This is a genomic window from Treponema sp. TIM-1 (genome assembly GCF_046533115.1).
Classification (GTDB): domain Bacteria; phylum Spirochaetota; class Spirochaetia; order Treponematales; family Breznakiellaceae; genus JAIRMO01.
This window is the reverse complement of record NZ_JAJQRC010000014.1, coordinates 1-55589: the sequence shown is the minus strand read 5'-3', so window position 1 is coordinate 55589 and position 55589 is coordinate 1. Positions and strand designations below refer to the sequence as shown.

The 55589-nt window shown below is 53.5% G+C and carries 55 protein-coding genes and 3 pseudogenes (1 of these 58 running past the window's edge); 35 read left to right on the top strand and 23 right to left on the bottom strand.

The features are described from left to right. From LQZ21_RS07775 to LQZ21_RS07750, 6 genes and pseudogenes are all read left to right on the top strand, one after another. Nucleotides 1-313, top strand: the 3' portion of a protein-coding gene (locus LQZ21_RS07775) for an ExbD/TolR family protein (RefSeq protein ID WP_411043714.1). Its footprint begins 107 nt before the window's first position; only the last 313 of its 420 coding nucleotides appear in the window; the start codon falls outside the window, past its left edge; the stop codon is at nucleotides 311-313. Next, a complete protein-coding gene (locus LQZ21_RS07770) occupies nucleotides 310-708 on the top strand; it encodes an ExbD/TolR family protein (RefSeq protein WP_411043713.1) in 399 nt (132 codons plus the stop codon). Before LQZ21_RS07775 ends, LQZ21_RS07770 begins: the two co-directional genes overlap by 4 nt. Next, entirely contained in the window at nucleotides 701-1345 is a 645-nt protein-coding gene (locus LQZ21_RS07765) for an energy transducer TonB (RefSeq protein ID WP_411043712.1), read from the top strand. Before LQZ21_RS07770 ends, LQZ21_RS07765 begins: the two co-directional genes overlap by 8 nt. 212 nt (nucleotides 1346-1557) lie before the next feature. After that, nucleotides 1558-4065 (top strand): annotated as a pseudogene (gyrA, locus tag LQZ21_RS07760) (DNA topoisomerase (ATP-hydrolyzing) subunit A); the annotation flags it as partial. Between the two features lie 285 nt (nucleotides 4066-4350). Continuing rightward, nucleotides 4351-4554, top strand: a pseudogene (locus LQZ21_RS07755) (AAA family ATPase); the annotation flags it as partial. Nucleotides 4555-4563: 9 nt separating this feature from the next. Beyond that, complete coding sequence (locus LQZ21_RS07750) at nucleotides 4564-4959, top strand: PD-(D/E)XK nuclease domain-containing protein (RefSeq protein WP_411043721.1); 396 nt, start codon at nucleotides 4564-4566, stop codon at nucleotides 4957-4959. Between the two features lie 151 nt (nucleotides 4960-5110). Here LQZ21_RS07750 and LQZ21_RS07745 read toward each other — a convergent pair whose 3' ends face one another. Genes LQZ21_RS07745 through LQZ21_RS07725 form a run of 5 tightly spaced genes read right to left on the bottom strand, consistent with a single transcriptional unit; the run spans nucleotide 5111 to nucleotide 8383 of the window. Then, a complete protein-coding gene (locus LQZ21_RS07745; RefSeq protein ID WP_411043711.1) occupies nucleotides 5111-5836 on the bottom strand; it encodes an energy-coupling factor ABC transporter ATP-binding protein in 726 nt (241 codons plus the stop codon). Next, a complete protein-coding gene (locus LQZ21_RS07740) occupies nucleotides 5824-6552 on the bottom strand; it encodes an energy-coupling factor transporter transmembrane component T family protein (protein WP_411043710.1) in 729 nt (242 codons plus the stop codon). The genes LQZ21_RS07745 and LQZ21_RS07740 overlap by 13 nt, the downstream gene beginning before the upstream one ends. Then, on the bottom strand, nucleotides 6527-7126 hold the full coding sequence (cbiM, locus tag LQZ21_RS07735) for a cobalt transporter CbiM (RefSeq protein WP_411043709.1): 600 nt from the start codon (nucleotides 7124-7126) through the stop codon (nucleotides 6527-6529). The genes LQZ21_RS07740 and cbiM overlap by 26 nt, the downstream gene beginning before the upstream one ends. Then, a complete protein-coding gene (locus tag LQZ21_RS07730) occupies nucleotides 7113-7589 on the bottom strand; it encodes a hypothetical protein (RefSeq protein WP_411043708.1) in 477 nt (158 codons plus the stop codon). The genes cbiM and LQZ21_RS07730 overlap by 14 nt, the downstream gene beginning before the upstream one ends. Then, nucleotides 7586-8383 (bottom strand): DUF4198 domain-containing protein, encoded by a 798-nt coding sequence (locus LQZ21_RS07725; RefSeq protein WP_411043707.1) that lies wholly within the window; start codon nucleotides 8381-8383, stop codon nucleotides 7586-7588. Before LQZ21_RS07725 ends, LQZ21_RS07730 begins: the two co-directional genes overlap by 4 nt. A 306-nt stretch (nucleotides 8384-8689) precedes the next feature. Between LQZ21_RS07725 and LQZ21_RS07720 the strand changes: the two genes are divergently transcribed. From LQZ21_RS07720 to LQZ21_RS07705, 4 genes are all read left to right on the top strand, one after another. Next, nucleotides 8690-9196, top strand: a complete 507-nt coding sequence (locus LQZ21_RS07720; RefSeq protein ID WP_411043706.1) for an META domain-containing protein — start codon at nucleotides 8690-8692, stop codon at nucleotides 9194-9196. Between the two features lie 120 nt (nucleotides 9197-9316). Continuing rightward, complete coding sequence (locus tag LQZ21_RS07715) at nucleotides 9317-9787, top strand: YbaK/EbsC family protein (RefSeq protein WP_411043705.1); 471 nt, start codon at nucleotides 9317-9319, stop codon at nucleotides 9785-9787. Between the two features lie 887 nt (nucleotides 9788-10674). After that, nucleotides 10675-10881 carry a hypothetical protein gene (locus tag LQZ21_RS07710; RefSeq protein WP_411043704.1) on the top strand — a complete coding sequence of 69 codons (207 nt, stop codon included), beginning with the start codon at nucleotides 10675-10677 and terminating at the stop codon, nucleotides 10879-10881. Then, complete coding sequence (locus LQZ21_RS07705) at nucleotides 10878-11261, top strand: PIN domain-containing protein (RefSeq protein ID WP_411043703.1); 384 nt, start codon at nucleotides 10878-10880, stop codon at nucleotides 11259-11261. The genes LQZ21_RS07710 and LQZ21_RS07705 overlap by 4 nt, the downstream gene beginning before the upstream one ends. Before the next feature lie 323 nt (nucleotides 11262-11584). Here LQZ21_RS07705 and LQZ21_RS07700 read toward each other — a convergent pair whose 3' ends face one another. After that, nucleotides 11585-11917 carry a type II toxin-antitoxin system HicB family antitoxin gene (locus tag LQZ21_RS07700; RefSeq protein WP_411043702.1) on the bottom strand — a complete coding sequence of 111 codons (333 nt, stop codon included), beginning with the start codon at nucleotides 11915-11917 and terminating at the stop codon, nucleotides 11585-11587. A 394-nt stretch (nucleotides 11918-12311) separates the two neighbouring features. On the opposite strand from LQZ21_RS07700, the gene LQZ21_RS07695 reads away from it, so the two are divergent. Further along, on the top strand, nucleotides 12312-12695 hold the full coding sequence (locus LQZ21_RS07695; RefSeq protein WP_411043701.1) for a DUF4160 domain-containing protein: 384 nt from the start codon (nucleotides 12312-12314) through the stop codon (nucleotides 12693-12695). A 7-nt stretch (nucleotides 12696-12702) separates the two neighbouring features. Continuing rightward, entirely contained in the window at nucleotides 12703-12963 is a 261-nt protein-coding gene (locus LQZ21_RS07690; RefSeq protein WP_411043700.1) for a DUF2442 domain-containing protein, read from the top strand. A gap of 21 nt (nucleotides 12964-12984) precedes the next feature. Here the strand turns inward: LQZ21_RS07690 and LQZ21_RS07685 are convergent. After that, nucleotides 12985-13224, bottom strand: a pseudogene (locus tag LQZ21_RS07685) (polar amino acid ABC transporter ATP-binding protein); the annotation flags it as partial. Between the two features lie 392 nt (nucleotides 13225-13616). Here LQZ21_RS07685 and LQZ21_RS07680 point away from each other — a divergent pair. Beyond that, nucleotides 13617-15080, top strand: coding sequence for a competence protein CoiA family protein (locus tag LQZ21_RS07680; protein WP_411043699.1), 1464 nt, complete (start codon nucleotides 13617-13619; stop codon nucleotides 15078-15080). A gap of 305 nt (nucleotides 15081-15385) precedes the next feature. Here the strand turns inward: LQZ21_RS07680 and LQZ21_RS07675 are convergent, their stop codons facing one another. The 4 genes from LQZ21_RS07675 to LQZ21_RS07660 all read right to left on the bottom strand — a co-directional run bounded on the left by LQZ21_RS07675 (nucleotide 15386) and on the right by LQZ21_RS07660 (nucleotide 18422). Next, nucleotides 15386-16159, bottom strand: a complete 774-nt coding sequence (locus tag LQZ21_RS07675; protein WP_486401690.1) for an amino acid ABC transporter ATP-binding protein — start codon at nucleotides 16157-16159, stop codon at nucleotides 15386-15388. A 60-nt stretch (nucleotides 16160-16219) separates the two neighbouring features. Beyond that, a complete protein-coding gene (locus LQZ21_RS07670) occupies nucleotides 16220-16897 on the bottom strand; it encodes an amino acid ABC transporter permease (RefSeq protein ID WP_411043698.1) in 678 nt (225 codons plus the stop codon). Then, a complete protein-coding gene (locus LQZ21_RS07665) occupies nucleotides 16897-17709 on the bottom strand; it encodes an ABC transporter substrate-binding protein (RefSeq protein ID WP_411043697.1) in 813 nt (270 codons plus the stop codon). Before LQZ21_RS07665 ends, LQZ21_RS07670 begins: the two co-directional genes overlap by 1 nt. 254 nt (nucleotides 17710-17963) lie before the next feature. Continuing rightward, nucleotides 17964-18422, bottom strand: a complete 459-nt coding sequence (locus LQZ21_RS07660; RefSeq protein ID WP_411043696.1) for an Hsp20/alpha crystallin family protein — start codon at nucleotides 18420-18422, stop codon at nucleotides 17964-17966. Between the two features lie 352 nt (nucleotides 18423-18774). Between LQZ21_RS07660 and LQZ21_RS07655 the strand changes: the two genes are divergently transcribed. Then, on the top strand, nucleotides 18775-20817 hold the full coding sequence (locus tag LQZ21_RS07655) for a plasmid pRiA4b ORF-3 family protein (protein ID WP_411043695.1): 2043 nt from the start codon (nucleotides 18775-18777) through the stop codon (nucleotides 20815-20817). A 4-nt stretch (nucleotides 20818-20821) separates the two neighbouring features. Continuing rightward, a complete protein-coding gene (locus tag LQZ21_RS07650; protein ID WP_411043694.1) occupies nucleotides 20822-21292 on the top strand; it encodes a PTS sugar transporter subunit IIA in 471 nt (156 codons plus the stop codon). Nucleotides 21293-21314: 22 nt separating this feature from the next. On the opposite strand, the gene LQZ21_RS07645 is transcribed toward LQZ21_RS07650, so the two are convergent. Continuing rightward, nucleotides 21315-22922, bottom strand: a complete 1608-nt coding sequence (locus LQZ21_RS07645; protein ID WP_411043693.1) for a hypothetical protein — start codon at nucleotides 22920-22922, stop codon at nucleotides 21315-21317. 275 nt (nucleotides 22923-23197) lie between these two features. Here LQZ21_RS07645 and alr point away from each other — a divergent pair, with 275 nt between their 5' ends. Beyond that, nucleotides 23198-24304, top strand: coding sequence for an alanine racemase (alr, locus tag LQZ21_RS07640; protein ID WP_411043692.1), 1107 nt, complete (start codon nucleotides 23198-23200; stop codon nucleotides 24302-24304). 106 nt (nucleotides 24305-24410) lie between these two features. Here the strand turns inward: alr and LQZ21_RS07635 are convergent, their stop codons facing one another. The 3 genes from LQZ21_RS07635 to LQZ21_RS07625 form a co-directional block, all read right to left on the bottom strand. Further along, nucleotides 24411-25802: an autotransporter outer membrane beta-barrel domain-containing protein gene (locus LQZ21_RS07635; RefSeq protein ID WP_411043691.1), complete on the bottom strand. Its 1392-nt coding sequence runs from the start codon at nucleotides 25800-25802 to the stop codon at nucleotides 24411-24413. Nucleotides 25803-25919: 117 nt separating this feature from the next. Beyond that, nucleotides 25920-26183, bottom strand: a complete 264-nt coding sequence (locus LQZ21_RS07630) for a Txe/YoeB family addiction module toxin (RefSeq protein WP_411043690.1) — start codon at nucleotides 26181-26183, stop codon at nucleotides 25920-25922. Further along, the gene (locus tag LQZ21_RS07625) at nucleotides 26176-26433 is read right to left on the bottom strand and encodes a type II toxin-antitoxin system Phd/YefM family antitoxin (RefSeq protein WP_411043689.1); all 258 of its coding nucleotides are present in this window, start codon (nucleotides 26431-26433) and stop codon (nucleotides 26176-26178) included. The genes LQZ21_RS07630 and LQZ21_RS07625 overlap by 8 nt, the downstream gene beginning before the upstream one ends. A gap of 227 nt (nucleotides 26434-26660) precedes the next feature. On the opposite strand from LQZ21_RS07625, the gene LQZ21_RS07620 reads away from it, so the two are divergent. Then, nucleotides 26661-27314: an ATP-dependent Clp protease proteolytic subunit gene (locus tag LQZ21_RS07620; protein ID WP_411043688.1), complete on the top strand. Its 654-nt coding sequence runs from the start codon at nucleotides 26661-26663 to the stop codon at nucleotides 27312-27314. Between the two features lie 49 nt (nucleotides 27315-27363). Continuing rightward, nucleotides 27364-27999: an aminoacyl-tRNA hydrolase gene (gene pth / locus LQZ21_RS07615; RefSeq protein ID WP_411043687.1), complete on the top strand. Its 636-nt coding sequence runs from the start codon at nucleotides 27364-27366 to the stop codon at nucleotides 27997-27999. Between the two features lie 7 nt (nucleotides 28000-28006). Here pth and LQZ21_RS07610 read toward each other — a convergent pair whose 3' ends face one another. Then, nucleotides 28007-28681, bottom strand: coding sequence for a PilZ domain-containing protein (locus tag LQZ21_RS07610; RefSeq protein ID WP_411043686.1), 675 nt, complete (start codon nucleotides 28679-28681; stop codon nucleotides 28007-28009). A 133-nt stretch (nucleotides 28682-28814) separates the two neighbouring features. Between LQZ21_RS07610 and mazG the strand changes: the two genes are divergently transcribed. From mazG to LQZ21_RS07590, 4 genes are all read left to right on the top strand, one after another. Then, nucleotides 28815-29636 carry a nucleoside triphosphate pyrophosphohydrolase gene (gene mazG, locus LQZ21_RS07605; protein WP_411043685.1) on the top strand — a complete coding sequence of 274 codons (822 nt, stop codon included), beginning with the start codon at nucleotides 28815-28817 and terminating at the stop codon, nucleotides 29634-29636. Nucleotides 29637-29652: 16 nt separating this feature from the next. Beyond that, a complete protein-coding gene (locus LQZ21_RS07600; protein WP_411043684.1) occupies nucleotides 29653-30291 on the top strand; it encodes a hypothetical protein in 639 nt (212 codons plus the stop codon). A gap of 3 nt (nucleotides 30292-30294) precedes the next feature. Further along, complete coding sequence (locus tag LQZ21_RS07595; RefSeq protein ID WP_411043683.1) at nucleotides 30295-30870, top strand: DNA-3-methyladenine glycosylase I; 576 nt, start codon at nucleotides 30295-30297, stop codon at nucleotides 30868-30870. Between the two features lie 482 nt (nucleotides 30871-31352). After that, nucleotides 31353-31883: a Smr/MutS family protein gene (locus LQZ21_RS07590; protein WP_411043682.1), complete on the top strand. Its 531-nt coding sequence runs from the start codon at nucleotides 31353-31355 to the stop codon at nucleotides 31881-31883. 91 nt (nucleotides 31884-31974) lie between these two features. Here LQZ21_RS07590 and infA read toward each other — a convergent pair whose 3' ends face one another. Continuing rightward, nucleotides 31975-32199, bottom strand: coding sequence for a translation initiation factor IF-1 (gene infA / locus LQZ21_RS07585; protein ID WP_015712109.1), 225 nt, complete (start codon nucleotides 32197-32199; stop codon nucleotides 31975-31977). A 196-nt stretch (nucleotides 32200-32395) separates the two neighbouring features. Here infA and LQZ21_RS07580 point away from each other — a divergent pair, with 196 nt between their 5' ends. Then, the gene (locus tag LQZ21_RS07580) at nucleotides 32396-33574 is read left to right on the top strand and encodes an MFS transporter (RefSeq protein ID WP_411043681.1); all 1179 of its coding nucleotides are present in this window, start codon (nucleotides 32396-32398) and stop codon (nucleotides 33572-33574) included. Nucleotides 33575-33581: 7 nt separating this feature from the next. Here LQZ21_RS07580 and LQZ21_RS07575 read toward each other — a convergent pair whose 3' ends face one another. Then, the gene (locus LQZ21_RS07575) at nucleotides 33582-34439 is read right to left on the bottom strand and encodes an SDR family NAD(P)-dependent oxidoreductase (protein WP_411043680.1); all 858 of its coding nucleotides are present in this window, start codon (nucleotides 34437-34439) and stop codon (nucleotides 33582-33584) included. Between the two features lie 259 nt (nucleotides 34440-34698). Then, on the bottom strand, nucleotides 34699-34893 hold the full coding sequence (locus tag LQZ21_RS07570) for a hypothetical protein (RefSeq protein WP_411043679.1): 195 nt from the start codon (nucleotides 34891-34893) through the stop codon (nucleotides 34699-34701). Between the two features lie 170 nt (nucleotides 34894-35063). Here LQZ21_RS07570 and LQZ21_RS07565 point away from each other — a divergent pair, with 170 nt between their 5' ends. The 9 genes from LQZ21_RS07565 to LQZ21_RS07525 all read left to right on the top strand — a co-directional run bounded on the left by LQZ21_RS07565 (nucleotide 35064) and on the right by LQZ21_RS07525 (nucleotide 43047). Beyond that, a complete protein-coding gene (locus LQZ21_RS07565) occupies nucleotides 35064-35195 on the top strand; it encodes a hypothetical protein (RefSeq protein WP_411043678.1) in 132 nt (43 codons plus the stop codon). A 114-nt stretch (nucleotides 35196-35309) separates the two neighbouring features. Beyond that, on the top strand, nucleotides 35310-36926 hold the full coding sequence (locus tag LQZ21_RS07560; protein WP_411043677.1) for a sialate O-acetylesterase: 1617 nt from the start codon (nucleotides 35310-35312) through the stop codon (nucleotides 36924-36926). After that, on the top strand, nucleotides 36910-38496 hold the full coding sequence (locus LQZ21_RS07555) for an N-acyl-D-amino-acid deacylase family protein (protein WP_411043676.1): 1587 nt from the start codon (nucleotides 36910-36912) through the stop codon (nucleotides 38494-38496). Before LQZ21_RS07560 ends, LQZ21_RS07555 begins: the two co-directional genes overlap by 17 nt. Nucleotides 38497-38915: 419 nt before the next feature. After that, entirely contained in the window at nucleotides 38916-40616 is a 1701-nt protein-coding gene (locus LQZ21_RS07550; RefSeq protein WP_411043675.1) for a GH3 auxin-responsive promoter family protein, read from the top strand. Nucleotides 40617-40657: 41 nt separating this feature from the next. After that, nucleotides 40658-41368: an HAD family hydrolase gene (locus tag LQZ21_RS07545; protein ID WP_411043674.1), complete on the top strand. Its 711-nt coding sequence runs from the start codon at nucleotides 40658-40660 to the stop codon at nucleotides 41366-41368. A gap of 215 nt (nucleotides 41369-41583) precedes the next feature. Next, nucleotides 41584-41835, top strand: coding sequence for a hypothetical protein (locus tag LQZ21_RS07540; protein WP_411043673.1), 252 nt, complete (start codon nucleotides 41584-41586; stop codon nucleotides 41833-41835). A gap of 9 nt (nucleotides 41836-41844) precedes the next feature. Further along, nucleotides 41845-42093 (top strand): hypothetical protein, encoded by a 249-nt coding sequence (locus LQZ21_RS07535; protein WP_411043672.1) that lies wholly within the window; start codon nucleotides 41845-41847, stop codon nucleotides 42091-42093. A 221-nt stretch (nucleotides 42094-42314) separates the two neighbouring features. Then, the gene (locus tag LQZ21_RS07530) at nucleotides 42315-42587 is read left to right on the top strand and encodes a UPF0175 family protein (RefSeq protein WP_411043671.1); all 273 of its coding nucleotides are present in this window, start codon (nucleotides 42315-42317) and stop codon (nucleotides 42585-42587) included. Further along, on the top strand, nucleotides 42571-43047 hold the full coding sequence (locus tag LQZ21_RS07525) for a PIN domain-containing protein (RefSeq protein WP_411043670.1): 477 nt from the start codon (nucleotides 42571-42573) through the stop codon (nucleotides 43045-43047). Before LQZ21_RS07530 ends, LQZ21_RS07525 begins: the two co-directional genes overlap by 17 nt. Nucleotides 43048-43069: 22 nt before the next feature. On the opposite strand, the gene LQZ21_RS07520 is transcribed toward LQZ21_RS07525, so the two are convergent. From LQZ21_RS07520 to LQZ21_RS07505, 4 genes are all read right to left on the bottom strand, one after another. Next, nucleotides 43070-43204: a hypothetical protein gene (locus tag LQZ21_RS07520; protein WP_411043669.1), complete on the bottom strand. Its 135-nt coding sequence runs from the start codon at nucleotides 43202-43204 to the stop codon at nucleotides 43070-43072. Nucleotides 43205-43458: 254 nt separating this feature from the next. Next, nucleotides 43459-44271 carry a lysophospholipid acyltransferase family protein gene (locus LQZ21_RS07515; RefSeq protein ID WP_411043668.1) on the bottom strand — a complete coding sequence of 271 codons (813 nt, stop codon included), beginning with the start codon at nucleotides 44269-44271 and terminating at the stop codon, nucleotides 43459-43461. A 27-nt stretch (nucleotides 44272-44298) separates the two neighbouring features. Continuing rightward, nucleotides 44299-46164 carry a TRAP transporter large permease subunit gene (locus LQZ21_RS07510; RefSeq protein ID WP_411043667.1) on the bottom strand — a complete coding sequence of 622 codons (1866 nt, stop codon included), beginning with the start codon at nucleotides 46162-46164 and terminating at the stop codon, nucleotides 44299-44301. Continuing rightward, nucleotides 46164-47174 (bottom strand): TRAP transporter substrate-binding protein, encoded by a 1011-nt coding sequence (locus LQZ21_RS07505; RefSeq protein WP_411043666.1) that lies wholly within the window; start codon nucleotides 47172-47174, stop codon nucleotides 46164-46166. The genes LQZ21_RS07510 and LQZ21_RS07505 overlap by 1 nt, the downstream gene beginning before the upstream one ends. 230 nt (nucleotides 47175-47404) lie before the next feature. Here LQZ21_RS07505 and LQZ21_RS07500 point away from each other — a divergent pair, with 230 nt between their 5' ends. The 3 genes from LQZ21_RS07500 to LQZ21_RS07490 all read left to right on the top strand — a co-directional run. Continuing rightward, nucleotides 47405-53251 carry an alpha-2-macroglobulin family protein gene (locus LQZ21_RS07500; RefSeq protein ID WP_411043665.1) on the top strand — a complete coding sequence of 1949 codons (5847 nt, stop codon included), beginning with the start codon at nucleotides 47405-47407 and terminating at the stop codon, nucleotides 53249-53251. Next, nucleotides 53248-54012: an RsmE family RNA methyltransferase gene (locus LQZ21_RS07495; protein WP_411043664.1), complete on the top strand. Its 765-nt coding sequence runs from the start codon at nucleotides 53248-53250 to the stop codon at nucleotides 54010-54012. Before LQZ21_RS07500 ends, LQZ21_RS07495 begins: the two co-directional genes overlap by 4 nt. A 549-nt stretch (nucleotides 54013-54561) precedes the next feature. Beyond that, a partial coding sequence (locus tag LQZ21_RS07490) for a hypothetical protein (protein WP_411043663.1) occupies nucleotides 54562-55589 on the top strand: 1028 nt, incomplete at its 3' end.

Sequence of the window (55589 nt, the reverse complement as noted above, 5' to 3'; positions counted from 1 at the left end):
CAACAAGGGTTTTTTGATGAACCTTCCGGCCCGGAATTCCACCCGCTTCATCCTCAAGGACGATCTTTTGCGGTATGAACTGGACGGGTACGGCCGGCTGCTGTTTCAGGGTGAAGTCAGGGAGCCCGCCGCTGCGGAACAGGAGATCCGTTCCGCCCTGGGGTCCAACCCCAACCTGGCGGTGGTCCTCACCGTGGACCCCCAGACCCCCTGGCAGCAGGTGGTTTCTTTTGTGGAATTGGCCCAGAAACTGCAGGTGGATTCCTTTTCGTTTACCATGAAGGATGAAAATAACCGGGACCCATACCCATGAAAATTAACCGGTCAAGAAAAAGATTAATCGTCCCCTTAAACGCCATGTCCGATGTGGCCTTCCTCCTCCTTATTTTTATCATGCTGGTCTCCCTGATCAACTACCGCAAGGAGGTAAAGATCGCCTATCCCGAGGGGGAAACCGCCAAAAAAGTGAGCGCTGAAAAAAACCTGGAACTCTGGGTAGACCGGCAAGGCTCGGTTTATTTGGACGGTACCCCCTGCGGTCTTGAGGAGGTGGAGATTGCGGTGGGGGAACTCTACCGCAATGCCCCGGATACCCGGATCCACCTCATCGCCGACCGGGACACTCCCTTTGTCCACATTAACCAGGTCCTCCAAATATTACAACTCCTCCAGTACCGGGTGGTGAGTTTTGTGGTGAAAGATGCGTAACTCCAACCTGATCCGCCCGGCCATCTTCCTGTTCGTTGCCCTTCTCCACGGGGTGGTGCTTTTCTACTGGGTGATCTATATTAAACCTGCCCTAAACGAACCGGAGCCACCCCTTACGGTGATGAAGCTGGTGGACATTCAGGAAGAACTGCCCCCGCCTCCGCTGCCCCCACCCCCGCCCCCCGCCGAACCTCCGCCGGCGCCTGCTGAAAATGTGGTGGAAACCATCGCGGAAAACATGACCGTGGTGGAAGAGGTCCCGGAGAAACAAACCCTGGTAGCGCCCGGTACGGTGACCGCCCCGGTAACCGTGCCGAGCCCGGAGCGGGAAACCTATTTGCCCCAAAACAAAATCACCAAGATGCCGTTTTTTTCCGAAGAGGCCATTAGGGAAGTGCTGATCTATCCGCCCATTGCCCAGCGTTCGGGGATCGAAGGCTCGGTGATCCTGGAGCTTTTCATCGACCGGGACGGGGTGGTCCAGCGGGTTATCGTCCTTAAAGAAACTCCCCCGGGCAGGGGTTTTGGGGAAGCCGCGGCCAAAGCCTTTCAGGGCCAGCGCTGCGTCCCGGCGGAATCCAACGGTACCACCGTGGGGGTCCGTTACCGTTATCCGGTACGGTTCAAACTCAATTAATCCGGATCAATGCGCATTAGGAACTGTTCAAAATAACTTGCCCAAAAGGGCAAGTTATTTCGTTATTGCGTAAGCAATTAGAATAAAATGCATCGCATTTTATTCTTGAACAGTTCCTTACGTCATCTCGACTGTTTTTCGATAAAATGGTATACTAGAGTCAGTTTCAAAAGGTGAATTTTTTTGAAATAGACTAAATCAAGAGGAATTTTGTGGCTGCGATTGGAAAAATAATCCCCGTTGCGATAGAAGATGAAGTAAAAAACGACTACCTTATCTATGCCATGTCGGTTATTGTGGCCCGGGCCCTGCCGGATGTGCGGGACGGTCTTAAACCGGTGCATAGGCGGCTCCTCTATTCCATGGATGAGCTGGGACTGCGGCCAAACGCCGCCACTAAAAAAAGCGCCCGTATTGTGGGGGATACCATGGGGAAATACCACCCCCATGGGGATATGGCCCTCTACGACGCCTTGGTCCGGATGGCCCAGGACTTTTCCCTCCGGTATCCCCTGGTACACGGCCAGGGGAATTTCGGTTCCCTGGACAATGATCCCCCCGCCGCCATGCGCTACACCGAGGCAAAAATATCCCGAATCGGCGACGAGATGCTCCAGGATCTCCGGAAAGAGACCGTGGACTTTATGCCCAACTTCGATGAAAGCCTTAACGAGCCCCTGGTACTTCCCGCGGCGCTGCCGAATCTCCTCATCAACGGTTCCAGCGGTATCGCCGTGGGGATGGCCACCAATATGGCCCCCCACAATTTGGTTGAAGTCTGTAACGCGGTCGCTGCCTATATCGATAACCCGGAAATAACCATTGATGAACTGATGAAACTGGTGACCGGCCCGGACTTTCCCACCGGGGGAATTATCTTTGGCCGCCAGGGCATTCGGGACGCCTATAGAACCGGCCGGGGCCGGCTGCTGGTCCGGGGCCGCTTCACCGTGGAAACCTCAAAATCAGGAAAAGAACTGATCGTTTTTAACGAGATCCCCTATAACGTGAATAAGGCCGCCCTGCTTATCCGGATCGGCGACTTAATCAAAGAAAAGGTAATCGACGGTATAGCCGCTTTTAACGATGAGTCTGACCGCGACGGGATCCGCATCGTCATAGAGCTCAAACGGGGGGCGATCCTCAAGGTGGTGCTGAATCAGCTTTTTTCCAATACCAGCCTGCAGTCCACCTTCGGCATCATCAACCTGGCCCTGGTCAAGGGTAAACCCCAATGCCTCAACCTTAAGGAACTGATCCGCTACTTTGTGGAACACCGGGTGGAGGTGGTAACCCGCCGGACCCGGTACGAGCTCCGCAAGGCCGAGGAGCGGGCCCATATCCTGGAAGGTCTGGTCATCGCCCTGGCCAACATCGACGAGGTGGTGGCTATTATCCGGGCGTCCCGGGATATCAACATCGCCAAGGAAAAACTGCGGGAGCGGTTCCTTCTCTCCGAAGCCCAAGCCCAGGCCATTGTGGATATGCGCCTGGGACGGCTCACCAGTCTGGAAGTCGAAAAGCTCAAACAGGAATTGGAGGAACTCAAGGTCCAGATCGCCTACTTTAAATCCCTTTTGGAGGATGAAAAAAAGCTCCTGGGGGTCATCAAGGACGAGACTGCCGTGATTCGGGACCGGTATGGGGATAAACGGCGTACCGAAATTGTGGCCGGGGAAGTGGAAAATATCAATATTGAGGACCTCATCAAAAAAGAGGAGATGATGATCCTCATTTCCAACCTGGGCTATGTCAAACGGGTCCCCGTATCGGCCTACCGGAACCAAAGCCGGGGCGGCAAGGGCATGCAGAGCGCCAAATTAACCGAAGATGATTTTGTGGAGCAGATCTTCGTAGCCTCCACCCACGAATATATCCTGTTTATCACCAGCGAAGGCAAGGCCTACTGGATGAAGGTCCATGAACTCCCCGAGGGCAGCCGTACCAGTAAGGGGGTTCACATCAAAAGCCTCCTCACGGTTTCTCCCAACGAGGATATCACTACCATTGTATCCCTCAAGGACTTTACCGACGATCAATACCTCTTTATGGGTACCGCCCGGGGGGTGGTCAAAAAAGTACGGATCAGTGAGTTTACCAACGCCAAAACCCGGGGTATCATCGCCCTCAATTTGGATGAAGGGGACAAGCTGGTAAGCGCCCTGCTTACCGGCGGTTCCGACGAAGTGGTACTTATCTCCCGGAAAGGGCAGGCCCTGCGTACCCACGAATCCCATATTCGGGCCATGGGCCGTTCCTCCCGGGGGGTTACGGGGATGAAACTTGACGATGACGACGAACTCACGGGCCTGCTCCGGGTGGACCCCTTGTCCCCGGCCCCGGCAAAATCCCAAACCCCTTCGGATTCCGGGGATGCCCCGGAGACTTCGGCTTCAGGGGATCTTCCTGTCCCGGATTCCGCGGCTGATTCGGCGGAAACTTCAACTCCCTGGGAAAAGATGCTCCTCCTTTCGGAGTTCGGTTTTGGCAAGCGGGTTGAATTCAGCGAGTTTTCCTCCCATGGCCGGGCCACCGGGGGCCAGCGGATCTACACGGTCTCTGAAAAAACCGGGGAGCTTGTCGGCTGTGTCAATGTCCTGGATAACGAGGAGATCATGTGTATCACGAGCCAGGGTAAATCCATCAAACTCAAGGTCGCCGCTATCCGGGTGATGGGCCGTTCCGCCCAGGGGGTCAAGATCCTCAGCATCGATAAGCCGGACTTTGTCATCGGGGTGGATCGTATCGTCCAGGAAGAATCGGTTTACGAGAAAAAGGGCTCCGGTATAGCCGAAGCTGATCCCGGCGAACCTGACCGGACGGAGGATGCAGCGGAGGACCACGATGTCCCGCCGGAACTGGATACGGAACTTGAAGGCGAGCCTTTCGAAGCGGATCCGGAAGAGGATAATCAGGATCGGGATGATGAAGTCCAGGGAGAACTTTTTGACGGGGAAGAATGACCGCTATTGAATTATCCCTTATGAGCCGGTTATACTAAGACCATGATCCCGCGGAAAATGCCCATCGGCATACAGGATTTTGAGAAACTCCGTACAAATGGCTGTATATATGTGGACAAAACCGCTTACGTGTACCGGCTGGCAGCCGAAACCACCCCCTATTTTCTGAGCCGGCCCCGGCGTTTTGGGAAAAGCCTCTTCCTCTCCACATTAAAAGCGTATTTTTTGGGAAAACGGGAACTTTTTGATTTTTTCATGGGGAAGTTTTTTGTGGATCTGCGGGCAGGGGATGTGGAAGGATTTATGACGCGGCTGCGGGCATTTTTTTCGAGTATTCCCTATGATCTGCATGAACGGACAGAACGGTACTACCAGACGGTGTTTTACCTGGTGTTCCGGCTGCTGGGGCAGTATGCCGAGGCAGAGGTCCGGAGCGCCGCGGGCCGGGCAGACGCGGTGGTAACGACGAAGGACACGGTATATGTGTTTGAGTTCAAATTGCTGGGGAACGGCACGGCAGCGGACGCCCTGAAACAGATAGATGAGAAGGGGTACCTGATACCCTGGACCGCCGGCACCAAGAAGCTGGTCAAAGTAGGGGCCATATTTGACCCGGCCGCCCGGACCCTGGGGGAGTGGCAGGCGGTTTGAGGGGTTAATTGGTGACAGTCACCGTTTCGGAGAATCAAGCATGAAGCGGGAAAAGTAAAGCGCAGGCCCTTCTCCCCTATTCTTCCCGCTTAATTATTCTTTACTTCTTCGCCTTCTGCGCCTTTGTGGTGAATTTCTTATAGGCCTACGGCTAAGCGGATGAGAGACTCAAGGGTAATTCCAGGCCGATACCCCGGAGGAAGGGTCCGTCCCGGAGGAGTTCCGCGGCCTTACCGTGGGCGGAGATTTGCCCCTGATGGAGGAAAAGCGCCTCCCCCTCCAAGTCCAGCATCATGTCCAGGTCGTGGCCGGCGATGATCTTGGCGCAGTTCAGGCTTTTGAGCAGGGCGATGATGTTCCGCCGGGACCGGGGGTCCAGGGCGGCGGTGGGTTCATCCAGGAGCAGAATTTCCGGTTCCAGGATCAGGGCCGTGGCAATGGCGGCCCGCTGTTTTTCCCCGCCGGAGAGTTTATACGGGGGGCGGTCCGCGAGGTGTTCGGCCCCCACCGCGCTGAGGGCCTCCAGGGCCCGCTCCCGGCCCTCCACGGGGCTTACTCCCCGGTGCATCACTCCAAAGGCCACGTCTTCCCAGACCGAGGGCATAAAAAGCTGGTTGTCCGGTTCCTGAAAAACCATGCCGATGTTTCGCCGTTCTCCGCCTTTCCGCCGGGAAACTGCTTCCCCATGGATCAGGATCTCCCCGGAGGCGCCGTTGATGCCGCCCGCGATAAGTTCCAGGAGAGTCGATTTGCCCGATCCGTTAGCTCCGGCGATACAGAGACAGCCCCCTTCTTCCAGGGAAAAACAAATATCCTTCAGAGCAGGAATGTGGCTATAGTAGCTATAACAGAGATTGGTTACCCTTAAAAGTTCCATAGTTTCCCGGTTAAAAGCCTGTCCAGAATCCGGAGGATACAGGAGAGGGAAAGGCCAACGCTGAGGAAAAGGGTATCCCTCCCTTTCCAGGAGAACATCCGGGTCATGGGGATGACGCCGTCAAAGCCCCGGACTTCCATGGCTTTACCGGCTTTTTGGGCCCGTTGGACGGCGCTTATCAGGGCGGTCCCAAATACCGCCGTGTAGGAAGACCAGCGTCCAAGGGTGCTTTGCCGGGGACGCCGGATCAACATGGATCGTACCGAAACAAACACCCGTTCATACATCACAAAGATATACCGGTAGGTCAAAAGAAACAAGGCGGTGAGTTTATCCGGGCAGCGGAGTTTTATCAGGGCGTTTGCCAGGCCGCCGGGCCCCAGGGGAATGATCGTTACCATGTATAGCAGGGCGGCGGTATTGATCCGCAGGGTGTATACCAGGGCTTCCCCCAGGGCGGTCCTTACATCAAGGCCGCTGAGGGGCAGCGTCAGCCAGAGGACAACGGCCAAGAGGTTCACCGGGATAAGCCGCAGCAGGACCGTCGGTATATCCCTGATAAGGCAGAGGAAAAGTCCCAGGATACAGCCACCGAGGATCAGGGGATGTGAGATAGTAATACTTGAGAGGATGAGGCATACCCCCGTCCCGATACGGCAACGGGGATCAATGCCTATAAAAACATCATTTTTAAATTCGAGTCTGTTTAAATACATGATCCGGCAGGGTCCTTGCAAGAAAGATAGCCATCAGTACCGAGATAACCCCCTCCACCACCGCCAGGGGCAGGTTGGCCGCGAAAATGAGGGCCGCGGTCAAGGCCAGGTTCCCGTTACTGAAAAACAGGGCCGCGGTTACCAGGACCGCGCCGGTTATCACCGCGATAAAGCCCGCGGTAAAGGCGGAGAGGAGGTGCAGCCGCCGGGGGAAGACCCGAAAGACACCGTACCCCGCCAGCGCCGCGGTTCCCATGATGGCGGTATTCGCCCCCAGGGCGAGGAGGCCCCCAAACTGGAGGAGCAGCCCCTGGAGCAGCAGGGCGGTAAACAGGGCGGGAATTGCGCTCCATCCCAAAAGGAAACCCGCCATACCCAACAGGGTCAGGTGGATACTGGAAGGCCCCAGGGGCACGTGGACCAGGCTTATAAGAAAAAGAACCCCCGAGACCAGGGCTGTTTTCGGCAGTTCCTCCGCCTGAGTTTTCCGTAATCCTATACCGAGACCCGCCGCGGTAAGCGCCCAGCCTGCGGCCAGAACCGGCGGCGAGAGGACCCCTTCACTGATGTGCATGGATCCCCCTTTTTTTGATGATCCCCCGGAGGATAAAATTGTAAGCGGCAAAGATGTTTAGGATCAAACTGAGTCCCAAGATCAGCCGTATCCCCAGGGAAGCCTGTTCCCCGGTCTTTTTCGGGGCCTCATCCGCTGTAGCAGCGGCGCTGATAATGATACTCCCCTGGTGGCCCATGTTGTCGGAAGCCTCTATCGTCCATTCTCCCTCCTCGTCGGGGATAAAACTAAACCGCCCGTTTCGGTCGGTAAGGCTGGATAAAACCTCCGTATCGGGCCGGGAAGGGGCAAAAAGCCGGATCTTGGCAAACATCATGGGTTCCCCGGTACTATACTTAAAGTGTATCGTTGCCGCCGGCAGGGCCCCGCTGATGTCATAAACCTCAACGCCGTGGGCAAAAAGTCTCCCGGGAAGCAGGAGCCCCGCCGATAAAAGCAGGGCTAAATACCCTCGTCTTTTCACTTGACGGCAAACACCAGTATAGCGGCGTTATTGTCTTCGTCGGTACTGGGATAAGCGGACTTGCGGGTATCGCTGATCCGGACCAACCAAACGCCGGGATTGGTGATTCGGAACTGAACCTCTCCTTTAGCATCAGTTTTTTCGGTTTGTGCGTAGGCGTTTTCGGTCTTATAGTTGTAATAATCGTAGGTTGCGGAAATTTCCGCGTTTGCCAGGGGTTGTCCATTGTACAATACCCGGAACCGGGGCCGGGAGCCGTTCCGGTACTGGGCCGGATTTTCCAGGGGAATGATCTCCAGGGCATGGCCCAGGGGCCGGTTAAAGGTCGTATCCCGGGTATTGGGATTGAGGTAGAGCTTTGAGTATTTTGCAAAGTACCGGGCAGTCCCTATGGTTTTTCCGGGATTAGCGGCCTGAACTTCGGCCCGCCTGCCATCGGCGTACCCTCCGTCGGTAAAGAGACAATAAAATCCCCCGATACGGTTACCCACCACGATCACCGGGGTATCATCGGTCAGGCGGTAAGAGGCCTCATACCAGAGCCGGTCACGGTTCGCCGTGAGGGGCAGGTTGCCCCCGGTTTTGGCGCCGTTTTTTACGATATAGACCTCGTTCACCTCCACGGGCTCCAGCTCCTCCCCCACGGTAAAGTAGTGGGTGGAAAGGGCGGCGATCTTCACCGTATCACCGGCGCGGTAATCCTTTACTTCCTCGGGCATCACAAAAAATTCATGGGCAGAAAGATGGGCGGCCAGCAGAATAAGGGCGGCCCCCAGAAAAAACAATTTTTTCATACTAAACTCCTTGTAACAGATGATTTTTAGGAGTTCATCTCCGGACAGGTTTTTACCCTGTTATCCCTTCGTGGAAGTACTTGAATGGAAATTGGAACTTCAGTTCCCCGGAATCATCCATCAGCGGATGATCTGAAGGCACAGCGCCTTCAACAGCTTCATGCGGATAAATTTTAAGACCTTCCCAAAACTTCGGTTTTGAGAATGATTTATTTTATATCATTTTTTTATAAACCTGTCAAGCGGTACCGACAATTCTCACCACATGAATTGCCATAAATCCAAATAGTGGGTATGATTATAGGTATGAAAAAGAAAGCTAAACTCCCTATGGTTCCGGCTGTGTTCCGGATATGCTATTTTACCGTTTTGTTAAGCGCTATTTTTATGGCTGCTGCCTGCTCCGGCGGTCCCTCCGCCCGGGAAGCCCCGGGATTCTCCGACATCCTGGGGAAGGACTGGCGTTTGATCAGGATCCGTACCGAAACCGATAGCATCAACCTGGACCGGGAAGTAATGGACGTCGCAGGTGTGGGGGATGCCTTTACCCTGCGGTTTGAAGAAGATCGGATCAACGGCGTGGCCTTGCCGAATCGTTACTTTGGCCCCTATGTCCGGGAAGGGCAAGCCATTAGTTTTAAGGGAATTGCCTCTACGCTTATGGCCAGTTCTAACGAGCTGGATATCCTTAACGAAAATGAATATTTCGGCTACCTTGATCGGGTACAAGGCTGGGCTTTGCGGCTGGGCAGGCTGGAACTCCATAGCGCCACCCCCGACGGTCAACAGGCGATTTTGATCTTCAGCGAGTAGAAGAGGGGCAAGAAAAAAATAACGTATTTCTTCCCGTATTGTTTTTATGCGCCTTCGTGGTGAATTTCTTAAATTTCCTTTGGGAATTAGTTCGTATAGAAATGAGCAGGACGGTAGAAAATGGCAATAGAGCAGGTAAAAGAGTATTTAAAACGCTGGAACCGGGATAAGGACATTATTGAAATGGAGGTGTCCACCGCAACCGTGGCCGCCGCCGCCGCCGCTCTGGCGGTTGCCCCTGCCAGGATAGCGAAAAGCATTTCCCTTAAATTGGGGGATAAAGCGATTGTGGTGGTAATTGCCGGGGATATGAAGCTGGACAACCGTAAATACAAGGATCATTTTGGCATGAAGGCCAAGATGCTTTCCCCCGAAGAAACCCTGAACGCAACCAGCCATGCGGTGGGCGGGGTGTGTCCCTTTGGGCTTCCCCAAGGGGTGGATGTTTTTTTGGATATTTCCCTGCAGCGTTTTGACACGGTGTTCCCCGCCTGCGGAAGCGGCAATTCGGCCATTGAGCTTACCATGGATGAACTCCACGAATATTCCCAAAGTGAGGGATGGGTCGATGTGTGTACACCGGTACTTTAGTCGTGACCGGTACTTTAGCCCCATATCGATGACCGAGGGGGCACGGCATTTCGCCCCGCTCACTAACCTGTAGAGTCCGCCTCCGCAGCCCGCTTGTTTTTGGTTATGGTTATATTTTACGCTAAGCGGTCTGCTGCGGCGGAGAATTCCAGAGACGTGAGCGGGGCGAAATGCCGTGCCCCCTCAGCCTTATCAGGCGAGGGGCTAAAGTACCGGCTTGTGCTGGGGGAATGTGCTGGTGGAGGGAGGGTGATACAGGTGCGCTGGGCTTGTTCGACGGCGTTGCGGGGGTTGTTTATAAACCGGGTGTTTCACGTGAAACGTTAGGGGGTGGCATTTCGCCCCGCTCACTAACCTGTAGAGTCCGCCTTAGCAACAGACGTGGGGCGAAATGTTGTGTTCCCTCGGCCTTGTCAGGCGAGGGGGGCTAAGGTACCGGCTTGTGATGGGGGGAATGTGCTGGTGGAGAGGGTGTGATATGGGTGATTTGGACTTGTTCGATGGTGTTGCAGGGGTTGTTTGTAAACCGGGTGTTTCACGTGAAACGTCTGGAGTGGCATTTCGCCCCGCTCACTAACCTGTAGAGTCCGCCTTAGCAACAGACGTGGGGCGAAATGTTGTGTTCCCTCGGCCTTGTCAGGTGAGGGGGCTAAGGCATCGGCTCGTGATGGGGGGGATATGCTGGTGGAGGAAGGGTGATACAGGTGCGCTGGGCTTGTTCGACGGCGTTGCGGGGGGTTGTTTGTAAACCGGGGTGTTTCACGTGAAACGGCTAGTGATGCGAAATGGCCTAACTGGTTATAACAAAATTGTATATAAAATCACACATAAAAATGCAATGATAAAAAATGTTGACAAATATGATAGTATATCATATATTATATCGTATGAAAATAACTGCAATAATCGCTGATGATTTGGTCAATGACGTAAAGGCATATACCCAAAGTTCTACCGTTACTGAAGCAATAACAATTGCTCTACAAGACTGGATAGATCTGTATAATATTAAAAAACTCAATAAACAAATAGCCCAAAAACCTGTTTTTATAAATGATGGGGAAAAACTTCGTGAAATTAACAGACAAAAATGATAATACTTGATACAATTGTTTGGATAGAATATTTAAGGAATAATCACGAATATTATTTTATAATATCTCCATTATTAGAAAGAAATGAAGTCATGGCGGTTGAATGTATATTTGGGGAATTATTACAAGGAGTTAAAAACAAATATGAAGAAGAAATGATATTGAACTATTGGAAATATTTGCCAAAGAAAAAGTATGATGAAATAATAATAGAAGCAGGAAATTATGCAAATAAAAATAAATTGTCAGATCAAGGTGTCGGATTAATAGATGCAATAATATTGATGCATGGGATAAAAAGCAATTCAAAAATATGGACAATAGATAAAAAATTCCGAAGAATAATACCGGAAGAATTGAAATATATTGGCAGTGAATAGCAACGGCAACTTCGCATAACAGGACTGTTTACGCTTCGGGGCCTAACGGCCCCTCGGCCTTGTCAGGCGAGGGGCTAAAGTACCGGCTTGTGATGGAGGGGGTGTGATACGGGTGATTTAGGCCTGTTCGACGGCGTTGCAGGGGTTGTTTGTAAACCGGGTGTTTCACGTGAAACGTTAGGGGGCGAAATGCCGTGCCCCTCGGCATTATCAGGCGAGGGGGCTAAGGTATCGGCTTGTGATGGGGGAAATGTGCTGGTGGAGGGAGGGTGATATGGGTGATTTGGGCTTGTTCGATGGCGTTGAACACACATTTAGTCCCTTTATGATATTTTTGATAGAATATATTGATTCAATGAAATTCCTTCTTCGGCTGATTTGATCACCAGTTTTTTATGTACTTCTGATGGAACTCTTAAGGTTAAATTTCCCTTGAATTTCTTTAGCCCAAATGGTTCGGGAATTGGTTCCTTTTCTTCTTCCATCCATTTTATGCTTTCTGCAACTACTTTTTCTATTTCCAACAATGCGTTACTTGCCGTATTACCATGAGCCATTAATGAGGGAAATTCCAGACATCGGGCAATATGTACTTTGTCTTCTTCAGACCATTCGACCCTATAAGTGTATTTCTCAATTAAGTTATTTTTTCCCATGTTTCTTCTCCTTTGTTTTGGCTTTTTCCGGTTTCATATTTTCATCTCGTCTAGTTTCTTTAAATTCGTGGCTTCCCAAAATGTTTTGTACAAATTTGTAACAAATCCACAAATTTCACATTTTTTGGATTCGCCAAAATCTCCTTTTCCATAACTATATGATAGCGTATACACTATCATTTATCAAGAGACAATTTTTTTTTCATGCCGCAAGGATGCAGCGTGATTCGAAAGTCTGGTTTCATACCCCGGAGCTTGCTCCGGCTCAAACAACGCAACGCATACAAAAAATTGGTATTAAACCAGACGGTACTATAAATTTCCTATCGAACGAGCCTCCGTTCCGAATCAGGCAGCGCTTAAGATACCGCGGAGCTTGCTCCGCGGAGGCTTATTGCGGTCTGTAGCTTCCCCTTCAACGGGGGTTTCACGTGAAACGTCTCAGTATGCAATTGTACCAAAAAACATACGTAAAAAACTTCTTGAAAATGATTTAGCTATAGATTATTATAAAATCATGCCGGAATTAAGCCGTTTTTTGGGAATTATCATGGCTATGTATTTCAACGACCATAATCCACCGCATTTTCATGTTATATATAATGAATACGATGCGGAAATAGATATAAGAAATTTATCAATTTTGGAAGGTAAGTTACCTGCTCGTATTTTGGGGCTTGCCATAGAATGGGCAGAATTACATAAAGATGAATTGGTAGAAGATTGGGATTTAATACAAACGACGGGAAAATATAATAAAATTCAACCATTAGTTTAAGGAGAGGATGGAAATGATCAGGGTAATTAACGCAGAATTAAAAGGGGAATATAAAATCCTTGTTGAATTTAACGATGGAATAAAAGGGATCATGGATTTTAAAAAAATACTGGAAGAAGATCATAGGGAAATAGTAAGGGAATTATTAAATATGGATTTATTTAAAACGGTTAAAGTAAATTTAAATACGTTGTGTTGGGATAATGATGTGGATTTTGCGCCTGATTATTTATATGAACAAATAAGAGCAAGTAAAAATGTTGCATAAAACAAACAGGGCCAGCCATCGTTAGAGTACGCTCTGCAAGAATTGGCGGGTCCGGTCGTTTTGGGGGTTGTTGAACATGGTCGAGGGCTGCCCCACCTCCAGGATGGAGCCTTCAAACATAAAAACCACCTTGTCGGCTGCCTCCCGGGCAAAACCCATCTCGTGGGTTACCACCAGCATGGTCATCCCCCCCTGGGCCAGGGTTTTCATGACCGCCAGAACCTCCCCCACCAGCTCCGGGTCCAGGGCTGAGGTGGGCTCCGTAGATGGTGTCAGTCACTTTTTGCGCTCCCTTTAGCCCCATATCGATGACCGAGGGGGCACGGCATTTCGCCCCGCTCACTAACCTGTAGAGTCCGCCTTCGCAGCCCGCTTGTTTTTGGTTATAGATACATTTTACGGTAAGCGGTCTGTTCCGACCGGCCTGATGCCTTTTCTGGTAACCGTGGCTTCTTTTGGGCCTACGCCATGCTGATTTTCTTGGGTTAATACGCTCAATATTTCGCGTGAATTTATTGGGCGGGGAATTCCAGAGACGTGAGCGGGGCGAAATGCCGTGACGGCTCGTTATGCGACATAGGGGCTAAAATTTTTGTAAAATATCGTATAAAATAATATTGACAAAATATTTTAAGAATAATATAGTGCAATAAATGAAGCCAATTGGATATCGTTTTCAAGGTAATTTTTATAAATGTGACAATGCAACGGATGCATTTATTGATATTTTTGAAAAATTTGCCGAATATGATGAAACATTTCTTACCAGATTTGAAAAAAGTAATTGTAATAATAAAACAGAAAAAAGGCATCTTATTTCGAAAAACAGAGATAATCTTTATATCGCAAGTCCTCATTTGACTGAATTCTCTGTACAAATGAAATCTGGCTATTGGATAGCAACAAATTATAGTACAAATAATAAAATATCTTTTATTAAGGATGCTTGTATTATAGTTGGATTAAAATATGGCGAAGATGTATCTGCCACTCTCGAAGTATCTGATAATTCTTCAAAAATATATGTCTGTGATACAGATACTAGAATCTTTGTAAATGCTGCAAATGAAGAAATATGTCCGGCTAATGCAAGTTATCATGAAATATATTTTTGCGCTTATTGCCATGGCATTTCATTCTTAAGGAACACAAAGAACAGAGGTTTTCATTTTTATCATAAGGAACAACCTCGTATACCATGCCCACAATACACAGGTGGTGGTGAATCGGATTGGGATGGGGATATTATAGACCATGAAATTGACTATAAAAAACGTTTGCAGGAGACAATATGTCAATTAAGGGAGAATGGTAATGAATCTTGGCTTGATGGTCAGTTAGATAGTGATATTATTAATCCACCTATAACTGAAATTCGGAAAAAAATGAATGGCGTACCCATCGATCCTAACGATGGGTATCGGAATGCGGATGTCCGTTGGGATCCCAAGCATACACAGCATTACCAGGGGGATAGGAATTTTGACCCGGCTACGGGCGTTCCCTTTACGTTTAGCAAAGCCCATTTTATTGATATTAATCGTGAAGAAGGAACAGTCAAAGTATCGGGTATTGCGGTAGATCCGGAGACCGATCAACGGACTCCGGCCAGGGCCTATATTCCGTTATGGTACGTTAAAATGGGCGATGAGGGTCAACCGCTTCAGAAGGGCCAGCAGTATCCGGTTAAACCGGAGTGGATTGTTCATTTCTTTAAGGAGCGTGAACGTGAGCCCAATGCTGAGGGTGTTCTTGAGGATACCTTAGCTGGTGTTAAGGGTGCTGAAGATGAAGATTGGCTGTCTACGGGTATTGGTCGTCTGGGGAAAGAAGATTTAAATTTACTGGGCAATGAGGGTCCTGAAGCTGAAGACTTGACCTTGCCTGGGGATTCTTCGGTAACTGGACCTCCTGTCTTTAATAAGATCGATGAATTTATTAAAGATGAAGATATTAATTTTGCTCCTCGTGGCTTAGAAAAGTATGCTGGGAAAGTTTCAAAGTTTGCAAATATGGCACTTACTCCAGATGGTCCAGATTATGAGGAAGAGGCTAAAAAGAAACGCGGTCGGGCGTCTGCTCCAAAACCGGCAATTAACGCGGCTGACTTTATGTAAGCGCACATATTATTGGTAATTAGGCTGTCTGTTAGACAGCCTTTATTTTTATACTGAGGAGGTATCCTTGCAATGGTTAGGTAATGGTCTGTATTGGCGAGAATGGGTAGTCCGTCTGCCAAAAGACAATTACGTTCCCAGGGACTGTTCCTCGTGGGTGTTTGTTAAGCAAGTAGACGAAAAACAGCTTGTTTATCGAAAGATCCGGGATAGGCTCGGTAAGTATTGGTTAGGGGAAATCCGTGTAAATTTTTGGAAAATGGAGTGTACCGAGCTTGTAACATCAAAGTATCAGGGACACATCGTTAGAGCACGCTCTGCAGGAATTGGCGGGTCCGGTCGTTTTGGGGGTTGTTGAACATGGTCGAGGGCTGTCCCACCTCCAGGATGGAGCCTTCAAACATAAAAACCACCTTGTCGGCTGCTTCCCGGGCAAAACCCATCTCGTGGGTTACCACCAGCATGGTCATCCCCCCCTGGGCCAGGGTTTTCATGACCGCCAGAACCTCCCCCACCAGCTCCGGGTCCAGGGCTGAGGTGGGCTCGTCGAAAAGCATGATCTTCGGCTCCATGGCCAGGGCCCGGGCAATAGCCACCCGTTGCTGCTGCCCCCCGGATAACTGGGAAGGGTAGGCATCGATCTTGTCCGAGAGCCCCACCCGGTCCATCAGGACCTTGGCCTTTTCCCGGGCCTCCTCCACCGGTACTCTCCGTACATGGACCGGGGCAAGGATAAGGTTTTCGATCACTGTTTTGTGGGGAAAAAGGTTGAAGCTCTGAAACACCATCCCCACTTCCAGAAGGGATTGGTTCAGTTCATGGTGGGGCATCTTTACCAGATTCGCCCCGTCCACATAGTCAAAAAGCAGCTTGTCATCGATATAGATTTTGCCCCGGTCTATTTTCTCCAGCCGGTTGAGGGTCCGCAAATAAGTCGACTTTCCCGCCCCCGAAGGGCCGATAATGCACACCACCTCCTTTTGCTCCACCGTGAGGGAAACATCTTTTAACACCTCCAGGGAGGGCCTGCCGGCGGTGTGGAAGGTCTTGCTTATATCCACGGTCTTTATCATTGACATGGGGCGCTGCTCCGATAGCACAGATTATAGGACGCCGCTAAAATCCACATTTTAACGGCCCTAAATATACACCGAATACTTTTTTTCCAGTTTATGAAAAACAAAGGTGAAAACGGCGGTAATAATCAGGTACAAAATCATAGCCGGAATATACACCATTGCCGAACGGGTGGAAGACTCGATGTTTCTGGTTTCCTTGGTGATATCCGCCAGGGCGATCATGGAAACCAGAGAAGCATCCTTCAAAACCATGATGAATTCGTTACCCACCGGCGGAATGAGCCGCCGTATGGACTGGGGGATCACCACCAGCCGCATGGTCTGGGCGTAGGAAAGCCCCAAGGCCCGGGAGGCCTCGAATTGCCCCTTGTTGATACTCTGAATTGCCGCCCGGATAATCTCCGCACAGTAGGCGGCGGAGTTGAGGCCGAAGGCGATAAAGGCCGGGATAAACCGGTCAAAAAACTGATTCCCCGTCCTGATGATAAAGAAAGGCGAAACCATGGGAAGGGCGTAGTAGATAAAGTAGAGCTGCATCAAAAGGGGGGTGCCCCGGAAAAAAAAGATATAGGCGCTGCAAAACCGGTTGAGGATTTTGAGCTTAGACATCTTCCCCAGGGCAAGGAAGAGACTAAGCACCAGCCCCGCAGAGACCGAGAGGATAGTAAGACCAATGGTAATCCTGGACCCGGAGAGAAGCTTCGGTATCCAGGATAAAATTCTCTCCAGGCTATTCATTATTTACGGGCGGCAGATACCATGTCCATCTTAAAGATCTCCTGAGAAATTTTCAACATGGTCCCATCGGCAAAGAGTTCATCCAGAGCCTTATCAATGGCCGCGGTAAGGGCATCGTTCCCCTTCTTGAGACAGATACCGAATTTCTCATCCGCCTGCCCCTGCCACACGATCTCGAAGGGGGAATCCGCCGGCGCGATATAGTCAAAGGCCACCAGGCTGTCACAGACAATGGCATCCACCCGGCCGAGTTTGAGCTCATCGAAGCAGTTAATCACCTTGTCGTATTCATAGGGGGTGAATTGCAGCCCCTGGCTCTGTTGTAATTGGGCCATGTAGATGTCCGAGGTGGTTTCCGCCTGATAGGCGACCCCCAGGCCGTTAAGATCTTCGGGCCTCCGGGCTTTAATCGAGGAGCCCTTGAGCAGTACCAGGGCCTGGGCATTACCGATATAGGGTTTGGTGAAGTTGTTCTTTGCCAGCCGCTCCTCGGTGATGGTTACCGCCGACATGATACAGTCGTATTTGCCCGTATCAACCCCGGCAAAAATACCGTCCCAGGCGGTATCTATAAACTCGACCTCCAGCCCCAGTTTGGCCGCAATGGCCCGGGCCATCTGGACATCGAACCCAACCACATTGCCGTTTTCATCCTGATACTCCATGGGGGGATACCCGATTTCCATGCCGATGGAGAGTACCCCGGGCTTGATGGTTAAGCCCCCGGATGACTGCCGGGAACCACCGGCAAAAACGCCGCCGGCCAGGACAAGGCCCGCCAAAATCAGTCCAACAAATTTATTACCTTTCATAGTAGTATTCCTCCTCAAAAAATATGGGGTTTACCGGTACACCCCGAATAACCGTTAGTATACCGTGATACTTTTTTCTCTGTCAATAAGCGGAGGCCCTAAAAATGTATTTTTATGCGAATTTCTGTATATATATGCGTCAAGATAATAAAAAACCCCGGTGAATTACCGGGGCTTGAGCCGTTTTCAAAACCCTGTTGCTTTTAAAACAGCGGCTGTTTCAGCTTTGAAACAACCGCTATGGCTGCGGAGGCTTACTTCCCAATGGTGATAAGCCGCTTCTGGGTTTCCGCCCGCTTTTTGATTTCCAGGCAGAGCAGACCGTTTTTGAAATTCGCGGTGATGTTCTCCTGATCCGCATCCTCCGGCAATTTAAAGGAGCGGCTGAAGGAGGTTTTCCGGCGTTCCCGGATATAGTACCGGCCCTCATCCTGCTGGACTTCTTTTTTTTCGGACTTTTCTTCCTTTTTCGATTTGATGATCAGGGTGCGATTGTCCAGGTGGATTTCCAGATCCTTTTCATCGTAACCGGGAAGTTCCGCCTCCAGAATATAGCTTCCGTCGACTTCCCGAACATCCACCGCCGGGGAATAGTTAAAAAGCCGATCCGAAGGGGTCAAGGGCGACTCCCCAAAGAAGGACTCCATATACCGGTCAAAATCATTTAGGGCCTTCTCAATGGTGAGTGGGCGATACAAGGTTACTGCTTTCATGTTTTTATCTCCTCTTACAACTAGATTTTTTTGGGGTAATTACCCGCAGTTTCCGGGTTTTTACTCCCCTATACCTATATATAGCAAAAACCGTGCCAAGTAGGCCAAAATTCTCGAAAAAATTCAAAAAAATTTAATTAACGTAATTCCTTGCTATATAAAGAATTAGATCATACCCTAATAAAAGGGGTGAATTTTTAAACGTTCAAAAAAATACTGCCGGATATATTTCAAATGAAATAGTATCAAAATGACACGCATGTGTCAAAAACGCATTTTGCCGGGTCCAAAATGATACAGTTGACACACCGGCTTGTCATCTAGGCTCCTTTGAGGCATATTTAAAGTAACTATGACGGTAAACCAGGAAGGCGCCCTTAAAGAATTTCTCGACAATATCACCGAGCCCTTCAGCTTAAGCGATGTGGTGGCCTTTGTCCGCATGATCGATCCCAAACGGAGCGGGCGGCTTTCCATGGAAATCTCCTCGTTTATTGAATCCCGGAATATCGCCTTCCACCTGGGCACCAACCGCTGGGTTTCTCGGCGGGGTTGTTTTGAGCCGGTGCGCTTTGTCATAAGCCCTACCAGGCTGGAACTGCTCAACGGGATCCTCATCCCCGGACACCGGTGCGTACCCTTTGCCAATCCGGACCTTTTGCCCCAAAAATATACCTTCACTTGGAAGGGCCAGCCGATTCCCATGACCACCACCGAGGGACCGCCGGATGAATTTTATCCCTATTACAGTATTTACGGGGAAGAATATGCCCCCCAATACGTGGCCCGGGATAATCCTGAAAACGAATCCGCCTTTAACTATGACCCCTACGAGGATCCGGTGGAAGTCTCCATCCAAACCCTGGATATGCGGAACATATACCGGGAGGCGGCGTTTGTGCCCGGGGATTGTTTTGTGGCCCAGACCCTGGATTGGAAAAATGGTTCCTTTGAGCTGGAACGGGTCGCTAAGGATGCATGGTCCCAGGCGGAACTCTACGACTGGTTTGAGGCCGCCGAGGGGGGCTTTGAGGATTCCTTTGAGTTTCTGGGGCCCGGTACCTCCACGGAGGAGCAGATAGCCTATGCCTATTGGTTCGGCGGGAAGCGGATGCGGGAAGTGCCCGCCTATTCCCTGGAGACCTTTCTTTACGATAAAACCGATCGGATCGAAACCGTGGCCTACGGCATAGAAACCCGGTTTTGGTACGCGGGAAAGGAGATTCCGGATCGGAAGGACCTGGAGGGGATCCAGTCCCTGCCGGACAAGACCGTGCTGGAGGAGATCCTCTATAAAAACAAGGTCCCCATATCCGAATATGTGATCCAGGCCTATGTATGGGATTCCCTGTACCGTAATGATATCCAGGTCCCGCATATCTTTAACCGGATCATCCCCCCGTCGGTAAACCTGGATAAACAAAGCCAGGATTACCTCGGCGAATATATCACCGATGCCCTGGAAGACTTTCAGAAGATGTATTCCCCCTTTGCCGATCAGACCACGGGACCCCTACGGCAGCGGGTAGGGGAACTGCACACCGCGGTGATAGATCTGGCCGCCCGGATATACAAAAGCGATATTGATGTGTCCTGGCTGCCCCGGCATACCTTTGTGATCCTCTCCCAGATCCAGGGCCATGCCGCCAGTGTCCTTGAGGACCTGGACCTGGAGCCTGAGCCGGACCCCGAGTGGGCCCTCACCGCAACGGAGCTGGAAGCCATGGATAATTCCCTGGACAGTATGATCGAAACCTATGAAGATATAAAGGAACTGATAGAGGATGCCCTGGACAGCTTCAGGCGGAACAATATTTCCATGGTGAAAGGGCCCAGAAAGGGCTTGCGGATGCTTGAGGCCCGGACGATCCAGATAAGCATCGGGGGGACCGAGGTATGGCGCCGGATCATCGTTCCCGAGGCATTCCGGCTTAAGGACTTGCACCTGGTTATCCAAACCCTTTTTGGGTGGAGCGGGGGCATGGCCTTCCGGTTTATCACCGGGGGGAATTTCCACCATCGGCTTTCCGGGGAGACCCCGGAGCCAAACCTGGAATCCAGCATCGCCGATCTTGCCGCCCAGGGGGTATCGGAATTGATCTATGAATACGGAACCCGGTGGAACGTAAAAATCATGATCCTCTCCCGTATTGAGGGGAAAGCGGAAAGTCCGGTCCGCTGTTCCGCCGGCGCCGGCGCCGCGCCTCCGGAAAATGTCGCCGGTCCCGCCCGGTTCAGGAAACTTTTATCCGCCTTGGAGCAGGGAAACGGGCCGGAACACCGGTCCGCCCTGGACGAATTAGGGCAAAATTTTGATCCCCAGGCCTTTGATCTGGAATTAAGTAACCGTAATTTAGCCGCCGGGATAGTTCAAATAAAAAATAGCGAGGTTTAAAAAGATGAATCATGGATTTGCCGAGTTGATTCAACGGGGAGGGGTATACTCCCCTATCCAGGGGAATACCCCCGAAGAGGTGCTCACCACCCTGATCGCCAGCATACCAACCCTTCCTTCTGTCATAAGCCGGGATCAACTGCTGAAGGAGGTCCTTGAACGGGAAGCGCTGATGTCCACCGCCATTGGCAGGGGCATTGCCCTGCCTCATCCCCGGACGCCCCTCATTACCGACCCCCAGGAACAACAGGTGATTATCGCCTTTTTGGACCGGGAAGTGGACTGGCAAGCCCTGGACGGGGAAGCGGTTCATACGGTGATGCTCATTGTGTCCGCTTCAACAAAGCTTCACCTCCATACCCTTTCGGAGATCAACTTTCTCTGCCGTCAGGAAAAGTTCTACGACATCCTTAAAAAGCGTTTGCCGGCGGAAGAAATTATCAAGGCCGTTGAAGAGGCGGAACAAACCTGGTAATAGGGAAGGGGCGGGGCTGCAATTAACTTTCCGATTGGGGGGCACTGTCCTGGGCACGGGCCGATGTTTTCGGCGAAACCGCTGTGGCAATTGTTTTTTCTTCCCCTTCTTCCGATTCCCAGGGGGCATTGTTTATGTCATACACGGATCGCAATTCCACAATAACCATGGTTATTTCTTTTTCCGGTTTCGTTTCCTCGGCGGTTTCGTTTTCCGTATCGCCGGGAAGGACAGCTTCCGGGGTTGCTGAAACGCTTCCAAGCCGCAGAGTTCCGGTTCCGGTAATAAAAGGCGACAGCGCCGAAATATCCGGCTCCAGGAAAACCTCGGTATTGTTCAAAGACAAAGCAGCCCTGACCTGGTTATTGCTGATCTGATAATCAAAGAAGAGGGAAACATACGCCTCCCCTTCCGTCAGGGCCAGGGTTGTTTCATACCGTTCATTCCCCAGGGTCAGGCTCAGGACTAAACCGGCTTCGGCAAGGGATACGTTTATCTGTAAGGGATTGGAAGCATCCTTCAGGTTGAGAAACAGATCTAACAGGGTACCGGTTCCCAGGGGCGCAAAATGCAGTTTTATCCGGCCCTGGCCTTGTTCACTTGGATTCAGGGCGGTAAAAGCAACGGGAAGGGCGTACTGATCCCCGGGGCCGATGGATAATCCATACATACCCCCATGGGGCATCCAGGCAGGGGCGGTGGTTCCCAGGGGGGTAAGTTCCCCTGATTTTCCGGGGTTTTTCACATTATGAAGGGTCCCCGCAAAATCATACCAATGGGTAAAGGGGTCTGCTTCCTCGGCGAAATTTCTCTTCCGCTCATTTTTTGTGGAGACCGGAAGTAAGAGTTCCTTGGTTTTGCCGACTATCCCCCGGAGCCTGCTCTCGGGCATCATGGGGAACACTTCCACCCGGATGTTGTGGAACAGGGGCTGCTCCGGAACCTGCCACATAAAACGGCCGGCCCCTTCGGTGACATAACCTTCGGCGATGCTTTGTTTGCCGCTGTACCAAACCACATAGGGATCCAGCCGTTCATCCGCGTTGATAAGGGCTTCCAGAAGGACATTTTCCCCCGGAGAGGCCAGGTGCGCCCCGGCTAAAGCGCCGGGAAGATAGCTTTGCAGGTCCGTAAGTTCAAATTCGGCGTCGGCAATATAATAAATGGATTTATCGGTCCGGGACAGGACGTCTTTTTGGCCCAGCACTTGAAAAACGAGGGTATAATACCCCAGGGGCAGGTCCTCGGGAATGATAAAAGCGGGCATCTGCTGATCCAGCCGGGACACCTGGATAAATTCCACCTGATTTTTTTTCTCCTGAACATCCCCGGACAGGGCTTCACCCGAGGTTTCGTTGGAGACTGGCTCCCCGTCCCCTATAGGCTCCCCTTCGGACCCAGATTCCTTCCTGGACTCGGCAAAAAGGCTGTAGTGGAATTCCCCGCTTACCTTTTCCCCCTGGGGATTCTGTAAAAAAACCACCAGACCCTGGACATCGGGATCGTTTACCAGGGAATTCTTGAAATAGGGGTAAATATCATTATCCTTACCAACGATAGAACAGGTGTCCAGGGAGACTTCATCTACGAAGGCGCTCACCTGGTAGGTTCCGGAGGAGGATATCACCATATCCCAACCCAGGTCCCCGCAAGCCGTGAGAATTAAAGAAAATAAGATTCCCCACAAGGGGAGAAGTTTTTTCATTCGACCATTCACCTATTCTACTATACTATTATATCACATCAAGGGCCAAAAAACCATGTTTTCCAGAATTTTTTTTAAAATTTTTGTTTTTTTTTATGATTGGCTGTTTCAGCCCTGAAATTTCGAAAAATTCTCACTAAATAACCGAATTGGGGACCGGCTTAATTGTTAAAAAAAAGGAGATCCGGTATGTTTTTATCATGCGGGCAACCAAAGCCATTATCCATTTAGACCGGTTTTGCCGGAATATGCAAGGGGTACGGGAAAGAATAGGTCCCAAGCCGCGGATCTGTGTCCCGGTCAAGGCCGACGCCTACGGTCATGGGGCCGTCAGAATCGCCGGGGCCGCCCTTGAAGCCGGGGCCGGTTTCCTTGCCGTAGCCACGGTGGGCGAAGGGGCGGAGCTTCGGAACGCGGGGATCGGCGCCCCCATCCTCCTCCTCTCCCTTCCTTTGCCGGAGGAACTCCCCGAAGTGGTCTCCCTGGGCCTTATTCCCCTGGTTTCGGACCGGGATTTTATCCGGGAAGCCGCCGGGGCCGCCCAAAAGGCGGGAAAGCCCCTGGAGGTTCACCTTAAGATAGATACCGGCATGGGCCGTCTGGGTTGTTCCCCCGGGGAGGCCCCGGAATTGGCCGGTTGTATTGTCCGGGAAAAGTACCTGCGGCTGGGGGGCACGGCGACCCATCTGGCGGTGTCGGACTCTTCCGCCCCGGCGGATAGGGCCTATACCAAAGAACAGATCGCCCGGTTTCGGGAAGGGGTGGAGGGGATCCGCCGGGCGGGGTTCGAGCCGGGCATTGTCCACGGGGCCAATTCCGGGGGAGTGGTTTTTCATGAAGATTCCTGGTTCGATATGGTCAGACCCGGGATACTCCTCTACGGGTATAGTCCCGGACCGGGGACGCCGGAGGTAACGCCGGTGATGGAACTCCGTACCCGGGTGAGCTGCATAAAGCCGGTGAAAAAGGGGGAGACCGTCTCCTACGGAAGAACCTGGACCGCCCCCCAGGATACGATGATCGCCATCCTCCCCGTGGGTTATGGCGATGGGCTTTCCCGGGGTTTAGGGGGAAATTTCTCCGTAACCATCCGGGGAAGGCGCTGCCCCCTGGTGGGGCGGATCTGCATGGATCAGTGTATGGTGGACTTGGGCCCGGAGCCGGAAATCCGCCGCTGGGAGGAAGTAACGGTTTTTGGTCCCGAAACCTTGACCGCCGCGGATATGGCCGCTGTCCTGGGTACCATCCCCTACGAAATTACCTGCAATATCAACAAACGGGTCCCCCGGATATACCTGGGTTCATGAGGGAGCTGTTCCAGGAATCCTGGATAGTAAGCGTGGAGAACGGTCTAAGCGCCCAACTGGTGTCAGTCACCGTTGCGTTCTCCCGGTCTTTTCTTTCCTTCTATTCCTACTTCTCCCAGTTCGCCGTGGTATCCCCCACGCCGCCTGCGGCGGGGTCGTTGTACGTCCAGGCCCAGGCACTGCTCTCCCACTGGGCGTAGAGCTTAACCTCCGCGCCTGCGGTGGTATTACGCTTTTTACCACCGTCCTCTAGCCAAACCGCGTGCCCTTTGCCGTTCAGGGCGGTGGTATCGGTATCCCCGTAAATGGTCCCGCCCTTTTTGATGAAGGTTCCTCCTGAGACACCTATCCCGCCGCCGCCCCCGACGGTGTTACCGCGGACCTCGCCGCCCTCCATGATGAAGGTTCCCCTCCAGACATTCATCCCGCCGCCTGCCCTGGCGACTGTGTTGCCGCTTATCGTACCGTTCTTCATGGTGAAGGTTGCATTTTCGCCGACTCCCACGCCGCCGCCGTCCTTGGCCGTGTTGCCGCTTATCTCGCCGCCCTCCATGGTGAAGGCTGCGTTTTCGCCGACTTCCACGCCGCCACCGCCGTTGGCTGTGTTGCCGCTTATCTCGCCGTCTTCCATGGTGAAGGTTCCCTTGTGGATCTGCACCCCGCCACCGCTCTTGGCTGTGTTGCCGCTTATCGCGCCGCCCGCCAGGGTGAAGACTGCATTTTCGTTGACCTGCACCCCGCCGCCGCCGTTTTCGATGGCTGTGTTACCGCCTATCTCGCCGTCCTCCATGGTGAAGGTTCCCTTGTTGACATTTACCCCACCGCCGCCCCATTCGGTGGCGGTGTTGCCGCGTATCTCGCCGCCCTGCATGGTGAAGGTTCCGCCTTCGTAGACCTGCACTCCACCGCCGCCCTTGGCGGTGTTGCCGCTTATCGCGCCGGCCGTCAGGGTGAAGATTCCGTTTTCGTTGACCTGCACCCCACCGCCGCCATTATCGGCATTATAATTCTCCGTAATAACAGCGCCCGCCTTCACCTGCAAAATGCCGCCGGAGTGTACATCAACAAGAGCGCGTTCATTGGCGGCGCTCTCGCTGTTTCCCCGCCCTTTCAACGTAAGGTTGTTGTCCAGGGTCAGCGTTACCCCGTTTTCCACGGTAAAGAGCGCGCCCTTCCCGTTTAAACTGACGTTCCGCTCTGCCGCATCGCCTTGTATGGTTATGCTTACCCGCTTGCCGTCGTAGGAAAGCTGCCGGGGAGCGCTCGTTTCATCGGCCTTTACCGTGATGGTATACGCGCCGCCTTCCTTCGCGTTGGCGCCGATCCAATCCAATGCCGCGGCAAGGGTGTCATCATGCGCATCGGGAATAGCAATGGCGGTAAACTGCCCGCCGCCGCCATTGGTGGCAACGCCGGCGGTGCTGGCGCAGCCCGCCAAGGTGATTACTGCCGCCAGAGCGATAAGTTCGAATAAAACAATAGCTTTTATGCTTTTCATAAACCTTCCTTATGCAATAATGAATTTACTCTTGGATACACATACCCTTATCTGGTTTTTCAATGGCGATTTATTGCTATCTGAAAAGGCAAAGCAGGCAATTATCGAATCACAACATCAATTATCATCATAATGAAACCGAAATGAAATGTATACTATCTTTTCTTCTTCAATTGCATATATAACCCTATGTTCCAAGTCTATTCGTCTTGACCAATATCCATTTAAATTGGCTTTCAACGGTTCCGGTTTCCCTATCCCTTCCCGGGGATTTCGTTCTATGTCTTTTATTAATGAATTTATCCGCTTAAGCTGCTTTTTATCGGTGTTTACCCAATATTGATAATCATCCCATGCTTCATCGGTGAATAATTTATTCATTTTCGTATAACTTTTTCTCTTTTATTCTACCCGTTTTGTGCTGATTAATTGACTTTTGAAGATGTTCGGCATTTGTTTTACCGGACAATAAATAGTTTGTTTCCATTAAACTATTATATTCATCTATTGATATAAGCACCACATTTTCATTGTTTTTTCGGGTGATAATTAATGGATCGTGATCATTAAAGACCTTGTCCATATAAGATTTGAGATTTTGCCTCAAATTTGTATAAGTGATTGCATCCATAGACTTAACCTCCGAGTACAATATACTGTACGTTTATATTTTTGTCTATAGAAATTTGAATTTTTTCATAATTTTTTGCCGCAGACCGGTCATTGACCACTGGGGAATAAATACCTATAGTATAAGGGCGGCTTCCAAATTCGAGGATCTGTGCGGATCAGGGTTTTGGAACCTGCGCAACTGTATATTACCGGACGGGTGGCCCGTCCAAGCCGGAGGGACGGTGTATGGACCGGAATTTTAAGAAAAATCAAAGGGTTTTGATCAACCAATATGAACATACCGGGACGCTGGAAGATGAGGAAGATGAAAATGAGGATAAGCCGATGGCGGATCCCCTGGTGTATAAGATGCTTAAAACCCGGACCATCCTGCTTTCGGGGGAGATAAAAAAGGACCTGGCCGAGCGGACTATCCGGCAGCTTTTGCTTTTGGAGGATATGGGGGATGGGCCCATCCGTATTTTTATCGATTCCCCCGGAGGGGACGCCGATGCGGGGTATGCTATTTTCGATATGATCCGTTTTGTCAAAGCCCCGGTTTGGACCATCGGCATGGGCCTGGTGGCCAGCGCCGCGGCGATTATTCAATTAGCCGCCCCCCGGGAACGGCGGGTGGGGCTTCCCAACAGCCACTACCTGATCCATCAGCCCCTGTCGGGGATCCGGGGGGTAGCCACGGACATCGAAATTCACGCCCGGGAACTGGCGAAACTCCGGGAAAAGATCAACCGTCTTATCTCGGAGGAAACCGGGACCGACTATGGACAGGTGGAAAAGGATACCGACCGGGATTTTTGGATGAACGCCGAAGAAGCGGTCCGGTACGGGCTTATCTCCCGGGTTATTGTTCACCGGGGGGAACTATGGGGAGAGCTATGAGGCATCCGGGGATAAGGGGCAGGGGCCCCGCCTTCCCATCAGCCGAAGGATGATAGCGCTGGCCGCTTTTTTAGGGAACCCCGGGGAAGAATACCGGGGCAACCGGCATAATGCCGGGCGGCTTTTAGCGGAAGCCCTTCCTTTTTTCTCTTCCCTGGACTGGAAAAAAAAATACCGGGGCCTTTATGCCGCCCTAGCCGGGGACCTGCTCCGTACCTATGCCGGGCCGGGGCAGGAAACCGGGGAAAATCCCGGGGGCCCGGCGGAGAAGGTACATCTGCTTTTGCCCGAAACCTATATGAACCGCTCCGGGGATTCGGTACTTGCGGCGGCGGCTTTTTTTAAGATCGAACCGGAACATATCCTCGTGGTCCATGATGAATTGGAATTATCCCTGGGTCAGCTTTCCCTTAAATTTTCCGGGGGCCTGGGGGGGCATAACGGCCTCAGGTCCATGAAGGCCCGGTTCGGTACCGCTGATTTTTGGCGGCTCAGGATAGGCATCGGCCGGCCCAACCACGACGATATTTCAGGGTGGGTGTTGTCGGATTTTTCTCCCCAAGAGCGGACCGTTCTGGACCCGGTCCTGGAAGCCGCCGCCGGGGTCCTCATCCAGGCCCTGGCTTTTGGGCCCCAGGGGCTGCTGCCCGAATGGAATAAAAAAAAGATAGCCATGGAAATTTGAAACGGCCTCAGATCTTTAATTGGTCGATATGGTATTGGATCCGCTGTTTGATGTAGTGGTGGATGGCTAATTTGTCCTTCTGGCTCATCCGTTGGTTAAAGAGGATCACCCTGATATGGGGATCGCCCCGCCGGAGCCCCATCAAGACCCCATCGGTCATGATCAGGGCGGACCGGAGTTTTAGCTGGATCCCCCGCATCACGAAATTGGCGGGCATGGGGAGCGGGCGCTCGAATTTAACGGCCACTCCCGCGGAGCTGATATCCAGGAGTTTGCCGTAATACATCTGGTCCGGATCTTTGTAGTTCATGGTGGCGTATTCATCATCCTCACAGAAGGCCCGGATACATTTTCTGCGGCCCTTGGCCTCATTTGCCTGGAGCGCCGCCAGCAGGATTTCGGTACTGGCCTGGAGCCCCAATTTAAGCTGAACATACCCGCAGGGTATGGCCAGGTCCATGAGGTATTTCTGCATTAACTTTTGGTCCGTGTTGTAGGACAGGATACCCAGCCGGCTCTCTTTGGCTACCGGATCTTTCTGAATATCCCGGATATAGGCCTCCCAGTCCTTTTCCGAAAGCCCCTGATCGATGTTGATAAACAGGATCGACCCGGCAAAGTGGGACAAAAGAAGCCGGGCCCGCTGGTGATCATGCAGGGTATAAACTTCAAAACCGCTCATAATGAGGGTATCAAGCACAGCATCCTGAATAACGCTTTGTGGGTATAAAAAAAAGATTTTTTTTCCCGAAAATTCATTTTGCTCTGAAAGGCTACCCATTATTACTAAAATAGTATATGATAAACCATAAATTATGCAAGATCACGCCAATGCCTTTACCGGGCTCTATGATATCGTGAGCCGGCTCCGGGGGCCGGGGGGATGTCCCTGGGACCGGGAACAAACCCCTGCCAGTCTCCGGGGCGATTTAATCGAAGAAACCTATGAATGTGTGGAAGCCATAGATAACCAGGAGCCCGGCCACATTAAGGAAGAGCTGGGGGATCTTTTTTTACTGGTGACCATGCTTTCCTATATGCATGAAGAGGCGGGGCTTTTTTCGGTGGCCGATGTCCTGGGGGCGGTTTCGGAGAAACTCGTCCGCCGGCATCCCCATGTGTTTGGGGAGGTAACGGTAAAGGACAGCGCCGAGGTGCTGGAAAACTGGGCCCGGATCAAGGTGGAGCAGGAGGGCCGCAGTCCCAAGGATTCCCTGCTGGACGGGGTTTCCCGGGGGCTGCCTCCACTGGATCAGGCCTGCAAGCTTCAGAAAAAGGCCGCCAAAGCCGGGTTTGACTGGCCCGCCCTGGCGGGGGTGCTGGACAAGATCGGGGAAGAACTGGGGGAGGTGAAAGAGGCCGTCACCCGGCGCGAAACCGCGGAACAGGGAAAAGCGGAAACCTCCCCGGCGGAGGAAGTGGAAGTGGAAGAGGAATTGGGGGATCTCCTCTTTTCCGTGGTAAATCTTTGCCGCTTCTTACAGGTGGAACCATCGGTGGCCTTGCAGCGGACCAACCTCAAATTTATAAGCCGTTTTAAATATATCGAGAAAAAAATGAAGGAAGGGGGCCATGAGATGGAACGGAAAAACGCGGCCCTTATGGAAAACTATTGGGAAGAAGCGAAAAAGCGTTAAAAGATAGGAGGAAGTTATGTGGTTTGGAAAGCCGGAATATGCGGTGTTTGCCGAGCGCGCTCAATCCGCGATACGGAGCGGAGATAATTTTAATTGGACCTTTATCGCGCTGCTGGCATTGGTGGTGTATGTGTATGCGTCGGAAATTCAAAAGAAAAATTTCCGGGCGGTTTCCGCCGGGCTTGCGCTGTATGCCGTACACTGGTTCTACGAGATACTGAACGCGGTCATCTCCACCGCCTCCGGGTACGCCCTGTGGACGGTATCTCCCGAAAGCACGAGTTTTATCCTGCTCATCGGGGTGAGCTGGGAGCTTTCGATGATGTTTGCCGTCGCGGGACTCACCATGAGCAAACTCCTGCCCGAAGATCCCAAGCGCAAGATCTTGGGTGTTAACAACCGCTGGCTCTTTGCGGTGGGTAACGCCGCTTTTTTTAGCGCGGTAGAGATATTCCTTGCCTCCACGCCTGCGTTTATTTGGGTATATCCGTGGTGGGGCGCGATTCCTGTCTTTGTGACCACCTATGTTCCTTTTTTCCTCGCGGCGTTTCTTGTACCTGATTTAGCGCCCAAAAAGCAGATTGGCTTTATAGCCGGACTCGGCGCGCTGGACGTGGTGCTTCTGGCGGTGCTGATACCCCTGGGGATTGTATAGCCCATGGATATAGTGCGGTGTCCCTGGTGTGAGGGCGATGAACTCTATACGGCCTACCACGACACCGAGTGGGGGGTTCCGCTTTACGACGACCAAAAGCTCTTTGAGCTGCTCATCCTTGAGGGCGCACAGGCGGGGCTTTCGTGGATCACCATTCTGCGGCGGCGCGAAGGGTATCGCGCCGCGTTTAACGGCTTTGACATACAAAAAATAGCGCGCTACAAAGACCGGGACATCGAGCGCCTTATGGGGGACGCCCGTATTATCCGCAACAGAAGAAAAATCATCTCGGCAAAGGATAACGCCCGGGCATTCCTCGCCCTTCAGAAAGCGGCAGGGTCCTTTTCCGCCTGGCTCTGGGCGCATGTCGACGGGAAGCCGGTGGTCAATCATCCCAAAACCATGAGCGACATTCCGGCGGTCTCGCCCCTTTCCGAAACTATCTCAAAGGAATTAAAAAACCTCGGCTTTACCTTTGTGGGGCCTACCATTATGTATGCATATCTGCAATCCGCGGGGCTGGTAAACGACCACCTGGTCGATTGTTTCACCCGGCGGACGCCGCCTGGTAAAGACTAAAAAGGCTGATTAATTCATATTATGCAGGAAGAAGAGGATTAACCACGAACCACTCGAACACCACGAACTTTCGCTTCGATATTCCAGATTTATACCTGAATTCTCTTCTCTCCTTTGTTCGTGAGGTTTGTGAGGTTCGTGGTTAAATTTCATTTTACCGGACGAGGCGCAGAAGGAAGTCGAAAACAGGAAAAAATGAAGTAATTCCGTCCTTTTTGTGCCTATTTGCCTTTGGGTGAATTTCTTACAGGTATCCGTCACCATTGGAACATTAAGAACGAAGAGGAAAAAGTGAAGAGTAGGGCCTTTTTCCTCATTCTTCTCCCTGAATTCTTCATCCTTCCTTCATCGCCTTATGCGCCTTCGTGGTTATTTTTCATTTTACCGGACGAGGCGCAGTAAAAAATACGTAACCATCGCTTGTTTTCCGGAGTTATAAAGGAGAGTAGTAAGAAAAGGTTCATCCGGGAACAGGTTAGGTCATGGATTTTGGGGATATTTTAGAGGAGTGGGAACGGAGAACCGCCGCCGCTTCGGGAAAAAAGCAAAACCCTTCCCGGTTAAAACGGATAGCCCGGAACGGGGCTGATGGCCCGGAGGGGGCCGGGCAAAGCGGGGCGGAGCTGAAGAAGGTGGATCCCCTGACCGCCTGGCTCAGAATGAACCCGGTGTACGATAAGGATGCGGAAATCGATGAGCGGGAAGCCTTTCCCGGGGAACGCCGCCGCCGGCTCCTCTCCCGGCGGCCCGACGCGGTCTTGGATTTGCATGGATTAACCCGGGATGACGCCTGGATCGCCCTGGCGGGTTTTTTTCGGGACAGTCTGAGCCAGGGGTTTGAAAAGGTCCTTATCGTCCATGGAAAGGGGACTCATTCCTCAGGGGCGGGGGTTCTGAAAGAAATCTGCCGTACCTTTATTGAACATTGTCCGTTCGCGGGGGAAAGCGGTCACGGCAGAGCCGTTGATGGAGCCTCCGGAGCTACGTGGGTAATTTTAAAAAAAGGAAAGTAACTGAGCCGGTTTCAAAACTCGTTTTGAAACCGCCTTGCCTGGTAAGGTTTAACGGCCGCGGTTAAAACCCGCCGCCCGCGGGAACTGAGGGTCACCGTTCCCGGTAAATAATACGGCCCCGGCTTAAATCGTAGGGGGAAAGGGCAATCCGTACCCGGTCGCCGGGGACGATACGGATATAGTGTTTGCGCATTTTTCCTGAAAGGTGGGCAAGAATGAGGTGCCCGTTCTGATTATCCAGTTCCACCCGGAACATGGTGTTGGGGAGGGCTTCCTTGACCACCCCTTCTACTTCTATTGCTTCTTCCTTGGCCACATAAACTCCTTGGCGTTTTTGCTTCGTTGCGAAGGCTTTTTCAAAATCAACCGATATTTGAAAAGACCCGTGCGCCTGTTTCAAAACCGAAATTTTGAAATAGACTTCTTATAAATGCTATAATTAAGCCCCTTCCTTGTCAACATACCCCCGGGCCGCATATATCAATTATGTTAAACCTGTGGTAGTATTCCCCATGCGTTCACTTACGTATCGGCACACCCTGGCGGCAAGTTATCTGGGCTATGTTAGTCAGGCCATCGTGAATAACCTTGCCCCGCTTTTGTTTTTGACCTTTCAGCGTCAGTTTGGCATATCCCTGGGCCGCCTGGCTCTGCTTATCTCCCTCAATTTTACCATCCAGCTTTTGGTCGATTTTGCCGCGGTCCACTTTATTGATAGGATTGGGTACCGGATCGCGGCGGTGAGCGCCCATCTGCTCTGCGCCGCCGGTTTGGTTTCCATGGGGATCCTGCCCTTTATCCTGCCGGACCCCTATGTGGGCCTGGTGGTGGCCGTGATCATCAACGCCCTGGGGGGAGGTCTGATCGAGGTGATCATCAGCCCCATTGTGGAAGCCCTGCCCGGGGAACGTAAAGCCGCGGCGATGAGCCTGCTCCATTCCTTCTACTGCTGGGGATATGTAACGGTGGTGGTGTTATCGACCCTGTATTTTAACCTGGCAGGAATCGGGAATTGGCGGTACCTCCCCATGTTGTGGGCCCTGCTGCCCCTGGGGAACGTTTTTTTGTTTGCCAAAACCCCCATGAAAACCCTCATCGACGAGTCCGCCCAGGCCATACCCCTGGGTTCACTTTTCCGGCGGCAGGTTTTTTTGATACTTTTCCTGTTGATGATCTGTTCCGGCGCTTCGGAACAGGCCATGTCCCAGTGGGCCTCTTTTTTTGCCGAGGCGGGATTACGGGTTTCCAAGACCATGGGGGATCTGTTGGGGCCCTGCGCCTTCGCCATCCTCATGGGCCTTTCCCGGGTGTTTTTCGGCCTGCAGAAGGGGGATTTCAAGCTGGAACGGATCCTGCTGATCTCCGGCGCCGTCTGTATTACGAGTTACCTCATCACGGTGTTTTCCCCCTTTCCCCTGCTTGCCCTGGCCGGCTGCGCCCTCTGCGGGCTGTCGGTGGGGGTGATGTGGCCGGGAACCTTCAGCCTGGCTTCCCGGGTTTTCCCCCTGGGCGGTACCGCCATGTTTGCGGTGCTTGCCCTGGCCGGCGATGTCGGCTGCGCTGCGGGTCCCGGCCTGGTGGGGGCCATTATGAATAAAACGACCCTTACCACCGGCTTGTTGGCGGCCATAACCTTTCCGGTCCTGTTGGTTTTAGGAATCTGTCTGCTGCGGTCCCGGACTGCGCGGTGAAGATCCCTCACTTTAGATAGGTGAGGTAGATCAATTTTTCCACCAGGGAATAGGGGAGCAGGCGGCTGAGCACTACCAGCGCCTGGTAGCTGCCCCCTACCACCAAGCGGGCCCGGGGGTGTTTTGCCTCCGCGGTTTTTACTATAGCTTGGGCGACCTTTTCCGGCGCCATGCCCCCCTGTTCATCCCGCTCCATGGTAGAAATCGCCTGTTCCATGGCCTGCCGGTAGGCTTCGGGGCAGGGGGTTCGGACGTTCCGGCGGGCGGCGGTAAAGCCGGTTTTTACATCCCCCGGCAGGATGACGGAACTTTGGATGTTGAAGGGCTTGAGCTCCAGCCGCAGCCCGTCGCTCAGCATGGTCAGGGCCGCCTTGGAACTTGAATAGAGGGTTTGAAAGGGAAGGCTGAAGATCCCCCCTACGGACCCCACGAGGATGATCCGGCCCTCCCCCTGTTTCCGCATGGCCGGCAGCGCCGCGCCGAGCAGCCGCAGGGCGCCGAAATAATTGACCCCCATCTGCCGGGCGGCGTCCTCCGCGGCGCTGACCTCAACAGGACCGGCAAGGCCGTCCCCCGCGGCATGGACCAGCACATCGAGCCGCCCTTCCCGGCGGAGGATCTCCTCGACGCCGGCGGCGACCGCGGCATCACTGGTCAGGTCCATGGACAGGGGATGGAGAACCCCGGCCTGTTGCCCCGGCCCGGAATCCCGCGGCGTCTTCGTAGCCTGCCCAGGCAAAATACCCCGGCGGGAGGCGCAGTATACGGCGGCGCCCCGCTCTGCAAACAGCAGCGCCGCGGCCGCGCCGATACCGGAAGAGGCCCCGGTCACCAGGACAACCCGGCCTTGAAGCGTTCTTTTCATCAGGGGACCTCCTGTCTTCTTGTTTCGCTCTGTTCTGTACTATAATATACCAAAAGACCGAATTGAACGGAAGGCATCTGGCGCCAGGTAAGTTTACTTACAAATAAGTGGTATCCCGCTTCAGCAATGCTTAGTTTCAACGATAGAAAAAACCACGAACCATCACGAACAAAAGATAGAATTCAGGTATTAATTCCAGGATATTGGAGCAAAAGTTTGTGGTTAATTATGCCCCCTGTTCATGTCTAAACGCCCTATATCACCGTTGGTCGGCGTAAGCCGGTGCAGAGCCCTGGCTTCGGACAATCCCGGGGGTAGTTTTATCTTCCCCGGCAAGACAATTCCGGTCATATTCCCGCATATCGGCATCGCTGATTACCCCAATTTTATATAAACCTGCGGCTGTCTCGTGCAGAGAACCGAGAAAATCATTCCGATATTTTTTTTCGTCCATAACAAACCCGGTGAACCATGTATTCTTGAAGGTTCTCACTAATAAAGTATACCACCATCGGGAGGGATCGACAAGAACCATAATTACCAGCGGTAAACCCCGGCTGCCGGGGGATGAGGGCCGCTGGACGCGGTAGGACGGTCCGCTTGACCGGGGCTTATATTCCGAAAATGATATTGATCAAAGAAAAGAAACATGAAAGAATAAATCACAAGCGCCACTTGACCCTGCTGCTCTTCGATGATTCCGTATTTCGTCCTTTAGCCAAAAGCTTTGGGGAAGGCCCTGGTGATGAAAAATAGTAAAAGACTTGCAGCAGCCATTGCGCTGCTCATGAGTGTTGTCTCCTGCGGTATGGATGTAAATACTAAAGATAATCACCCTAAACGACTGATAGTGATAGGATATTTGCCGCCATGAAAGATGCCCTGACCCTGCCGGCTGTTTTTCAGAACCGGATGATCCTCCAGCGACAAAAGCCCATCCGGGTATGGGGTGCTGGGCCGCCGGGAAGCGTGGTAAAGGCCGTTCTGAACGGAGCGGAAGCCTCAAGTCCTATAGGGGAGAATGGCGCCTGGGAACTCCGCCTGCCGCCGATGGAGGCTTCTTCCGGCGGCGTCCTTGCCCTTTTCTGTGACCATGAGCCGGCAGGCGCCTTTACGGAAATCGCCGTGGGGGAGGTCTGGATAGCCGGCGGCCAATCCAACATGGAATTCGCCCTGTGTTACGAATACCGCCGCCAGGAGGTATTCCGCCGTGCTCCGGACCCGCTGCTCCGGTATTTCGAGGTTCCCAAGCAAAGCTGGAAGGGGCAGCGGGAAGGGGACCCCTTTACCGGGGGGGATTTTTCCCGCCAGGGGATCTGGCTTCAGTTTTCCCGGAAAAACGCCCCCCTGTTTTCAGCGGCGGCCTGCTATTTCGCGGCCCGGCTGCGGGAAAAACTGGGACTCCAGGTTCCGGTGGGGATCATCAGCTGCAACTGGAGCGGCAGCCCCGCCTTTGCCTGGATTGGGGAGGACGATTTGCGCTCCGACGGGGAACTTGCCCGCTTTTGGACCGAATACGACGACCGGATAAAAACCCAGGACCGTGAAGCCTACGAGCGGGCCTATACAAAGGCCCAGGCCGAGGGCCGGTCCCCCCTCATGCGTTATGCCTTTGATTTCTATATGTGGGGCAGGATACCTATATGGCTGGGGGACGCCCTGAAAAAAGTAAACCCCGGCTTTTTTGACCTCCAGCTTGAAGGCCCCCGGGACCCCTGGCGTCCCTGCGGGCTCTACGCCACCATGGTATCGACCATTGCCGCTTATACCTGCCGGGGGGTTATCTGGTATCAGGGCGAGGGGGACGATGTCCGCCCTGAATACTACGCCCGGCTGTTTGCCCTGGTCATCCGGTGCTGGCGGCGGGCCTGGGGGGAGGAACTCCCCTTTATCTTCGCCCAGCTTGCCGCTTTTGAGCGGGACCATTTTCAGCGGGGGGACAGCTTTCCCGAACTGCGCCGCCAGCAGGAACGGGCGGCGGATACCGTGCCCCATACCTGGATGGTTTGTACCATGGACCTGGGGGAGCGGTACAACATTCATCCGGGGAACAAGGGTCCGGTGGGGGAACGCCTCGCCGCGGCGGCCTTGGCAAATGTCTACGGTTTTGACGTACCCTGGCGTTCCCCCCGGGTACGGGGGATCCATCGCGGCGAAGACGGTTCCCTCAGGCTCCGCTTTGACGGCTGTGACGGTGGGATCCTCATCCGGGGGGGCCGGATCTGGGGCCTCCGGCTCTTGTCCCGGAACGCCGAGGTCCGGCGCTTTGCGGCCCATACCCAAGGGGACACCCTGGTTATCAAGCCCCGCGGGCTTGCGGGGCCGCCCATAGATGAAATACGCTACGCCGCGGAGCCCTACACCAAGGTGAACCTTTTTAACGCCGCGGGGTTCCCCGCCCTGCCCTTCTGTCTGAGCCTTGGGCCGGATTCCCGGTGGCGGCGGGAAAATGAGGTAGTGGAGGAAGATCATGGGACTACTAATTAAAAATGCGGAGATCTTTGACGGCCTGGATGAAAACGCCAAAACCGGTCATGTGCTGGTGGAGGGGGACCGGATCAGCGCCGTCCTTGACCGGGAACCCGCCGCTTATACCGGGGAAGTTCTGGATGCGGCGGGCCTTACCCTGAGCTCGGGCTTTATCGATACCCATTCCCACAATGATTTCTACGGGGTCCTGCCCAACGCGCAGAAATATATCCGGCCCTTCGTGGAACAGGGGATCACCACCCAGGTGGCGGGGAACTGCGGCTTCTCCACCGTGGGCATAGCCCCCGATACCCCCTACGGCAGGGACCTTTTCGCCTTTTTCGCACCCAATCCTGACTATCAACAGGTTGCCACCTTTGCGGGCTGGGCCGAGGCGGTGGACCGCTGCTCCCCGGTGAACATGGCCTGCCTTTGCGGCCACGGCACGATCCGTACCTCCCTGCGGGGGCTGGGTCCCGGCGCGTTAACCCCGGCGGAAGCCGGCGCCATGGAACGCCTGGTAGAAGGGGAACTGGAGGCGGGGGCCGCCGGGCTCTCCTACGGGCTGATGTACGATCCGGGCATGTACGGCGGCCCGGAGGAGCTGCTGGGGCTGGCAAAAATCGCCGCCCGGCACAACAAACCCATCACCTTTCACGCCCGGGCCCTCTCCCGGTTTTCCACCTCCTACCCGGAACTTTTCGGCAGGGCCCACAACCTCCGCGCCCTGGACGAAGTGCTGGAAATCGCCGAAAAATCCGGCGCCAAAACCCACCTGTCCCACGTGATCTTTGTGGGCAGAAACACCTGGAACACCCTGGACGAGACCATTTCCCTCATCGATGGGGCCAACCAGCGGGGCCTGGATCTGAGTTTCGACCTCTATCCCTTCGACTTTGGGGCCAGTACCATCACCGTCGCCCTGCCCGCTTGGTACCGGGGGCTCCCGCCGGAGGAAAAGCGGAAATTGCCGGTCCGGCTGCGCCTGCGGGCGGAGATCTTCGCCACGAGGAAGCTCCTGGGTTTCGGCTTTGACGACGTTCAGATCAGCTACGCCGGAGCCGCCCACAGCGAATATACGGGCAAGCGGATCAGCGAAATCGCCCGGGAAAAGGGAATCGGCGCCTTCGACGCCTATATCGCCGTAATAGACGAAACCGGCCCGGAAACCACGGTGATCATGTACAGTTACCTGAACGACCGGATCATCGACCTCCTCAGCCGGCACCCCAAGACCGCTTACATGACCGACGCCTGGATAACCGATGCGGGCATGCAGAACCCCGCCGCCTTCGGCGCCTTCCCCAAATTCCTCCGCCTCAGCCGGGAGGGGAAGGCGGAGACCCTGGGCAGGATGATCCGCAAAATGACCAGTCAGGCCGCCGAGCGCTTCGGCCTTAAAAACCGGGGCCGGGTAGCGCCGGGGTACTACGCCGATCTCGTACTCTTTAACCGGAACACCGTTGCCGAAAGCAGCGGCGAGCGCCCCCCCATCGGGCTGCCCCACGTGATCATCAACGGTGAATTCGCGGTCCGGGACGGGGTCTACCAGGGAAAATCCCCGGGCCGGGCCTTACCGGTGGCATAGTCCGGGGGCGGGCCGGAAATTCGGCATATTGGGGCTTTCCCCAAACTTCAGTTTCAAGAAAACCGCTGTTTTTTTGTAAAAAAAAGCTTTTTTTCGCTGATACGCGGTCCCATAATTGACTTTATGTGCAAATTTATACTATATTGTCTTTGAACGAAGTTGTTTCAGCGTCCGATGGTCCGGTGAAACCAAAAAATGGAAACGGCAGCGTTAGCTTTAGAAAGTTTCGTAATTCCTAATTCCTTATGGTATAAGAATTTAGGTTGAGAAATTTCAAAAAAGAAAAACAGAATTTGGTATGATGCCAAAAGACTTCCAAGGCGAGTGGTTTTAGAGAAGTACTGGTGTTATAAGAAATGCCCACGGGACAGAATGTGAAAACAGGTTCTGTTTATAGAAACAGAGCCATTGGAGGCTAAATGAAAGAACAACGGGTAAAAGGTTGGTGGTTTATCAAGTTTGCCCTAACGCTGGTCGGTAAAAAGGGAATTGCGGAGCTGGAAAGGGCGTCCAAAGATGCCATCAAAGCCCAGGATAAAACCTTACGGAGTTTTCTTACCGTGTCAAAGGATACGGTTTATGGAAAAGAACATCATTTTGAGGATATTTTGAAGGCTAAAGATTCGGAAGAGCTTTTCAAGCGTTACCGGGAGCTGGTGCCTATCAATGATTATGAGAACCTGCGGCCCTATATCGAGCGGCACAAAAACGGGGAGCCGGACATTCTATTCCCCGGAAAACCGAAAATGTACGCCACCACCAGCGGTACTACCAAAGAGCCCAAGTGGATCCCCATTACGGAACGGTACTATCAGGAAGTGTATAAAACCATGAATCAGCTCTGGTTTTACACCATGATCATGAACAAACCCAAGACCTTTTACGGAAAAACCCTTTCCATTGTGGGAAAGGCCATTGAGGGGGCCGCGCCGGACGGTACGGTATACGGCTCCATCTCCGGCATCTCCCAGCGGGACATTCCGTCATTTATGGATGTGCTCCACCCCGCCCCGGCGGATATTTTCCATATCCCCGATTACAAGGCCCGGTATTATGCCATCATGCGGATGGGGATTGAGCAGGATATCACCCTGATCATCACCGCCAATCCCAGTACCCTGATAGAAATGCAGAATAATGCCAATGAATTTTACGATGAATATGTGGAGGATATCGAAAAGGGGACCCTGAGCCGCCGTCTTCCCATTCCCGATGAAATCCGCGCTGTTCTGGAAAAGAAGATCAAGCCGAATCCCGAGCGGGCCGCGGAACTGCGGGCGTTAAAGGAAAAATACGGCACCGTACTTCCCAAATATTACTGGCCCCATATGCAGGTGGTAAACGTCTGGTTCTGCGGCAACACCAACATTTTCTTTGAAAAAATTAGGGATTCCTTCCCGGAAACCTGTGTGTTCCACGAGATGGGCTATTTTGCCACCGAATGCCGGTCCGGCATCGTCCTTAAAAGCAATTCCCCGGACACGGTTATCTTCGGTCATAAGATCTTCTTCGAATTTGTCCACGAATCGGAATTGGAAAGCGAAAATCCCCGGGTGTACCGGATGGACGAGGTAAAGAAGGGGGAACGGTACTGCATGATAGTCACCACCTCCGCGGGCCTGTACCGGTATAACATGAACGACCTGGTGGAGATTACCGGCTTTGTCAACCAGTTCCCCACCCTCAAGCTGATCCAGAAGGTGAACGGCACGATAAACATCACCGGCGAGAAACTCCACGAGCGGCAGTTTGTCGAGGCGGTTCATGCGGCGGAAAAAGACACCGGCAACCGGGTGGCCTTCTTTATCGGCTTTGCGGATACGTCCAAGGTAACCTACCGCTTCTATTATGAATTCGTCAACGCCGACATAACCCAGGAAAAGGCTGAAAATTTCACCCGGGTTTTGGATGAGTACCTCAAAAAATACAACATTGAGTATGAGACAAAACGTTCGTCCAATCGGCTTAAGGATCCGGAGACCGCCCGGCTCGTTAAGGAATCCTTTGAAAAATTCAAGGCCACCTGTATCGATAAAGGATACCGGGACGGCCAATTTAAGGTGAACCTCCTCATGCAGGATGAAAAACGTCATGCCATGTTCAAAGAACTGGTGCTCTAGGGGCTTGGCCTGTATCGGTAATTTTTTGCGAAGGCGCTGTATTGAATAACAAAAACAACTCCCCCGAAACCCTGATCCGGGGGGCGGGGGCTTTTATATTTGACCTTGACGGAACCCTCTATGATACCCATGGATTTGCCCGGCGGCTGGTCCTGGCCCAGCCCTGGGAGGGGTTTCTTATGCTGGCTGAACGCAGGATCCGGAAGGAGTTTGCCGGCGGCGATTACCTCTCCGGTGGGGCGTATTATGAGGAATTTTTTTCCCGGATGTCCCGTCGTACCGGAAAACCCGAGGATGAACTGCGGACCTGGTATTTTGACCGCTATATCCCCTTGATGTGCGGGGTACTCAAAAAGTATTATCGTTCCCGCCCGGGAGCCGCGGAGCTTTTTGGTTATTTGAATCAAAGATCCTTTCCGTTTGCGGTTTATTCGGATTATCCCCGGACGGCGGAGCGTTTGTCCTGCCTCGGTTTGGATCCGGCATCCGGGGCTAAACTCTACGGTCCCGAACACTTCGGCGCCCAAAAGCCCGCGGTCCGGCCTTTTTTGCACATTGCCCAGGATCTGGGCCATCCCCCGGACCGCATCCTGGTGATAGGCGACCGGGACGACACCGATGGCGCCGGGGCTGCCGCCGCCGGCATGGCCTATATCGGCATAAAAAACCGTAAGACCCAGGGGGTTTCCTCCCGATTAAGCTGGGAAGCCTTTATTACCCTGTTCCGGGAACAACTCGGCCAGCCCGGTTAGTTCTGATTCGAAAGGCGCTTTTCCCCAGGGGGCATTTTAAGAAATTTACCACGAAGGCGCAAAGTAGACCGCTATGCGGTCAATTAAATGAGAAGAAGGAAGGAAGAAGTTTGGGCAATTCGTACGCAAATCGCCCTCATTACTCATTGCTCATTAAAACGGTACTTGGTACGGGGCGCGTTGCAATAACGGAGATTTCCGCTTAAACTGTCTATATGTTTCCGAATATCGAATTCAATGAAGCGGCGTTTAAGCATGGTATAACGGAGCCAAATATTCGCTATGCTCTGTGGCATCCGCTTCATGAAGAACTGCTTGAAGCCTATAGAAACAAATGGCTTGTTGTCGGGTATGATACTGTCGGAAATTTGATTGAAGTCGGGTACAATATTATTGATGATGATACGGTTACTATTTTTCACGCTATGCCGTGCAGAAAGAAATTTATCAGTGAACTTAATTTATAGGAGGAAACTATGGCAAGAATGACCGAGGAAGAAGCAAACGCTTTAGATGAAGAAATTACCAATGCCGATATAACGCTTAAACCGGGTAAGGGTGGTATTTTTACCCGCCAGCGGGAATTGCTTGACGCTTTAGACCGGGCAAGTGCGGATTATATTATGACCCGCGCAATGGCAACAAATAAAATGCCCCTGCAAATTCTGGGCGAAATGGTTCATGAACAAATTATACAAAACACAGGGGTTCCCACACACGGCTAAGGCGAAGAAGTTTGAACAATTCGCTCCATCTCCTCATTACTCATTAAAAGTGTGCCTGGCACCAGTTTAACGGCGAAAATTCGCCGCCTGGGGTCTGTCCCCATATATAGCGTATTCTGGAGCTGCCGACACTAGGCAAATTTAGTGCCTGGCACCTTTGCGTTACCGTGCGTCCCCCCTTGACGAGAAAACGGCTCCCGTCTATCATTTTAAAGGTGATTATGGAGACGCTTACCATACCGGTACCAAAAAATTTCCTCGAAACCGTAAACATGGACAAGAGTACCGTGATAGAGATCATGCGTGGAGAATTTGCCTGCAAACTGTTTCGGGAGGGCGCCTTATCTCTTGAACAAGGGGCTGAATTTTGCGGCATAACCATTTATGAGTTCCTGGATATGTTATCCGCCGCAGGCATTCCTGTTATTAATTACTCCCCTAAGGAACTGGAAGAAGAAGTCGCCGGTTATTTAAAGCATGATAATCGTCTGTGATTGTTCTCCACTGGTTGCCCTGGCTTTATGCGATCAGCTTACCCTGTTAGACGCCCTGTTCAATAATGTCATTATCCCGGAAAATGTCTATGCGGAAGCGACGATAGCCGGTAAACCGGAAGCTGTTAAAATAGCCGCCTACGCTCAGGGAAAAGTCGTTAGAGCGGCTAATCCGCTCCCGGCGCAACTACAGGGGAATGTACTGGGGAAAGGCGAAACCGAAGCTATCGCCCTCTATTGGGAAAAGTCCGCCGATTACCTTCTGGTAGACGAAGACAAGGGCCGCCGCTTCGCCAAAACTAACGGTATCACCATCATTGGTTCTCTTGGTATCCTGCTTCTAGCCAAGGAGAAAAGCCTTATTACTTCCGTGAGACCTTTCATTCATATTCTCCGTGCCTCAAACATCCGCATTGCCGAGTTTCTCTATCAGAGCATACTCAGATTGGCAAAAGAATGAATATCCGCTCTGTGAATGACTTTCAGAACAAGGTACCAGGCACTCTTTTTTTCGATAAAAATTTATCCAGAAATTTGGTGCCAGGCACCTCCTGGGCGGTAAGGGATACGGCGCAGACGGCAAGCAGGGCGGCGGCAAAAAAGGATGATGTACGCATGGGGACCTCCTAAAAACGGTGTCTGGCACCAGTTTAGCCCTGTCCGGTGTTTTCTGTCAACAAATAAATTCGGAATTCGGAGTAAACGCATATGGTGTCAGTCATCGTTGGAACATTAAGAATGAAGCGGAAAAAGTGAAGAGTAGGATATTCTCTCTTCATCCTTCCTTCTTCGCCTTATTCTCATTTAATTGACCACATAGCGGTCTACTTGCGCCTTTGTGGTCGAATTCTCTTTCTTCCGGTCACAAGGACTAATCTCCCTCGCTGGGCCAGGGGTTATCCCGGATGCCTGCAAGTTCCACGATGGATTTGTGGCACTGGTTCCGCAGGAGGTTCACCGCTTCTTTCCGGGGCAGGGTAAGGTCCGGGAGGAGCGGTTCCCCTATCCGCAGGGTGATGAGGGGGTAGTTTTTTTTGAAAAGCCGGTAGAGCCCCCAGGCTGGGCGGTAAGAAAAGGCCATGGGGATGACGGGAAGCTGGTATTTATAGGCCATGGTAAACATGCCCTTCTTAAAGGGGCGGATCGGCTGGTAATAGGGCCAATTACTGCTTTCCGGGAAGACGTGGAACCATTTTTTCCTGGCGTGGAGCTCGTCAAAGGCCTGATTAAAATATTTGATCACATGGATATCCGTGGGAACCGGAATACCCCCCACCAGGCGGATGAGGTGCCGGTCGGGGCCGGAGATGTTTTCCTTCCATGCGGGAAAATACAAACGCCGGAACCGAATGGCCTTGAGGATGCATAAAAAATCCCAGCGCAGCATGTGGTTTGATACGGTAAGGGCCCCGTTACGGAACAGGGCCCGGTATTTTTTTAGGATATTCCGGCCTTCAATTTTGAGCCCGAACCGAATGGGTAAAAGGAAAAAAACCAGGGTAAAAATTCCCAGGTAGATCAGGGCGCTGCGAATCCTGAAGCCCAGGGATTTGTCCAAAAAGGGGTAGTGTTCATCCAGGATTACCTCCACCTCTTTGGGCCCGAGGATCAGGTGTTCGTCAGGGCGGGCAGGGTAAACCAAATTGAGACAGGGAACATAGGGAACATCGTCAGGGTTTTTCATAGCCGCTCCATGAGCCCCCTCGGGCCCTCAATATAGTTTGGTAAGATAGGTTGAAAGCACCGGTATATAGGTAACGATGAGGACCACCCCCAACTGGATGAGGAGGAAGGGTAAAACATACCGGGCAATTTCCACATAGGGTTTCCTAAACCGGTAACTCGCCAGGAAAAGGTTCATTCCCACCGGCGGCGTCAGGAAGCCCGCCTCCAAATTAATCAGAAAGATAATCCCCAAATGAACCGGGTCTATTCCATAGGCCATGCCCAGGGGCGAAATCAGGGGCAGTATAATCAGAATAGCGGAAAAAATGTCGATCAAACAGCCGACCACCAGCAGGGACAGGTTGAGGATGAGCAGAAAGAGGTACTTTGAGGAAATGGCGCTTTGGAGCCACCGGGCGAACCGTTCCGGCCCCTGGGTATCCACAATGTAGTAGGAGAGGGCCTGGGACAGGGCGAGGATGGAGAGGATGCCCCCGATGATGGGAATGGCCTTGGTGAATACCCGCTTTATTTCCGACAACTTAATATCCCGAAAAATAAAGACCTCCACCACAAAAACATAGATCACCGCCGCTGAGCCGATCTCCACCAGGGAGAGCACACCGGAAAAATACCCCAGCACCAGTAAGAAGGGCAGCAGGATCTCCAGGGATGATGCTTTCAGGGCCGCCCCGGCTTTTTCGAGGCGAAAGGGTTCCAGGGGAATTTTGGTTTTAACCGAAAAAACAATCCCCACCAGGATCATCGCCCCGACCAAAATAATGCCCGGGATGATGCCCCCCAGGAAGAGGTGGATCGTGTTGGTCCTGGTGGCGGCCCCTACCAGGATCAGGGGCAGGCTGGGGGGAAAGAGGAGGCCGATACTGCCCGAGGCGGTGAGGAGCCCGATGGAAAATTTTGGCGGATAGGGGGCATTTTCCGAAAGCACCGTGTAGAGGATGCCCCCCAGGGCGAGGATAGTCACCCCCGAAGCGCCGGTAAAGGAGGTGAAAAAGGCGCACATACACACCGCCGCGATGATGACCCCCCCGGGAAGCCAGCCGAAGAGGCTTTTGAAGGTCAGCATCAGCCGTTCCCCGGCCTTGCTCTCGGACAGGAAAAAGCCCGCCAGGGTAAAGAGGGGAATGGCGACAAAGCTGTTTTGGGTGAGGGCCGTGTAGATCTGATTGGCGACCACGTCTATTTCTCCCCCGGCGCCCTGGATGAGGATCAGTGCCGCGGCCCCGATGACCACAAACAGGGGGGTCCCCAAAAAAGCCGCCAGGATGATGAGGATCAATGCCGGGGTTTTGAGGTACCAGGCCAGGGTAAAAAAAGCGTCATTTATCGTGTAGGCAAACTCCGGAATGTCAAAACCCCAGAGGAACTTAAAAATCATCGGCAGGGAAAGAATTGTCCCTAAAAGAACAGCCAGCACCGCAAGGAACCGGGCCTTTCCCCGCAGGGGGGTAAGACGGGCAAACCGGAAGGCCATCACCGCGTACCCCAGGGGCATCACCAGGGCAAAAACCTGGTCCGGAATAAACCCGATAAGCTGCGGGGGGGAAAGGTAAATTTTGACAAAAGAAAGCGAACACCAGGCAAAAATTGTTACCACCATGGCCGATAAGAGCCCGGAACCAATGGCAAAGATGCTTTTGAATTTTTCATTGGAACTAAACTGCAAGAGTCCGATGGAAAGATGATCCCCCACCTTGGTGGTATGCATCCCCGAAAAAAGCCCCAGACACAATAAAAAATGTATGATAAGCCCCGGGGATGCGGGTACCCGGGAATGAAAAAACACCCTAAGAACGGTTTCCGCCGCGGGCAGCAGGATCAGACAGCTCAGGGAAACATACCCAAGCCCCTGCTCAAGGTTCCATAAAAAGGATCTTGTTTTTCCCAGCATTAACGTCCGCCCCGGTGAGCCCTGAGCAGGGCTTCAATTTTTTCGTATAGCTCCCGGTTAAAGGTATTTCCCAATAGGGAAGGAATCGCCCGGTTCATATCATCGTACCAGAGCTGTTCCTGGGCCGGGCTTACTTCGTTAATTTTAAGGCCGTAATTTTTCATGGTGGAGATGGCGCTGGTCTCAAGCTGCTGAATAGAGGTATCCAGTTCCGTCTCCAGCCGTTTGGCAATCCGCAGCAGGGCCGGTTTATGTTTTTCCGGGATGGAACGCCATGCGGCCTGGTTCATGACGATACCTCCCATAAAGGGGGCAATATTAATAGAAGCCATGTTTTTTGCCACCCCGAAGATCTGCAGCCCCCCCACGTTAATCGGGCTTTGATACACCACGTCTATCATTCCGCCGTTAAGGTATACCAGGGCCTGGTTCATGGCGACCGGAACCATCTGATAGCCCATGGCCTTAAAGGCATCCATCAATGCCGGTTCCTGTTCGCTGGTCCCCAATTTTTGGCGCCGCAGATCCGTGGGGGTAAAAATCGGTTGTTTGGAGAAGAACCTGACCCAGCCCGCCTTTGACCAGGCCAGGGTAAAAAACCCCTCCCGGTTGATCCGCGCTTCCAGATCCGGCTTTAGGTTATTCAGCACCAGGTCCAGTTCCTCGTTGTTCCTGATAAGAAAAGGACAGCTCAGGGTCATAATTGCGTGATCCGGCGTGATGGCATTAAGGCCGAAGGAGCTTAAAATTGCCGCCTGGATCTGGTTTCCCTTGAGTTTACGGAGTACATCTCCCTCGGCCCCTGCCACCCCGTTATGATAAACCATCAGTTCCACTTCGCCGTTAGACGCGGTCCGCCATTCCGCGGCCATCCGGTTCAAAGCCGCCCCCCAGGGGGTGTTTTCGGGAACCAGCGATGCCAGCTTAATGGTGATCCGCCGCTGGGCGTGGGCCGGATCAGGAACGAGGAGTCCGCAAAAAACAAAACAAAAAAGTAAGAATCGGCTCATGGGTTTCATTATCTCTCCTATTTATTTTATATATACTATTTTTACTAGTAAAAGGAAGTTATTTCAAAATCTTAGTTCTGAAACCGGTTCAAGTATACCACTTTTAAAATTCTCATTCAATGAATATACTCATTTAAGTGTAGCATAATAGGGGGATCTGTCAATTAAGCCGGTTCCGGAATCGGTTGTTTTGTTACCAAAGCCTTTCCCCAGTATGTTCGGGGGCATATATGCGTTTAATAAAATTCGGTCTTTTGCTGGTGATTTCTCTGGCCCTCGGCGCCTGTAAGCGCCAGGACCCGGCCCGGTCCATGACGGTGTTTTCCGGTTCCGCCATGGCGCCGGGAATGGCCGTGGCGGACCTGGCGGATTACCGGATCGCCTATTACGAGGCCGCGGCCTGGACGGAAGAAGAAATCGCCGGCGGGACCATCACGGAAAGTGATGAACCCTTCAGAATGGCCGATTATGGGCCCCGGGGAGAACTGCCCCAGGAGATACACCGGGCCGCAATTTATGTGGTTTTTTCCCAGCCCGTGGTTCCCCTGGCAAAGCTGGGGGAGCCCCTGGGGCCGGAGGCGGCCGATGGGCTTTTTACGATAGACCCGCCCCTGGAGGGGGTATACCGCTGGTATGGGTCCAGACTCCTCTCCTTTGAGCCGGCTGCGGAAAACCTCCCCCAGCGGCGCTATACGGTTACCCTCTCGGACACCCTGCGATCCCTGGGGGGAAAGTCCCTGGAGGGGGGAAAAAGTTTTTCTTTTGAAACTGAAAGGCTTTCGGTTTTGTCCTGTTCCCTGGGAGACGGGGATGGTTATGTCAGTCCCCGGGACGCCCCCCCGGAGGAGGCACGGAATATCGCCCTGATCTTCTCGTATCCGGTGAACCTCGCGGAGATAGGCCGCTGGCTGGAGCTTCGCGCCGAAGGCAAAACCCTGCCGTTTCGGGTGGGCCGGCCCGCCAAGGTTGAGGGCCGGGACCTGGTTCCGGAACAGGGGGTCCTGGTGACCCTGAACGAGGCCCTCCCCATGGACACCGAGGTAAACCTCACGGTTCTGGCCGGGGCCCGGTCGGAACCGGGGTGGCTTGGCTCCAAGGAGGACTGGAATTTCACCTTTCACACCCTGCTCCCCTTTAGGTTTGACGATAGTTATGTCCGTTCCTCCGCTTCTTCCCGGGCCGGTGAGGGGGATTCCATCTCCATAACCCTCACCTTCAGTCACCCCGTGGATCCCGCGGGGGCGGAACGCTATTTTTCGATAGCGGGGATGCCCCCGGCCCAACGGGAAAATGTCCAGGTTTACGGCACGTCGGTGGTACTAAACGGCTTTCCCCTGGAGTACCGCCATGATTACCGGGTCCGGATCTCGGCGGAGCTCAGGGACCTTTGGGGAAGGCCCCTGGGAACGGCCGAACCGGTCCTGGTCCAGGTGGGGGAGGCCGCAAGTTATGTATATACCCGAAACTCCGGTCCCCGGATGTTGGAAGGGGCTTTTCCCCCCCGGGTGGTATGGGAGGCCCAGAACCCCCTGTCCCTGCGTTTCCTTTCCCGCGCCGCCGCGGGTCCCTATGAGCGTATTCCTCCGGGGGCCCTGAAAGCCCTGGATCTTTCGGCGTTTCCCGCCAATTCCCGGCGGTTTTTTATGGAGGACCTTGCCCCCTACCTGGGACCCGGGGGGCGGGGCAGCGTGGCCATGGGCTGGGATTATCAGGCCCGATCCTCCTGGGGGGAACGGGAGGTGTACCGGAGCCAGGAATGGCTGACGGTCCAGGTAACCGATATCGGTATCACGGTCCGCTACGGGTATAACAAGGTCCTGGTCTGGGCCACCCGGCTTTCCACCGGGGAACCCGTTGCCGGGGCCCGGGTGGAACTCCTGGAGGGAACCAGCCTGGTCCGGGAGGGCCGTACCGATGCCCAGGGGCTGGGGATTTTTGAATTCCCCGACGGGGCCTTTGTGGCCCAGTTCACCCAGCCCACAAGCTCCCTCCAGCGGAACGGGACCGTGGGAAAGGGCTTTCGTATCCGGGTGAGCCAAGATGGCGGGGCCCGGGCCGGGGGGGACGAGGTTGAATTCATCCCCAATGACAGCCATAATTTGTGGCGTTTTGACCTGGAATCCGTGGCCACTCCCTTTACCGTGGAGGACCCCCGGCCGGTGATCCTCCTTTTTACCGACCGGGGCATCTACCGGCCCGGGGAGACCGTCACCTTTCGGGGCATAGACCGGACCCTGAACCGGGGCCGTTTTGCGGCATACCAGGGGCCCTATGCTATCGAGGTAAGTACCGGCGCTTACCAGGCCCCGGTGATCGCCGCCATGCAGGGGGTAAGTTCCCCCAACGGGGGGAGCCACGGTTCCTTTACCCTCCCCCCGGACCTGGACCCCGGGGTATACTCCATTCGGTACAAACGGGGGGATGCCGTTAACATCACCTCCTTTACGGTCGCGAATTTTGAGCGGACCCGGTTTGCCCTTTCCCTGACCTTCCCGGATTTACTTTTTTATGCCGGTGAAGCCCTGTCCGCCCGGATTTCCGCGGCCTATCTCGCCGGGGGGGGGCTTTCGGGGGCGGCCTACTCCTGGTATTGGACCAGGGAGCCCCTGAACTTTAATCCCGGCGGGGACTGGTCCTATTGGCGTTTCGGCCCGGAACTTTCCGACAACCGTTCCTTTGTGAGCCAGGGAGAGGGGACCCTGGGGCCGGACGGAAGCGCCGATATAAGCCAGGTCCCCCTTTCGGAGGGGATCGAAGGGGCGCCCTATCAATACCGGCTGGAAGCCACGGTGCAGGACGCTGCCCGGCAGGAGATCGCTGGCCGGGGCAGTATCATGGTCCACCCCGCCTCTTTCTACATCGCCGCCCGGCTGGACCAGGGCGCCAGCCCCAATCCCGCCGTCCCTTCCGCCTGGTTCCTGTCCGCGGGAAGCCCCTCGGTGATAAGCTGGGCCCTGCTCTCCCCGGAGGGGGAACCTTACCGGGGGCCGGAAAACTGGCAGGGGGAGCTTAGCTACGAGTTGGTGCGGTACGAGTGGAAACAGGCCCGCCAGGCCGGAGTGGGGGGCCGGGTGAACCTCCTTTGGGAACGGGTTGAGACCGTGGAGGAGGGGGGAACCCTGGAACTCCGGGCCGGAGGCCGGGAGGGCCTTGCCGGTACCCGGACCGTTACCCCCGCCCAAAGCGGGCAGTGGGAACTCCGCCTGCGGAGCCGGGACCCCCGGGGCCGGCCCGTGGTAACCCGGTTCGGGTTTTATGTTTCCGGCGTGGGCTGGGTCCGCTGGGGGGCGGACGATGTGGACAGCATCACCCTTACCCCGGATAAACCCAGTTATGCCCCGGGGGAAACCGCCCGGCTCCTGGTCCGATCCCCCCTTCCCCGGGGGAAATACCTCCTTACCCTGGAACGGGAGGGGATCCTCTCGGAAAAAATTATTGAGATGGATGGTTCCGCCCGGACCATTGCTGTTTCCATCGACGAAACCCAGGTTCCTCTGGTGTATGTGGTCCTTTCATCCTATACGATCCGGTCCGGGCCCCCGGAAAACAGCTACTATGAACCGGATCTGGATAAACCCAAGGGGGTTTTTGGGCTGATTGCCCTGCGGGTGGATAATAAAAGCCGTCAGTATGCCATTGAAATAAGCAACGGCAAGGGGGTTTACTCCCCGGCGGAGGAAGTGGAACTGCGCCTTGCGGTACGTCAAAACGGCCGGCCTGTTCCGGGGGCGGAATTGACCTTTATGGCGGTGGACCGGGGGGTGGTGGACCTCATTGATTACCACGTCCCGGACCCTCTGGCTTATTTTTACGATCCCGGGAACTTTCCCCTGGGGGTACGGGGGGCGGACAGCCGTTCCCTGCTTATTGATCCCGTTACCTACGCCCTCTCCGATCTCCAGGGAGGGGATGCCGACGATGATGGCAAGCTGGATGAACGGATGGATTTCAGGGCCACCGCTGTTTTTGAACCGGCCCTGATCACCGGCCCCGACGGAACGGTAACGGTGAAATTCAAACTCCCCGACTCCCTAACCACCTACCGGTGTACTGCGGTGGCCGCGGGGCTGGATGCCTTTGGCATTGAAGAGCAGGACCTGCAGGTAAGCGCCCCCCTCACCGCCCTGACCGCCCTGCCCCGGAAACTCCGGTGGCGGGATACGGGACAGGTGTCCCTGATCTTAACCAATCTGGAACAGGAGACGGTGAAAGCCGAGGTTTCCCTGGAAATTGAGGGTATGGAGGGGGTGCTGGTGGTGGATGGCGGGGATAGCAAAACCCTGACCATAAAACCCGGGGCATCCGCGGAGGCGCCCTTCCGGGTTGCCGCCATTGGTTCCGGAACGGCCCGGCTGGTATTCACCCTTCGTTCCCCCCAGGTGAACGAGCGGATCATCCGCAATCTTACCGTGGACCGGCCAATACTCTACGAGACCGTAACCACCATGGGGAATTTGGGGGATGAGGCTCCCTTTATGGAGGAGGGAGTGGTCCTTCCCTCGGTAATTCCCGAAGGTACCGGTTCCCTTTCGATTTCCTTGTCCGTTTCCCGGCTTGCCCTGTTAAAGGAGGCGGTGGCTTACCTGCTGGAATACCCCTACGGCTGCCTGGAACAACGTACCGCCCGGCTCCTTCCCCTGATAAGTTTTGCGGACCACCTGGAGGCGTTTGATCTGGCCAGCCCCGTGGAGAATCCAAAGGAACTTATTGAGCACGAACTGGCGGAGCTTGCCAAAAATAAACTCAGCGACGGGTCCTATCCCTATTGGCCCGGGGGCCGGACCGGCAATTATTATGTTACCCTCCGGGTGGCGCATATCGCCGCCCTGGCCAAAGCCAAGGGCTATGCCCTTCCTCCTTCCCTGGAAATACCAAAACTCCTTACCTATTTGAGTTCCTCTGATTATGCCCGGCAGTATGCCCTGCGGGATCCCTTCCTTTGGGGCTATGCCCTGTGGATCCGGGCCAAACACGGGGAACAGATCGGCGGGGAGTTGAGTGGTTTTTTGAGCCGGGGAGATGCGGCGGGGATATCCGGCTGGGCCTTTGCGGGGCTTGCGGCCCTGGAATTGGGGATGCGGGATTTTGCCCTTTCCACCCGGGACCGGATTCGGCGTTTTATCCGGCCGGGGACCCGGACCCTGGATCTGGCTGATACCTATGAGCGGGGGGCCAACATCTGGGGCTATGATACGGATCGGTATGCCCTGGCCCTGATGCTCTACCAGGCGTTGAGTCCCCGGGACGATATGACCACCCGGCTGGCCGGGGCCCTGTTGGAACGGCAGCGCCGGGGGATATGGTCTAACACGGCCTCCTCATACTGGGCGGTTCTCGCCTTTGGGCAGGTGGCCGACGAGGAGGCAAAAACCGTCGTCAACCTAAGGGCCCGCCTTTCCCTGGGGGACGCCCCGCTTTTTTCCGGGGCATTCACCTCCTACGGCGGTACTCCCCTGTTCCGGTTTTTCCCCTTTACCGGGGAGATCCTCCGGGACCTCCCCCGGGACAGCCTCCTCCCCCTGCGGATAGCGCGGGAGGGTTCCGGCGTCCTTTATTACACGGCGAGCCTCCGCTACGGCGTTCCCACGGAACTGGCCCGGCCCCGGGATGAGGGCCTCTCGGTGTTTACCGAAACCTTTGACGCCGGGGGTGAGGCGGTCCGGGACGGGCGGCTCATCCCCGGCAAAACCTATACCCGCCGGGTACTGATCTCCAGCCCGCGGGACCGGACCTTTGTGGCCCTTAGGATACCGGTGCCTTCCGGGGCGGAAATAGTGGACGCCCTCCTGGTAACCAGCGCCACGGTTCCCCCTGACCCGGATGAGGAGGAGCCGCCGGAAACCGGCCGTTTCGCGGACTATGAGCCCTGGCAGGACCCCCGGCCCATACGGTTCATCCTGGACGATGAGGTCCGGTTTCATTGGGATTATTTTTCCCAGGGAAAAGCGGAGGTGGAATTCCGGTTCCGGGCGGTGATGCCCGGTGTATATCCGACCCCTCCGGCCCAGGCGGAATGTATGTACGAGGAGGAGGTCTTCGGCCGCGGAGCCGGGGAGCTGGTACGGATAGGGACGTGAATATCATCCTCTTTGAAGATCACGAAATCACCCGGCCCCTTCCCCGGCGGGACCCCCGGACCCTCCACCTGCTCAAGGTCCTCCGCAAAAAAACCGGGGACACCTTTGACGCCGGGGTCCTGGAGGGCAAGCTGGGCCGGGGCCGGATCGAAGCCCTGGAGCCCGACGGGTCCCTTTGGTTTTCCCTGGACCTTGGGGAGCCGCCGCCTCCGCGGGTTCCCATCCGGGTGGCGGTGGGCTTTCCCCGGCCCATACAACTCAGGCGGCTCCTGCGGGATCTTTCCAACCTGGGGATAGCGGCGGCGGATCTTTTGGGAACCGACCGGGGGGAAAAGAGTTACCGGGATACCAAACTGCTGGTTGACGGCGGTGCCCGGGCGGCCCTGGTCGAGGGGGCGGTTCAGGCCCGGGATACGGGGCTCCCCCGGCTTTCGGTCTACCCCAGCCTGGATGCCTGGCTCGCTGAAAAGCCCTGGGCGTCGTCCGCCGCTGAACCGGGAGCGGCCCCCGTATCCGCCGGTCCCCTCCTCGTGGCCGCGGACAATGTCCGCCCGGAGGGTTCCCTGGCCCGGTTCCCCGCCGCAAACCGGGCCTTTGTTTTGACCATAGGTCCGGAACGGGGCTGGTCTGACCGGGAGCGGCAGATCTTTGCGGCGGCGGGTTTTACCCGGCTCTCCCTGGGCCCCCGGGCGCTGCGTACCGAAACCGCCTGTACCGCGGCGCTTATTTTAGCTATGGAAAAAATAGGGGCCCTGGGATAAGATAGGTTCCACGGCTTTATAGTGAAAGGCTAAGACAGGATATGCCTAAAGAAATTTAACCACGAACCAACACGAACCACCCGAACAAAGAGAAGTTAGGAATAGGATATTGGGTACAGGATACTGTTTCGATACATTACTTACCAACAAAAATGTAACTTTCAAATGAAAAGTTCGTGGTTTTATTAGTATTTTTAGCCTTTGCAATCTACGAGTTTTGAAAATGCCGTGTTTTTTTTAAATTTTTTGTGGAAAAACATGAATTTTTTGCCGAAATGTGATATAATAGTTAGTATACCTCCATACTATGGGAGGGTGGTCCGATTATACCGTATCAACGAAGGAGGAAGCCATGACCCATGACCCCTATGCTTTAACTCCCCGGCCTCTTTCCATTTTCTGTTATTCATTCTCCAATAAGCCGGTTTCAAAACGCGGTTAGTTTTAAACCGGCTTTAGAAAACGTGGTTCTATACCCCGTGGGTATAGTATGACCGCTCGTTTGTCCTGTCCGGGATCTTCCCGGCTACACATTTTTAGGAGGAATTTATGTTAAAAAAGAGTCTGTTTTGGAAAGTTTTGGGAACCCTGCTGATCCTATTCCTGATATTCTCAGCCTGCTCCACAGGCACCGGGGGGAGTACGAAGCTCACCGACACAGGGGATGGGACTGGGGATGGAGATGGCGGAGGAGGAAACCAATCGAACCCAAAAACAGTGGACCTCAGTACTAATACCTCTTACAATGCTACACAATTGAACAACGACTTAAGTAGTACCTCCACTTATACGGAAGTAATCCTAAAAGCCGATAGTTATATCACAAGACAACTGGACGGTCCCCTGACGATTTCTACCAATAAAACCCTTAGGCTTGAGAGTGTAGGACTTATAGTTCCTGCTAGTAAAACGGCTACTATAGCGGGCAACGTTGATGTTTACACGAATGGTAAATTCTTACTGTCTCAGGGGACCTGTGAAAATACCGGTACGATTACCGTCTACCGTAGCGGAGAATTCTTGCTGAACCAGGGGAGTTTTACAAACAAAGGCAATATTGACGTTAACGCTAGCGGCCTATTGTCGCTGACTAATGGGATCTTTACCAATCTAAGTGGTGGTACGCTTACCGTTAATAGCGGCGGTGAATTCGTGTTGGACACGGTGTCCGGAACAAATGAAGGCAGGATCATCATTAAGAGTGGCGCCACGACAAGAAGTAAGAATGGCAGCAGCCTTGTAGGAAGTGGGCTTACCGTCGTGGAACGGGGCGGTAAGGCGTATCTGTATCCAGGCGGAACCGAAACCCTTTACGTTGGCGCTGAAGCCGCCGCGGTATTTCAGATTGTAAGCGGTACCTTCTCCTTCAACAATACGAAGTTTGTCCTGGATGGTACCGGAAACGCAAACGGACGATCGGGCGGTTATGAAATTTCTTCGACGCAACACTTGGAGATTACCCCCGGAAGTGTACTTACGGTTCCTGCTGGCTCTACACTGGGCATAAGCACGAGGTCTTCTTCCTCCCCCCATGGAATAATAGAAGCACCAGACGTATCAGGTACAACACGCGCTCG

Bases quoted from the DNA above. Each gene is read 5' to 3' on its own strand.
- LQZ21_RS07515 (WP_411043668.1), bottom strand. From the start codon at position 44,271: ATGAAAAACCCTGACGATGTTCCCTATGTTCCCTGTCTCAATTTGGTT.
- LQZ21_RS07550 (WP_411043675.1), top strand. From the start codon at position 38,916: ATGAAAGAACAACGGGTAAAAGGTTGGTGGTTTATCAAGTTTGCCCTA.
- LQZ21_RS07565 (WP_411043678.1), top strand. From the start codon at position 35,064: ATGATATTGATCAAAGAAAAGAAACATGAAAGAATAAATCACAAGCGC.
- LQZ21_RS07560 (WP_411043677.1), top strand. From the start codon at position 35,310: ATGAAAGATGCCCTGACCCTGCCGGCTGTTTTTCAGAACCGGATGATC.
- alr (WP_411043692.1), top strand. From the start codon at position 23,198: ATGCGGGCAACCAAAGCCATTATCCATTTAGACCGGTTTTGCCGGAAT.
- LQZ21_RS07590 (WP_411043682.1), top strand. From the start codon at position 31,353: ATGGATTTTGGGGATATTTTAGAGGAGTGGGAACGGAGAACCGCCGCC.
- LQZ21_RS07705 (WP_411043703.1), top strand. From the start codon at position 10,878: ATGATAATACTTGATACAATTGTTTGGATAGAATATTTAAGGAATAAT.
- LQZ21_RS07720 (WP_411043706.1), top strand. From the start codon at position 8,690: ATGAAAAAGAAAGCTAAACTCCCTATGGTTCCGGCTGTGTTCCGGATA.
- LQZ21_RS07610 (WP_411043686.1), bottom strand. From the start codon at position 28,681: ATGAGCGGTTTTGAAGTTTATACCCTGCATGATCACCAGCGGGCCCGG.
- LQZ21_RS07570 (WP_411043679.1), bottom strand. From the start codon at position 34,893: ATGGACGAAAAAAAATATCGGAATGATTTTCTCGGTTCTCTGCACGAG.
- LQZ21_RS07680 (WP_411043699.1), top strand. From the start codon at position 13,617: ATGAAGCCAATTGGATATCGTTTTCAAGGTAATTTTTATAAATGTGAC.
- LQZ21_RS07555 (WP_411043676.1), top strand. From the start codon at position 36,910: ATGGGACTACTAATTAAAAATGCGGAGATCTTTGACGGCCTGGATGAA.
- LQZ21_RS07620 (WP_411043688.1), top strand. From the start codon at position 26,661: ATGGACCGGAATTTTAAGAAAAATCAAAGGGTTTTGATCAACCAATAT.
- LQZ21_RS07745 (WP_411043711.1), bottom strand. From the start codon at position 5,836: ATGGAACTTTTAAGGGTAACCAATCTCTGTTATAGCTACTATAGCCAC.
- LQZ21_RS07535 (WP_411043672.1), top strand. From the start codon at position 41,845: ATGGCAAGAATGACCGAGGAAGAAGCAAACGCTTTAGATGAAGAAATT.
- LQZ21_RS07510 (WP_411043667.1), bottom strand. From the start codon at position 46,164: ATGCTGGGAAAAACAAGATCCTTTTTATGGAACCTTGAGCAGGGGCTT.
- LQZ21_RS07765 (WP_411043712.1), top strand. From the start codon at position 701: ATGCGTAACTCCAACCTGATCCGCCCGGCCATCTTCCTGTTCGTTGCC.
- LQZ21_RS07715 (WP_411043705.1), top strand. From the start codon at position 9,317: ATGGCAATAGAGCAGGTAAAAGAGTATTTAAAACGCTGGAACCGGGAT.
- LQZ21_RS07505 (WP_411043666.1), bottom strand. From the start codon at position 47,174: ATGAGCCGATTCTTACTTTTTTGTTTTGTTTTTTGCGGACTCCTCGTT.
- LQZ21_RS07690 (WP_411043700.1), top strand. From the start codon at position 12,703: ATGGAAATGATCAGGGTAATTAACGCAGAATTAAAAGGGGAATATAAA.
- LQZ21_RS07750 (WP_411043721.1), top strand. From the start codon at position 4,564: ATGGGGAAGTTTTTTGTGGATCTGCGGGCAGGGGATGTGGAAGGATTT.
- LQZ21_RS07575 (WP_411043680.1), bottom strand. From the start codon at position 34,439: ATGAAAAGAACGCTTCAAGGCCGGGTTGTCCTGGTGACCGGGGCCTCT.
- pth (WP_411043687.1), top strand. From the start codon at position 27,364: ATGATAGCGCTGGCCGCTTTTTTAGGGAACCCCGGGGAAGAATACCGG.
- LQZ21_RS07500 (WP_411043665.1), top strand. From the start codon at position 47,405: ATGCGTTTAATAAAATTCGGTCTTTTGCTGGTGATTTCTCTGGCCCTC.
- LQZ21_RS07530 (WP_411043671.1), top strand. From the start codon at position 42,315: ATGGAGACGCTTACCATACCGGTACCAAAAAATTTCCTCGAAACCGTA.
- LQZ21_RS07520 (WP_411043669.1), bottom strand. From the start codon at position 43,204: ATGCGTACATCATCCTTTTTTGCCGCCGCCCTGCTTGCCGTCTGCGCC.
- LQZ21_RS07645 (WP_411043693.1), bottom strand. From the start codon at position 22,922: ATGGTGATATCCTCCTCCGGAACCTACCAGGTGAGCGCCTTCGTAGAT.
- LQZ21_RS07660 (WP_411043696.1), bottom strand. From the start codon at position 18,422: ATGAAAGCAGTAACCTTGTATCGCCCACTCACCATTGAGAAGGCCCTA.
- LQZ21_RS07700 (WP_411043702.1), bottom strand. From the start codon at position 11,917: ATGGGAAAAAATAACTTAATTGAGAAATACACTTATAGGGTCGAATGG.
- LQZ21_RS07525 (WP_411043670.1), top strand. From the start codon at position 42,571: ATGATAATCGTCTGTGATTGTTCTCCACTGGTTGCCCTGGCTTTATGC.
- LQZ21_RS07625 (WP_411043689.1), bottom strand. From the start codon at position 26,433: ATGGATGCAATCACTTATACAAATTTGAGGCAAAATCTCAAATCTTAT.
- mazG (WP_411043685.1), top strand. From the start codon at position 28,815: ATGCAAGATCACGCCAATGCCTTTACCGGGCTCTATGATATCGTGAGC.
- LQZ21_RS07710 (WP_411043704.1), top strand. From the start codon at position 10,675: ATGAAAATAACTGCAATAATCGCTGATGATTTGGTCAATGACGTAAAG.
- LQZ21_RS07675 (WP_486401690.1), bottom strand. From the start codon at position 16,159: ATGTCAATGATAAAGACCGTGGATATAAGCAAGACCTTCCACACCGCC.
- LQZ21_RS07650 (WP_411043694.1), top strand. From the start codon at position 20,822: ATGAATCATGGATTTGCCGAGTTGATTCAACGGGGAGGGGTATACTCC.
- LQZ21_RS07580 (WP_411043681.1), top strand. From the start codon at position 32,396: ATGCGTTCACTTACGTATCGGCACACCCTGGCGGCAAGTTATCTGGGC.
- LQZ21_RS07725 (WP_411043707.1), bottom strand. From the start codon at position 8,383: ATGAAAAAATTGTTTTTTCTGGGGGCCGCCCTTATTCTGCTGGCCGCC.
- LQZ21_RS07600 (WP_411043684.1), top strand. From the start codon at position 29,653: ATGTGGTTTGGAAAGCCGGAATATGCGGTGTTTGCCGAGCGCGCTCAA.
- LQZ21_RS07770 (WP_411043713.1), top strand. From the start codon at position 310: ATGAAAATTAACCGGTCAAGAAAAAGATTAATCGTCCCCTTAAACGCC.
- LQZ21_RS07635 (WP_411043691.1), bottom strand. From the start codon at position 25,802: ATGAAAAGCATAAAAGCTATTGTTTTATTCGAACTTATCGCTCTGGCG.
- LQZ21_RS07540 (WP_411043673.1), top strand. From the start codon at position 41,584: ATGTTTCCGAATATCGAATTCAATGAAGCGGCGTTTAAGCATGGTATA.
- LQZ21_RS07740 (WP_411043710.1), bottom strand. From the start codon at position 6,552: ATGTATTTAAACAGACTCGAATTTAAAAATGATGTTTTTATAGGCATT.
- LQZ21_RS07630 (WP_411043690.1), bottom strand. From the start codon at position 26,183: ATGAATAAATTATTCACCGATGAAGCATGGGATGATTATCAATATTGG.
- cbiM (WP_411043709.1), bottom strand. From the start codon at position 7,126: ATGCACATCAGTGAAGGGGTCCTCTCGCCGCCGGTTCTGGCCGCAGGC.
- LQZ21_RS07595 (WP_411043683.1), top strand. From the start codon at position 30,295: ATGGATATAGTGCGGTGTCCCTGGTGTGAGGGCGATGAACTCTATACG.
- LQZ21_RS07665 (WP_411043697.1), bottom strand. From the start codon at position 17,709: ATGAAAGGTAATAAATTTGTTGGACTGATTTTGGCGGGCCTTGTCCTG.
- LQZ21_RS07655 (WP_411043695.1), top strand. From the start codon at position 18,775: ATGACGGTAAACCAGGAAGGCGCCCTTAAAGAATTTCTCGACAATATC.
- LQZ21_RS07670 (WP_411043698.1), bottom strand. From the start codon at position 16,897: ATGAATAGCCTGGAGAGAATTTTATCCTGGATACCGAAGCTTCTCTCC.